At 46.0% G+C, this 57,671-nt stretch carries 51 protein-coding genes (1 of these 51 running past the window's edge); 14 read left to right on the top strand and 37 right to left on the bottom strand.

What is annotated here, in order from left to right; all coding sequences use genetic code 11:
* The 3 genes in view from AM1_RS33720 to AM1_RS33710 are tightly spaced (at most 55 nt apart) and all read right to left on the bottom strand, a layout consistent with a single transcriptional unit that may run on beyond the window.
* On the bottom strand, positions 1–267 hold the 5' portion of the coding sequence (locus tag AM1_RS33720; RefSeq protein WP_012167805.1) for a hypothetical protein. It extends 282 nt beyond the left edge of the window; only the first 267 of its 549 coding nucleotides appear in the window; it begins with the start codon at positions 265–267; the stop codon falls past the left edge of the window.
* A gap of 3 nt (positions 268–270) precedes the next feature.
* Positions 271–567: a hypothetical protein gene (locus AM1_RS33715; protein ID WP_238549382.1), complete on the bottom strand. Its 297-nt coding sequence runs from the start codon at positions 565–567 to the stop codon at positions 271–273.
* Positions 568–622: 55 nt separating this feature from the next.
* Positions 623–1,756, bottom strand: coding sequence for a hypothetical protein (locus AM1_RS33710; protein WP_041661385.1), 1,134 nt, complete (start codon positions 1,754–1,756; stop codon positions 623–625).
* Positions 1,757–2,499: 743 nt separating this feature from the next.
* Between AM1_RS33710 and mobF the strand changes: the two genes are divergently transcribed.
* Positions 2,500–6,534: a MobF family relaxase gene (gene mobF / locus AM1_RS33700; protein ID WP_012167813.1), complete on the top strand. Its 4,035-nt coding sequence runs from the start codon at positions 2,500–2,502 to the stop codon at positions 6,532–6,534.
* Here mobF and AM1_RS33695 read toward each other — a convergent pair.
* From AM1_RS33695 to AM1_RS33555, 29 genes are all read right to left on the bottom strand, one after another.
* Positions 6,524–8,032, bottom strand: coding sequence for a hypothetical protein (locus AM1_RS33695; RefSeq protein ID WP_012167812.1), 1,509 nt, complete (start codon positions 8,030–8,032; stop codon positions 6,524–6,526). The two genes, mobF and AM1_RS33695, sit on opposite strands and share 11 nt — an antisense overlap.
* A gap of 218 nt (positions 8,033–8,250) precedes the next feature.
* On the bottom strand, positions 8,251–9,000 hold the full coding sequence (istB, locus tag AM1_RS33690) for an IS21-like element ISAcma50 family helper ATPase IstB (RefSeq protein ID WP_012167814.1): 750 nt from the start codon (positions 8,998–9,000) through the stop codon (positions 8,251–8,253).
* A gap of 590 nt (positions 9,001–9,590) precedes the next feature.
* Positions 9,591–10,526, bottom strand: a complete 936-nt coding sequence (istA, locus tag AM1_RS44605; protein ID WP_071820029.1) for an IS21 family transposase — start codon at positions 10,524–10,526, stop codon at positions 9,591–9,593.
* A gap of 168 nt (positions 10,527–10,694) precedes the next feature.
* Complete coding sequence (locus tag AM1_RS33680; RefSeq protein WP_012167815.1) at positions 10,695–10,961, bottom strand: hypothetical protein; 267 nt, start codon at positions 10,959–10,961, stop codon at positions 10,695–10,697.
* Positions 10,962–11,003: 42 nt separating this feature from the next.
* Positions 11,004–11,426: a hypothetical protein gene (locus AM1_RS33675; RefSeq protein WP_012167816.1), complete on the bottom strand. Its 423-nt coding sequence runs from the start codon at positions 11,424–11,426 to the stop codon at positions 11,004–11,006.
* A gap of 42 nt (positions 11,427–11,468) precedes the next feature.
* Positions 11,469–13,250 (bottom strand): type IV secretory system conjugative DNA transfer family protein, encoded by a 1,782-nt coding sequence (locus AM1_RS33670; RefSeq protein WP_012167817.1) that lies wholly within the window; start codon positions 13,248–13,250, stop codon positions 11,469–11,471.
* A gap of 72 nt (positions 13,251–13,322) precedes the next feature.
* Positions 13,323–13,676, bottom strand: a complete 354-nt coding sequence (locus tag AM1_RS33665) for a hypothetical protein (protein ID WP_012167818.1) — start codon at positions 13,674–13,676, stop codon at positions 13,323–13,325.
* Positions 13,673–16,279, bottom strand: coding sequence for a hypothetical protein (locus tag AM1_RS33660; protein ID WP_012167819.1), 2,607 nt, complete (start codon positions 16,277–16,279; stop codon positions 13,673–13,675). The genes AM1_RS33665 and AM1_RS33660 overlap by 4 nt, the downstream gene beginning before the upstream one ends.
* An 867-nt stretch (positions 16,280–17,146) precedes the next feature.
* Entirely contained in the window at positions 17,147–18,103 is a 957-nt protein-coding gene (locus tag AM1_RS44335) for a hypothetical protein (protein WP_012167821.1), read from the bottom strand.
* A 463-nt stretch (positions 18,104–18,566) separates the two neighbouring features.
* The gene (locus tag AM1_RS33650; protein WP_071820028.1) at positions 18,567–20,798 is read right to left on the bottom strand and encodes a tetratricopeptide repeat protein; all 2,232 of its coding nucleotides are present in this window, start codon (positions 20,796–20,798) and stop codon (positions 18,567–18,569) included.
* 48 nt (positions 20,799–20,846) lie between these two features.
* On the bottom strand, positions 20,847–21,275 hold the full coding sequence (locus AM1_RS33645; protein ID WP_012167824.1) for a hypothetical protein: 429 nt from the start codon (positions 21,273–21,275) through the stop codon (positions 20,847–20,849).
* 573 nt (positions 21,276–21,848) lie between these two features.
* Positions 21,849–22,304 (bottom strand): hypothetical protein, encoded by a 456-nt coding sequence (locus AM1_RS38080; protein WP_012167826.1) that lies wholly within the window; start codon positions 22,302–22,304, stop codon positions 21,849–21,851.
* 464 nt (positions 22,305–22,768) lie between these two features.
* The gene (locus AM1_RS33635; protein WP_012167827.1) at positions 22,769–23,191 is read right to left on the bottom strand and encodes a hypothetical protein; all 423 of its coding nucleotides are present in this window, start codon (positions 23,189–23,191) and stop codon (positions 22,769–22,771) included.
* A complete protein-coding gene (locus AM1_RS33630; RefSeq protein WP_012167828.1) occupies positions 23,188–24,627 on the bottom strand; it encodes a hypothetical protein in 1,440 nt (479 codons plus the stop codon). The genes AM1_RS33635 and AM1_RS33630 overlap by 4 nt, the downstream gene beginning before the upstream one ends.
* Before the next feature lie 3 nt (positions 24,628–24,630).
* Complete coding sequence (locus AM1_RS33625; protein ID WP_012167829.1) at positions 24,631–25,350, bottom strand: hypothetical protein; 720 nt, start codon at positions 25,348–25,350, stop codon at positions 24,631–24,633.
* Positions 25,347–26,420, bottom strand: a complete 1,074-nt coding sequence (locus tag AM1_RS33620) for a hypothetical protein (protein WP_148216076.1) — start codon at positions 26,418–26,420, stop codon at positions 25,347–25,349. Before AM1_RS33620 ends, AM1_RS33625 begins: the two co-directional genes overlap by 4 nt.
* Positions 26,417–27,439 carry a hypothetical protein gene (locus AM1_RS33615; protein ID WP_012167831.1) on the bottom strand — a complete coding sequence of 341 codons (1,023 nt, stop codon included), beginning with the start codon at positions 27,437–27,439 and terminating at the stop codon, positions 26,417–26,419. The genes AM1_RS33620 and AM1_RS33615 overlap by 4 nt, the downstream gene beginning before the upstream one ends.
* Complete coding sequence (locus AM1_RS33610) at positions 27,436–30,528, bottom strand: hypothetical protein (protein ID WP_012167832.1); 3,093 nt, start codon at positions 30,526–30,528, stop codon at positions 27,436–27,438. Before AM1_RS33610 ends, AM1_RS33615 begins: the two co-directional genes overlap by 4 nt.
* Before the next feature lie 12 nt (positions 30,529–30,540).
* Entirely contained in the window at positions 30,541–31,020 is a 480-nt protein-coding gene (locus AM1_RS33605; protein ID WP_012167833.1) for a hypothetical protein, read from the bottom strand.
* Positions 31,021–31,064: 44 nt separating this feature from the next.
* Positions 31,065–31,274 carry a hypothetical protein gene (locus AM1_RS33600; protein WP_041661383.1) on the bottom strand — a complete coding sequence of 70 codons (210 nt, stop codon included), beginning with the start codon at positions 31,272–31,274 and terminating at the stop codon, positions 31,065–31,067.
* A gap of 68 nt (positions 31,275–31,342) precedes the next feature.
* Positions 31,343–31,639, bottom strand: a complete 297-nt coding sequence (locus AM1_RS41720; protein ID WP_041661382.1) for a hypothetical protein — start codon at positions 31,637–31,639, stop codon at positions 31,343–31,345.
* A gap of 34 nt (positions 31,640–31,673) precedes the next feature.
* Positions 31,674–32,585, bottom strand: a complete 912-nt coding sequence (locus tag AM1_RS38075; RefSeq protein WP_012167837.1) for a M23 family metallopeptidase — start codon at positions 32,583–32,585, stop codon at positions 31,674–31,676.
* Positions 32,582–33,559, bottom strand: coding sequence for a hypothetical protein (locus AM1_RS33585; RefSeq protein WP_012167838.1), 978 nt, complete (start codon positions 33,557–33,559; stop codon positions 32,582–32,584). Before AM1_RS33585 ends, AM1_RS38075 begins: the two co-directional genes overlap by 4 nt.
* A 237-nt stretch (positions 33,560–33,796) precedes the next feature.
* Entirely contained in the window at positions 33,797–35,119 is a 1,323-nt protein-coding gene (locus AM1_RS33580; RefSeq protein ID WP_012167839.1) for a sigma-70 family RNA polymerase sigma factor, read from the bottom strand.
* Positions 35,120–35,189: 70 nt separating this feature from the next.
* The gene (locus tag AM1_RS42660) at positions 35,190–35,378 is read right to left on the bottom strand and encodes a hypothetical protein (RefSeq protein WP_187152993.1); all 189 of its coding nucleotides are present in this window, start codon (positions 35,376–35,378) and stop codon (positions 35,190–35,192) included.
* Positions 35,362–35,784, bottom strand: a complete 423-nt coding sequence (locus AM1_RS33570; RefSeq protein WP_012167841.1) for a hypothetical protein — start codon at positions 35,782–35,784, stop codon at positions 35,362–35,364. The genes AM1_RS42660 and AM1_RS33570 overlap by 17 nt, the downstream gene beginning before the upstream one ends.
* Positions 35,785–36,359: 575 nt before the next feature.
* Positions 36,360–39,767 carry a hypothetical protein gene (locus AM1_RS33565; protein ID WP_012167843.1) on the bottom strand — a complete coding sequence of 1,136 codons (3,408 nt, stop codon included), beginning with the start codon at positions 39,765–39,767 and terminating at the stop codon, positions 36,360–36,362.
* Positions 39,768–40,553: 786 nt separating this feature from the next.
* Positions 40,554–41,615, bottom strand: a complete 1,062-nt coding sequence (locus AM1_RS33560) for a ParB N-terminal domain-containing protein (protein WP_012167845.1) — start codon at positions 41,613–41,615, stop codon at positions 40,554–40,556.
* Between the two features lie 439 nt (positions 41,616–42,054).
* Positions 42,055–42,378, bottom strand: a complete 324-nt coding sequence (locus tag AM1_RS33555) for a hypothetical protein (RefSeq protein WP_012167846.1) — start codon at positions 42,376–42,378, stop codon at positions 42,055–42,057.
* A 288-nt stretch (positions 42,379–42,666) separates the two neighbouring features.
* On the opposite strand from AM1_RS33555, the gene AM1_RS33550 reads away from it, so the two are divergent.
* The 4 genes from AM1_RS33550 to AM1_RS33535 are packed head-to-tail and all read left to right on the top strand — an operon-like array spanning position 42,667 to position 46,658.
* Positions 42,667–44,064, top strand: coding sequence for a hypothetical protein (locus AM1_RS33550; protein WP_012167847.1), 1,398 nt, complete (start codon positions 42,667–42,669; stop codon positions 44,062–44,064).
* Positions 44,065–44,111: 47 nt separating this feature from the next.
* Positions 44,112–45,422, top strand: coding sequence for an IS701-like element ISAcma8 family transposase (locus tag AM1_RS33545; RefSeq protein WP_012160919.1), 1,311 nt, complete (start codon positions 44,112–44,114; stop codon positions 45,420–45,422).
* Between the two features lie 17 nt (positions 45,423–45,439).
* Complete coding sequence (locus AM1_RS43715; protein WP_012167848.1) at positions 45,440–46,138, top strand: GNAT family N-acetyltransferase; 699 nt, start codon at positions 45,440–45,442, stop codon at positions 46,136–46,138.
* Entirely contained in the window at positions 46,113–46,658 is a 546-nt protein-coding gene (locus AM1_RS33535; RefSeq protein WP_012167849.1) for a GNAT family N-acetyltransferase, read from the top strand. Before AM1_RS43715 ends, AM1_RS33535 begins: the two co-directional genes overlap by 26 nt.
* 181 nt (positions 46,659–46,839) lie before the next feature.
* Here AM1_RS33535 and AM1_RS33530 read toward each other — a convergent pair whose 3' ends face one another.
* Positions 46,840–47,031: a single stranded DNA-binding domain-containing protein gene (locus AM1_RS33530; protein ID WP_012167850.1), complete on the bottom strand. Its 192-nt coding sequence runs from the start codon at positions 47,029–47,031 to the stop codon at positions 46,840–46,842.
* A gap of 121 nt (positions 47,032–47,152) precedes the next feature.
* Between AM1_RS33530 and AM1_RS33525 the strand changes: the two genes are divergently transcribed.
* From AM1_RS33525 to rpaB, 5 genes are all read left to right on the top strand, one after another.
* A complete protein-coding gene (locus tag AM1_RS33525; protein ID WP_012167851.1) occupies positions 47,153–48,229 on the top strand; it encodes a hypothetical protein in 1,077 nt (358 codons plus the stop codon).
* Entirely contained in the window at positions 48,226–48,603 is a 378-nt protein-coding gene (locus AM1_RS33520) for a dsRNA-binding motif domain-containing protein (protein WP_012167852.1), read from the top strand. Before AM1_RS33525 ends, AM1_RS33520 begins: the two co-directional genes overlap by 4 nt.
* Before the next feature lie 208 nt (positions 48,604–48,811).
* Positions 48,812–49,090, top strand: coding sequence for a cell division protein SepF (locus AM1_RS44600; protein WP_012167854.1), 279 nt, complete (start codon positions 48,812–48,814; stop codon positions 49,088–49,090).
* Positions 49,091–49,117: 27 nt separating this feature from the next.
* Positions 49,118–49,732 (top strand): hypothetical protein, encoded by a 615-nt coding sequence (locus tag AM1_RS33515; protein ID WP_012167855.1) that lies wholly within the window; start codon positions 49,118–49,120, stop codon positions 49,730–49,732.
* A 159-nt stretch (positions 49,733–49,891) separates the two neighbouring features.
* On the top strand, positions 49,892–50,635 hold the full coding sequence (gene rpaB, locus AM1_RS33510) for a response regulator transcription factor RpaB (protein ID WP_012167856.1): 744 nt from the start codon (positions 49,892–49,894) through the stop codon (positions 50,633–50,635).
* A 417-nt stretch (positions 50,636–51,052) separates the two neighbouring features.
* Here the strand turns inward: rpaB and AM1_RS33505 are convergent, their stop codons facing one another.
* A complete protein-coding gene (locus tag AM1_RS33505; protein ID WP_012167858.1) occupies positions 51,053–51,295 on the bottom strand; it encodes a hypothetical protein in 243 nt (80 codons plus the stop codon).
* A gap of 278 nt (positions 51,296–51,573) precedes the next feature.
* On the opposite strand from AM1_RS33505, the gene AM1_RS33500 reads away from it, so the two are divergent.
* Entirely contained in the window at positions 51,574–52,398 is an 825-nt protein-coding gene (locus tag AM1_RS33500) for a class I SAM-dependent methyltransferase (protein WP_041661379.1), read from the top strand.
* A gap of 44 nt (positions 52,399–52,442) precedes the next feature.
* Positions 52,443–52,925 carry a cell division protein SepF gene (locus tag AM1_RS33495; RefSeq protein ID WP_012167860.1) on the top strand — a complete coding sequence of 161 codons (483 nt, stop codon included), beginning with the start codon at positions 52,443–52,445 and terminating at the stop codon, positions 52,923–52,925.
* 32 nt (positions 52,926–52,957) lie between these two features.
* On the opposite strand, the gene AM1_RS33490 is transcribed toward AM1_RS33495, so the two are convergent.
* A complete protein-coding gene (locus AM1_RS33490) occupies positions 52,958–53,749 on the bottom strand; it encodes a hypothetical protein (protein WP_012167861.1) in 792 nt (263 codons plus the stop codon).
* A gap of 354 nt (positions 53,750–54,103) precedes the next feature.
* The gene (locus tag AM1_RS42800; RefSeq protein WP_012167863.1) at positions 54,104–54,298 is read right to left on the bottom strand and encodes a hypothetical protein; all 195 of its coding nucleotides are present in this window, start codon (positions 54,296–54,298) and stop codon (positions 54,104–54,106) included.
* 129 nt (positions 54,299–54,427) lie between these two features.
* Here AM1_RS42800 and AM1_RS33480 point away from each other — a divergent pair, with 129 nt between their 5' ends.
* A complete protein-coding gene (locus AM1_RS33480) occupies positions 54,428–56,341 on the top strand; it encodes a ribonuclease catalytic domain-containing protein (RefSeq protein WP_012167864.1) in 1,914 nt (637 codons plus the stop codon).
* A gap of 115 nt (positions 56,342–56,456) precedes the next feature.
* On the top strand, positions 56,457–56,744 hold the full coding sequence (locus AM1_RS43710) for a double-stranded RNA binding motif domain-containing protein (RefSeq protein ID WP_041661378.1): 288 nt from the start codon (positions 56,457–56,459) through the stop codon (positions 56,742–56,744).
* A 74-nt stretch (positions 56,745–56,818) separates the two neighbouring features.
* Here the strand turns inward: AM1_RS43710 and AM1_RS33470 are convergent, their stop codons facing one another.
* Entirely contained in the window at positions 56,819–57,106 is a 288-nt protein-coding gene (locus tag AM1_RS33470) for an RNA recognition motif domain-containing protein (protein ID WP_012166606.1), read from the bottom strand.
* Positions 57,107–57,671: the final 565 nt, after the last annotated feature.

Here is a 57,671-nt window from a genome sequence, read left to right as displayed (position 1 = left end):
GCGTTCCAAGATATGGTCTGTGCCATCTAATTTTTCAGCAACTGGCTCAGCTTCAACGGGCACCACCTCTGCCTGCATTTGCTGCCATGCTTCGGTATAGGTGATTGCTCCGCTTTGCTTGTGCTGCACCACCTCCTTCAACATCTCAATATCTGATTCAGAGAATTCCTCTATCTCTCCTAGCCCACAGATACCGCGAAGTTCAATGAGGTCTTCTTTGCTGATCTGTAGGGTCTTGAGGGTCTTGCTAAAACTTTGATTACTCATTTTCTAGTCAAACTCCAATTCAGGTTCATCTTCGTCTGGGTCACAATTTTGAGGGGACATATCAGCAGAGGTTGTTGCTTGCACCACCTGGCTAGCAGAAACATACCCATTTTTTTGGCATTGGTTCAGGGCTTCTCGGTGCCAACCTCGTATTTCATCCAATGAGTGGGCAATCGCATCTTTTACTTCCTGCTCAGAACCAGTGGTCATAGCAATGTGCAACGGCTCAAATACATCCACTAACACCAGCCCAGCTTTTTCACTGAACTTCCCCCCGTAAAAAGCTCTAGCAGATTTCATCACAAGGGCTTCTCTGGAACCTACTATTGGTTGCCGCCGAATCCTAATATTTGTTCTACTTTGCTCCGACATATTCTTTTACTCCTTTGGGTGTCCAGGTGCGCCCGGTTACGTGTAGATGCAACATCCAAACATCGATGGCTCTATAGGCCCACTGGGTATTAATCTCTTCAAACTCATCCGATAGCTGCTTGATAGCCCCATTGAGGGGTTTAAACGCACTACCAAACAGGGCCTTGAATCGGCTTTTGTAGATGGGGGCATTCCCACCCACCAAGTAAAACGCTTGGGCCTGCTTTATCCCCCGGTCGCTATCAATACGTTGCTTAATCTCACCCCAGTTTTTGTTGAACCCTTCCCTTGTCTGAGTCAATTTCTGCTCTAAGCGGTGGGGCTTGATGAGTGCGGCTAATTCTTTTCTGGCCTGGTCCTGCTTGTTGGGTTTATCCATCAATGCCAGAAACCGGAAGACGGCTTTTGCCCCCTGCACATCATCCGTAAAGTGCATCACTGAATTCACTATCGAAGACATCCCCAACCCTTCAAAGGTTTTGGACTTCGGGTAAGCCAGTGGTCGGCCATCCTCCACGGCAATAAAGTTGGCATCCTTATGACCGCAGACTCCGACATAAGCTGTGATATCCGGTGGGGGTATCGTTGCCATCCCTGCCCCCTCCATATACCCCTTGGCATCTACAGCTGCAAAATCAATATGGCGACCGTTGTACCCAAACCCACCCAGCAGACATGAGAGGAGGTCACTCTCCAAGTCTGCATACTCAGTCCACTCACTGATCGGTAGCATAAAGTTGATGACGAGCTTGACCCGATCTGGGGATAGCTCTGGGACTCGATCCAGGGCCAAACCTACGAAAGCAAGCACCTTGGGGACCAGCAGATCGGCCTTACTCATGTTTGGGTCAGTCTTCGTCCCGGCATGGCCTGGTATCTCGCCCACAATGCGGAAGACCCAATCACTACCCTGCCTGAAGGTCACCCGTGACGTTTTGGTTGTACTTCTCCTCTTATCGTTTTCATAGTTGCTCTGCATCAAGAAGCCAACGTTAGGAGGTTGATGGATAAATCCCTCATAGGTTCCTCCATCAAAGTCAGCCAAGAAAAATCCACGGGTTGATGATGACCCAGTATCAATGTTGAGATGCAATATTGCACCCTGAGAAAAATTCATTGTGACGCTCCAAAAGTTTCAAAAATCTTTCACGTCACAACATTACCCAGAATAAAAAAAGTTGAGCCGACTGCAATAGCCTTTTTTTGGCAACAAATAGCCAACCATAGCCAACCATAGCCAGCCATAGTCAAGACATGACTTTTAATAGCCAAAGAATGATAAATAATAGCCAATTAATGTGGAAATATGTTCCTAAAAAACACCCTCTGGCTCACTCCAAAAAATCCTGGAAAAACACCCCTCAAATGCATTCTAGGAGTGGATTACAGCGGATGAAAACTGCGGATCGTCGGAAAAAATTTTAATATATGCACTACGCCCACCTTTTTGGGCATCTCAGAAAAGGCCGAAAACCAAAAATTCGGGGTAATGTTGGAGTGTTGATCTTTTTTGAAAAAGTGGATCAACAACGACACGAACCTTTCAACGAGGTCGAAGAAAATGGGAAAACAATACGTAACAAAATACAAGTTGGAATGCAAGCCAACATTTCCTGGTCAAGAGCCAGTTTGTAGACCAGGTGAACCATATCAAGTCGAGGTGCCACCTATCGAGACGGGTATTCCTGGTGTAACCATCCCCGCTGGCATCAACTCACCTATCGGCTTGCTTAAGTGGGATTTCGTCTTTCTAATGACCGTTTGTATGCTAATTGGACCAATACGCAGGTTACTTGTCAAATCACTTTTACTACCGCTTAGGCTTGGTGCAGCGATAGATACTCAAAGACGATATTAAAAATGTTCAGGCCAACGCTCATCAACAAAGGCAATGCTGCGATTGAGGAGTACTACACAGAAGACGAAGCACTAAAGAACAGTGAGGACGAGTACTACGCACCGGGCAAAGATCCAGTAGTATCGCCTTGCAAGTGGTATGGAAACGGCGCAGACAGTCTGAACCTCAAAGGTGTCATCAATCAGAAGGTCTTCAAGAAGCTGTTCTATGGACACCACCCTCAAACAGGCAAACGCCTACGCAAGAAACCCACGAACGGCCAAGAGCGGTTAGGGATAGATCTCACCTTTGGACCTGGCAAAGAAGCCTCGATCCTCGCCTTGGTCGGTGGGGACCGCAGGATTATCGAGCTGCATGAGCAAGCCTTGCAGAAAGTCTTCGATATCTTCCAGTCCCGGTATACTCAAACCCGTGTCAGACATGGGAATGGGCAGCGCTCCTTGGTCAATACAAATTCCCTGATCGGGGCTTTCATCAATCACGCTACTGCCCGGCCTGTCACCATTGACGGCAAAACCTATTCAGACCCAGCGCTGCATACCCATATCGTGGTGATGAATGCTACCCAGATCAACGGGAAATGGCAATCGCTATCGAATGAGGCGATATTTAAATCTCTGTCTCTTGGCTCCATCTACCGCCACTTTATTGATAAGGGTCTAGCGGAACTGGGGTATACCGTGCGGCCTGATGGCACCATTGAGGGACTTAGCCCTGAAACGGTTTGGCATTTCAAGAAAAGAACTCAGGAAGTAGAGCGGTATCTGAAGAAGTACGGTCTAGAAGATACCCAGGAAAACCGCCAGAATGCAGTCCTGAGAACCCGCAATAAAAAAGAAGACAACACCAATATCCCTGAAAAGATGAAGGGATGGGTTGAGGAACTGATCATCAATGGGTTCACGCTTCCCAAGCCTGCTAAGAAATCCACCTGGGTCCATCGGCCTGAATTAACCCGTGAATACGTAGATAGTGCCATTGCCCACCTACAGGAGCGCAATGCTGAGTTTTGCCATGAGCTAATTGAGCAATGGGTCTTTGATCAGCGCCCGCCCTTCACCTATGAAGAGTTGCAGACTGAGATTGCCAATCACCCGCAACTGATCCGCACGAAGAATGACACCTATACCACTCAGTACGCTTTAGATAGGGAAGAAAAGACACGGCAGCTCTGGGCCGCTGGTCAGCATAAATTCACCCCCATCACCACGGGTAAGATTGAGTTCAATAAGATGCTGAACGCAGATCAGCGTAATGCAGTCCGCAACACCCTCGCTAGCAGCAATCGGTTGATCATTTGGCATGGCCTGTCTGGAGTGGGCAAGACCACGACCCTCAGCGAACTCCAAAAACACATCGAAGCCATCAACCCGGATATCCAGATTAAAGGCTACAGTCCCACCACTAAAGCAGCAGGGGTTTTAGCCGAAGAGTTAGGGATTGAAACCACCACCGTCTCTGGCTTAATCACCCGCAAGTTAGACACCAGCCCAAATCAATGGTGGATCATTGATGAAGCGGGGATGAAATCAGCGGAGCAGGGGCTTGAAGTCCTGAAGCGGGCTGAGGCGGTTAATGCTCGTGTGTTGTTAGTCGGGGACATCAACCAGAACAGCTCTGTCAATGCGGGGTCACCTCAGCGTTCACTGATGAAGGCAGGAGCTGAAACCTACCACATCAAAACAATCCTCAGACAAAAGCGCATTGTCCAGCGGCGGGCAGTCGAGCTGGTCAGCATTGGCAAGCCCTTGGAAGCCTTGAAGCTACTCAATGAGTATGGTCACGTCACTGAGGTCGCAGATCACAGAACTCGGGCCGCTCAAGTCGCTGAGAAATATCTAAGCCTGAAACCCAAGGAGCGCAAGCAGACTCTAATCGTCACGGGCACCCACCGAGAGAGAAAGGCAATCACGATTCTGATTAGAGAAGGGCTACGTGCCGAAGGTGTAATTAAGGGGGAAGACCAGGCGCTTCGGCAATTGGTGGACAAACGGTTAACTACAGAGCAGACCCGTCATCTGAGGTATTACAAAACTGACGATTATGTCATTCCCAATGAGAATTTCTCTAGTCGGCTCCAGAAAGGAAAGCTCTACAAAGTAGTCGGCGTTGATGAAGCCTCTGGGGTCGTCCGTGTCGTCTCTCAAGGGGGGCAATACTCCAGTTTCGACCCAGCCAAGCTGGAGAATAAAACCGTCTTTACCGCTCAGAAAATCAATGTCGCAGTGGGGGACCAGTTGCGGTGGACGAGGAACAATCTACATGGCAACAATGGCGATCAGTTCAAGGTGACAGCCGTCGAAGGTCACAGGATCCAAATCAATCACAAGAAATGGATAGACACATCCAAACCCTTGGAGCTGGATTACTCAATCACCTCCACCACTCACGCAGCCCAAGGTCAGACCTACTATCGAGTCATCTTCAGTGGCACGATTGACCCCACCTCATCAAGAGAACCTTTCTACGTTGCCATCAGCCGACAAAAGCATGAGCTGTATATCTTCACTGAGAACTACGAAGGAATGTGTCGTCAGGTCCAGTGTTCAGCCGCTCAACTCAATCCCAGAGAGTTGCTGGGGCTAGATAGGGAACTAGAGCTACCAGAATTCACTCCCACAGCATTCTGGACACCACAAACGGCAATGGCCGAGCCACCCAAGTCAGGTATTGCGGCTCATCACTGGGAGGAGCTAATTGAAGGCTCGGGGATTCACCCGGATCTGATTGAGCTAAATTGCCACAGCTTAAAGGGTGATTCAGTTTATGAGTATCTGCTAGAGGACAAAATTGCAGAACTTGGAGCAGGTCAGGTCTGGGTCGAACAACAGCAGAAATTGAGAGCCAAGATAGAGCATTGCTGGGACGGCGGGTTTTGGATCGGGGCAGGGGTTGATGCCCAAAGCCTGGATGATCCAATACTTTCCACCTGGGGCAGCTTCAAACCAGATCATCCCCGCTATGACAGCAGTAGAGAGCGCTTTCAGAAATACGAGCATCCCCAGGGCAGAAGCAGAGGGATTTTCCTAACTGAGGTTCCAGACTGGTTCAAAGAATATATCTGTAAGAAATACGACACCACTTCAGCACCTGGCGATCACTTTTGGAAAATAATTCGAGACAATCCCCAAATCCCCATCAAGATTACTGAGGGGGGCAAGAAAACCCTATCCATTACCTCTCAAGGCCATGTCGTCATTGGTCTGCCTGGTGTGAATGCCGGGTATCGGTCCAAGGATGACGAGGGCATCAAATTGCCAGAGCGAAGGTTAAACCCTGACCTCGCTATCTTTGCCGTGCCAGGTCGAGAGATTACATTTATGTACGACCAGGACACCAAACCATCGACCGTGGCAAATGTTAGGCGTGACATGGTTCGCACGGGAATGCTGTTAGAGGACAAGGGCTGCACGGTTAAATTCAGTAAGTGGAGTAGCCTCTACAAGGGAGCTGATGATCTGATCGTTGGAGCTAGCCCCGAAATGCTGGAGCTTGCCATCGATGCCGCTCAACCTTTAGCAGTAGCAACTGCCAAGCACTACGAATATGAGTATCAAAAGCTATATGAGTTTGTGGTTAGACGCGATGGCGAACTCCCCCGCAAGGTGATGAACCTGGAAATCTTTATTGAGGCGTATACCAGAGGAACGACGGAGGATGCCTATAAAACCATCGAGGCCATAAACCCAGATTTGAACCGGGAAGAACTGATGAAAGCTGCTCTCCAGCACCAAGACAAGAAACGCAATGCAGCAACTACCGTTGTCCCCATCCTTGAAGAATTAGCCAAGACAAAAGGCACCAAGTACCGCCATACCTACCAGTACCGGGTAGATAAATGGCTGATTGCTACGGGTAAGCGTGGGCTGACAGTGAGGGACACTGATACGGGTCGCATACTCCTTCAGACAAAAATGGGCCGACTCACGAGAGTATCGGCCCGACCAGGGGTAATTAAGTTGTTTAAATCCACCGTCAAACAGGCTAAGGTCAAGCCCATTCAACGAGCGCAGAAGAACAGGAAGCTTAGCGCCTAGCGGCTGCTGCCACTTTTGGCTTTGGCTTCTGAGTCTGTGCTTGTTCCTTAGCTTGTTTGTGAGCTTGCTTTTGCTCTATCCCTTTTTGAGTCGTTTGAGCTGCTTTGACAAGCTTGTCCTTCACATCCTTGGGGGCATTCTGGTTGAACTCACCATTTTTATAAACAGGCTGTTGAGTTGCCTTATCGACAATCAGCAAAGAGTTACCCTGGTTCCTGTGAAAGTCAAAATGCTGCCCTTCATAGATGGTGGTGCCCTGTGGGGTTTGCTTGCCTTGCTGAGCGAGTACATAGGTTGCAGTGGCAGCTAGAGCTTGAGCCTGCCAGTCCATCGCCTTCTCACCCACGAACTGTTTAGCGTGATCGACCTTCTCGCCAACAGTGGCCTTGACTTGATTGATTTGCTCACCTGTTTTCTGCTTCAGATCTTGAGCCTGTTCATAAACTGGTCTTAGACGGTCAGCAATGGGCTGAAAACGCTCAACCATTTTGTGTTTGAAGGACTCTACCAAATCTGACACTTTAGCCTTGACCTGATTGATCTTCTCGCCAATGTACTGTTTGACTGCCTGGAATCGGTCTTTCATGGTGGATACAAAGTTAGACTGCCATTGACTGAGACGAGGATTATTGAGCTGCGGTTTGGGGGATTGCAGTGCTGCAATCATCTCCTGGGATTTCACTTGTTGCTGCTGCATGGCCGAGATTTGGCCTTCTAGTCCACCAACCTGAGAGCGCAATGCTTCGATTTCAACCTTAAACTCCCCAATCTCTCGTGTGAGTGCAAACTCAGTCCCATGCTTATCTAGCTCAATATCAAAAACTTTTTGGAATAGATCCTCAATTCCTAGCCCCATGCTGTCAAGCCGTAGACCTACGCTGTGCTCAAGCTCCCCAATACGTTGACCTAATGAGGGTTCCTTCAATCTTCCTTGCACGGTATCAGACACCGATTCTAAGGCACTCTTCACACGCTCTTGGGTGTTTTTGACTGCCTCGGAAACCCGCTCATATTGCTGTGGTGCAAGACTTTGCATTTTTTCTTTAGCTGCTTGAGCATATTCCCCACCCGCTAACTGCATCTGAGTGAGTAGTGAAGGGGTATCCACAGCCAAAGCTACAGTGCCATCCTGTTGAGGGATAGGCTGGTACTCCACCTGAATGTTCTCTGCAAGGAACGCATTGGCTTGGGCAACAAAGTCATTTGCACCCTGCTTGATATTCTCCCCTGCTTTCTCAATGAACTCATTCACGAGAGGGCGCTCATTCGATTGGGCTTGGGAGGGTAGTTGCTCAGGTTCGACTACGACTGCATCTACTTCAATAGCTTCTGATTCTAGTGGCTCTAATTTATCAAGGGCTTGATCAACCACTTGGTCAGGTTCAATATCCCAAGGATCAGCGACGGTTGCACGAACCACTTCACCCTGATCCTTGGATTCGATAGCATTCTGTTTAATGTCAATTAGATAGGCCAAACTTTTTGGTTCTAACTTCATACTTTTAATAGCGGCTCGTGAGTCGATTTAGATCTTTGCAATATCATCTTGAGATGCCCGAAGAGCGGTCGGAGACCATCGAAAATCATGGTTTTTACCTCAGGTGATCGCGCCATGGACAAAATGACAATTATCAATAAAGCCACTATTAATAGAGTTGCTTATAAGTAAGCAACTCTATTAATAGTGGGGTACAGAGGTTTTATTCTGACTAGAGATCAGCTGTCAGTCTTTTGAGACTTGGCTGTGTGTTTGGCCGCTTCTTGTTTGCGGAAGCTTTCTGCTTGCATCTCGAAAATGGTGGCGTGGTGAATTAAGCGATCAATGGCAGCCACGGTCATCATTGAGTTAGGAAAGATGCTGTCCCATTGACTGAAAGGTTGATTAGCCGTGATGAGTAGGCTCTTTCGCTCATACCGGTGAGCAATCAACTCAAACAGTACCGAGGTTTCAACATCGGACTTTTGGACATAACCGAGATCATCAATGATAAGCAGATCATAGCGGTCAAGTTTGGACAAGAGACTCTGCAATTCCAATTGAAGTTTGGCCAGCTGTAGTTGTTGCACCAGGGTTGTGGCTGTGACAAATTTTACTCGCTTACCCAACTCAATAATAGAAGCTCCTAATGCAGAGCTGACGTGTGTTTTCCCTGTTCCGCTCGGCCCAAAAATTAGAATGTTGCTACCGGACTCTAGCCAGTGAGTCGTTTGGGCAAACTCCATGAGAGCAGCTGGATTAAGGGTGGGAACATGGGCAAACTCAAAATTGGTCCAGGACTTTCCGTAAGGCAGCTGCGCTTCGGTTAGAGCGCGTGAAATCCGATTCTGCTCCCGACGGCTGGCTTCGCCTTGAGCTAAAGCCAACAGAAACTGGGCGTAGGACCAATTCTCCTGAGTCGCTTGATGCTCGATGCTCTGCCACTCGTCGAGGAAATGCCTCAACCGCAACTGTTTTAGGGTTGTCATCAGCAACTGGTATGGGTTGTCCGGGTCTGCTGTGGAGGAGTTGATCATAGTCAGATAAATCGTGCTGTTGTGAGGTGACGTCAGGATATTGCTCAGTCGAGAGCTTGAATTCAAAGGCTTGTTTTAATCTGCTCAAGGTCAGGGTGGACTGTTCCAGTTGAGTTTGTAGGTAGTCAGCCACCTGAGATTCTTGATCTTGAGTTGCAGCGATATAGAGGGCTTCGGTGATTAATCGTGCGGCCTGGTCCTGCTCAAAATTAGCTTTGAGTGATTCCCACAGCTGATGCCACTGAAGATTGGGCAGTAGCTCTGATTGCCATTGGCAGTAGAGAAACGCGTTTGGCTTTCTCCTGAGACTTTCTGCCACATGCTTGTAATCGATGCTGCGAGCGCGTCTTTTCTTCTCAGAGCCATGGACATGGACCCGCGCCAATTCCACTACGGGAGTGGTGCCTAAGAAACCGACAAGGCGGTCATGGTATAGGTGTAATTTCAAGCGGTGGCCAATTAAGCGAGAGGGGACTGTGTAAAGGACACAGCGGACGGCAATCGTGCTATTGCAGCTGACTTTGGCACTGCGCACTTCATAATCAGGAGTTCGGTATCTGGGCAAGGGCTGTAAGGTGGGCAGCTCCAGTGCAAACCTTTTTTTGGCACTTGGCATTCAGCTTGGCGATGACTTGCTCGATGAACTGCTGATACTCAGCTACCGAGTCAAAGTCAAAGCTGCCTCGACGATACAGGGCTTGGCACAGGCGTCGTTTGAAATAGCCATGAGACCCCTCTATTCCGCCATTCTCATGAGAGACACCCAGATTGTTGCGTGTTGGCTGCATCCGGTAATGGTCACACAGAGTCGAATACAACTGGGTCAGCTGGGGATTGCGGCCGCCAGTATTGCGATAAGCCGCACTCAGACTATCGGTACGATGAATCTTGGGCACGCCACCACAGGCGGTTAGAGCATTTTGTAGCCCTTGGGATAAGCCGATAAAACTTTCTCCGCCTTGAATCACCTGCACGTACTGCCAGCCGCTATAGCTCAGTCGATAGTGATACAAGATATGGTGAAAGGCTTCACCCTGAACCGTCACACTGAAACCTTTGAGCTGAGCGAAGTCTGACTGTCCCATCTCCCCAGGATGATGTTGAATTTTGAACATCACTTCTTTGGGCTTGCCATGAGCTGCCTTCCATTTAGCGGTTCGGCGTTGCACGGTTCTGATCTTGTCATCATATTGCCCAGGATGGTTCTCTTGTAAGGTCTCAAATAGAGTAGTCGCTTCTAATCGAGGCTCACGCTCTAACATCGGCTCAAGTTCTAATTCCCATAATCCATCCAGCGGATCTTCACGGGTTTTCCAGTCATGAGGGCGGCCGCGTTGGGGACGATGAGTACCACTATCAATGCGGTGGGCTGTGCGGGTAGAAATGCCAGCTTTAGCAGCTGCTGTTTCTTGAGAAGAGCCGGATTGTTTTGTCTGCATATAAAGATGAACCTGTTGAGGTTTAATAGGAGCTGGCACTAGAGGTTCCTAATTGCGTAGGAGTACAAACCCTAGTGTCTTTCCTGTATGGGGATATAAAAAATCGAAAGTGACTGATGCTCTCTCTGCAGATGTGATCTCTGGATTGAACTAGATCCTGATTCCTAGAGAAGACTATGCAATTGACAACCTCTGTCTACGTAATTGTCACTCAACTGCATTCACCTCCACTGCTGTATTTTTGGGATCTTGTACCGCTTTCTCGGCTGCATCCAGATCGTTCAGGGTCGTAGTTTCCGGGAGTAGCTGCTTATTACCCAACTCCAAACCACGCGCCCACTGATCACCTTTTTGTAGGATTGCCCAGGCAAGCTGAATGAGCTGCTGCAACCGCTCGGCAGTACCGTTGATCAAGGTTTCGTTGATCTGTTGGCCTTCTTGGGCGTTACCACCATTATCTAAAACGTCCGCCATGATTATTTATCTCCACAATGTTTTGAATAAAGAAATGAGGATTTAGGCTGCAACCAATGCCAAAAGGTCTTGCTCCGTGGGCATCGGTGGAAGCTCAATCTCTCCAATCAGGTCTAGGAGGGTTTGCCCTGCAACCTGGATGTAAGCCCACACACCATTGATTCGATAGCTCACACATTCGTTGTCAGCAGGTTGAGCGTAGGCGACGGGATCAAAGCCGACCAGCTTCCCACCCCGATAGGTCACTGCCGCAACATAGGCGACATCACCGTAGTAGATCTGCATTTCATTGATGACAGTATCTTTCGGCAATACTTCAGTACCCCGTTGCTCAATGGTTTCAATGGCATTGTGATGAGAGTTGGGATATTGAGCGTATAAGTCTGGAGTACTCAGCCCAAGGGATTGAAGGGCTTGTAATTGTAATTCCGTGAACTGTAATTGTGATTCTGTTGGTTCAGTCATAGATTTAGATTTTGAATTCTATGTTTGAACATTACCCAGAATTCACAGTGATGAAATTCCCTTTGCTAAGGTATCGCCTCCATCATCGTCGTCATCATCTTTAGGATCTGGCAATATCGCAACGGACATTTCTCGATACCGGATCATCTCCTCGTTTGACATCGACTTGGCCTTGCTACGCTTGCGGGCAACCTTTCGATATTTGAACCATTCTTTAACCCCTCGCTTGGCATCATCCGTTTCCCACTTAGGAATAACGAAGTTCCGTCTCATGGGAATACGAGCCAGCCTCTTATTACCAATCGCTCGACTCAGCACGTAGAAGGAGCCTTGGGGCAATCCCATTAATTCACCCATTGAAACTAAATCTTTGGCATGAGGACTATCATTCCTAGAAGTTGACGAGGATTTCCCAGTTGATTTTGATTTACTGCGAGTGACAACCTCTGATTTGCCCAACTGCTTACCGTAGTATTCAGCGACTTTGTTCCCGTTGAGCTGGCCTAGGACTTGGGTTTTACACCCTTCCACAATGCCAATGGCTCTCTTTTCACCATAAGTCTCTTCAATAAAGCTCATTCCCTGTGTGGCAAAGAGGAGGCTCACACCATTGGATCGAGCAACGGTCAGAATCTTTTGAATTTCACAGATCTTGATCATCTGGAACTCATCTAAGAAAAAGGCCAAGGGTTGTTTACGAGCTGTATAGCAGTTCGAGAGAAGGAAACACTGAATAGTGGTTGCCAACATTGGACCCGTAGCAGCTTTCATCTTGGGATTCAATCTGAAGATAACCAGTGTCTTGCCAGTGACATTCAAATCCACCGTGGACTTGCCACAGAATGTTGCTGTGGTCGCTGGGGTAATCATTCGCCCAAACAAGATCAAAGCTGTACCCGCAATACTGGCTGCTGTCTCAGGACTTCCCGCACTGACGAGAAATTGGTCAAACGCAATTTGAACATAAGGGGGAAGATCTAAGGCAGCAATCCCAGCCGCACCAACTTGAGCCACCCGCTTGAGGAGATAGTAGGCGAGGATTAATTCATCCCCATCTGGATCAAGCATCTTGGCCCACATAAACATGGCCTGCATCAGTTGTTTCGAGGCCAAGGGGAAGAACTGATCACCTGAATCTGCATTGTTCATCTGCATGTTCTCATTGAGAACATCAGAAATCACATAGGCGTTATCTTTGTCTTCGTAGGCAGGTCTATCATCCTTAGCCTCCATCATGTCGAAGATGTTAAAGACATCAGAATCTTTATCGCCAGGAGCGATGATCTTCACCTTGTAGCCATGAAGTCTGGCATAGCCCGCAATCTCTGAAGATGGGCAAGCCTGATCCTCGGTCTCTTCATGGCCTTTGGCATCGAAAACACACAGGGGTAACCCTAACTTAATCATGGCTCGTTGCAGGGGGGCCATAAGGGAGAAGGTCTTACCGCAACCACTAGAACCAAAGGTTAGAAAATGCTCCTCAAGGTAGGAGAAGATCCAGGAATTCAGATCGCGGGGTATGAATATCTCACGATTCTCGTTATCAATCGTCAGCCCTTTAGGTTCCCCTGCCCACAGCGTAATCTTGTTCCGCTCACGTTTCTCAAGAGCATCATAGGCGAGATGTTGAGCCTTCCTCATCTCATTATCTTTTGCCGTGCGGGCATCTCCAAGCTTTTGCTTCTTGTGTCCTATTTCTCCTTTGGTGATGGCGACGAGGACGAGGATGACAAGGAAAAGACCACCCAGCACATACACCTGAAAGTCAATCTGGGGACTAGGTTGCTGAGGGGGTTGTATAGGTTGTTCAGTATGGTGACTCATGGCAGTTTTGGGAAACTACCAGAACATTACCCAGAATTAGAGAGTGTTGAAGGTAAATTAGTAAGTTTATCGTTACCACTGACGCCAACTAGGATCATAGGCGTCAAGTAATTCCTCTGCCTCTTCAATAGTCATTCCACGTTCTTTAGCAAAGATTTCGATAGACGGCCAGCCACGAGTAGTTTGCGACATCACCTGCCACCCGTTATCGGTGTTGATCAAAGTTGCCATACCTCCAGTAGGGCCACCTACCCACTTAACTAAGGCATAAGAACCTGAAACAACAACCTTTTCTACTTCAGCAGGTTTAGGGAGTGACTGAATAAGAGCATTAGCTATCTGCTGTTCCTCATTAGCTAGAGCAGTTTGAATACCGCTAAAGATAGTTAGGACAGTTAACGCAGTTACAAATAATAACTTTCTCATCGTTGGATTCTCCAAATTTCTTCCGTAGGTGCCTCATGTAAAAAACGTGAGCGATCATACCATCCATCGAAAGTTCCATCAGATCGCCAAGAGAATGAAGCTTTACTGGATGAGTTTGATAGTACTTCAGTGCAACCAGCCGTCATGCATATTCCAATATGGTCATACCCCTTCGAGAGAATAATGTCCCCTGGTTGAGCTTGTCCAGAATTAATTCTAGTACCTCTTCCTGATTTCATCTTATCCAAGACGTTTAAGACATTATCTGTACGCATCGGTTCGATACCTGCCTTAGCCAGGACATGATCAACAGCCCAAGCACATGCTTGACTTCCTCCTTCAGGCCCGCTTGAAGTATCAAACCCATACATTTGTCTTGCAGCTTGATAAATACTTGCATTTACCTGCCCTGCTTCCGGTGCTGGACCTTGGGCAAAAGTAGCTGAGCCATTGGTTGGTTGACAGAATGGAACCCCGGAAGATGCACTTGCACCTGTAGGTGTAACTGGAGCATTGCCATTAGGACCATAGACTTCAAGGGCAACTGGATCATTCCACTTCACATCTTCAGCTCCTCCAGGGAGACTGGTGAACTGATTACGCCCCAACAAATAATCAGCAGCCTCAAAATTTCCTGAACGAATATAGCTGATGATGTCATGGCCGACTTCCTGACCATAAATATCAATCCAAGCTAATGCAGCACGATCACGTTCTTCTTTACTTTCAGACCAAGCATCAATACCCGTCCTGGTATAAAGCGTATCTCGACTCTTCTGTATAAACTGGTACTCACCATATGCACCAGTATCGGGATGAGGCCCAATATCAGTACCTCCAGTAGATTCACCATAAGCAATGCGGGCCAAATACTGATTTATATGATGTTGTTCACTATGGGGGGGTGAGCTGCCATCAGCACCACCAGTCGTCTGATTTGAATCGGTGGCATTGTTCGTTTGTGCTGAGGCAACCAATGTAGGTTCCCTGCAAAACTGCTGTTGACTGGGCTGGAGATTACGGATTGCATCAGGAATGCCCCCAGATCGAGCTAGAAGCAACATGATTCCACCTTCTTTAATGCGCCAGGGGGTTGGAATCCTGATGAAATGAGGGGTGTAATGACTTCCAGTAATTGGATCTGAATAGCCAAACTGCCATGCCGTGGACAACCGGGCAGATCCCACCTCATCCCCTGACCCTTCCCTCATGTCTTCCAGGTACAGCTTGACATTGCCTGCCACCCAAGGCTTAATCCCCGTGACTTCCTTGCCATTGGCTATAATTCTCAACCAGCCTTGCCCACCGGGCACCATCTGATCAGGCCCTTGAATCCAGGCTTGCCCTGATAACTTCGTGGGTTCGCCACCCCCATCAACGTTATCTAACTCAAAGTGACGACAGTTCTTGGTATCTTTCCCATCGATTTTACAGGGTGCAGGTTTTGGAATTTGGTCTTTGGTCCCACCACTGATCACATAGTCGATGTTATCGACCACTGCGGCAGCATCAGTCGTGTCAATTCGCCCCAGCAAATCCAGTCGAGTGAAGCTCAACGCCAACGCTAAATCAATCTGGTCAAGAGGCACATCTTTAAGACCAGGGACTTGATTAAGGGTCTTATCTTCAGAACCTGGGATATCCTTTATCGCTGTCTCTCCCACCCCTGGCGCATCAGCCAATCCCAGCTTATCTAGGGGTAAGGTTCCCAAGGGTAAATCCTTGATAGCTTTGGCGATTTTGGGATTCTTCATCAGCTCTTTGATCAGAACTTTAGAACCTTCCTTGATTGCTAGATCTTTGGCCTGCTTTTTGACTGTATCCCAATCGCCACTGACAATCCCTTGAGCTAAAGGAATAAGCTGTTTTAAGGGTAGTTTTCGCAGACGTTCATTAACCTTGCTGAGGGTCTTCGATAGCTGACTCTGTTCCTCTTGGGTGAAGGCTTCACCCCAGTCTCCCTGTAGTAAATCTTCAGCGGGGATATCAGATATCTCTGGGTTGGATGCTTTCTGTTCTATAAAAACAATGTCTGTTTGATCAATGGGTTCGTGCAGTAGGGGTTCATCCTCGTAGTACCCAAATGCAGATTGCACCACTGCGGGAGCGTCTTCTAAGGACTGCTCAGCAGCACCAGGATTAATTTGCAGATACTCTCCCACTGTCATTGTTGATGCGATTGGCACCTCAGACAGGGTTACGGTTGAAGGGTCTTTGCCACTGGCTTTTAAGACCTCATTGATATTCAATTCCGTAAACTGCTTAAACTGCGGATGATCTTTCAGGTGACCGATCTTGAGAACTTGATCTGAGCTGGCATTCGCGGGCCATGCACCGTTAAGGAATGAAGGAGCTTGGGAACCTGCGGGTAAGCGAATACTCCCCGCTGTCTCTGAGGCTTGACTATTGGCAAAGGTTGGAGCCACAACACCAGATGGGTCATAGTAGAGTCCGGGTATCGTTCCCTCTTCCTGGGTTTGGGTGTTATGGTTGGCTGCTTCTAGGGTTTGTTGGTTGATGATCTGAGCCACTGCGGGAAACGATTGCAGTGCCAGTGCAGCAGCGGGGAGTAGGCTGAGTATTCTTCTGGGATATCGAGGCATGATCAACAGAGTTGCGTGATGGTCTGTTGAAACTTACCCAGAATTTAGGAATCAGAATTGGTTGATCTAAAAAAAATTGAAATGTCCATTATTTCTTTAAACGCACAGCTTTAAGGAATTAGCTGCAAAATTTACGAATTTGCGTTTTTTCAATAGTTAGCAGATAAAGAAAATAAAAACCTCCAGTTTTAAAGTTTTACATGCACAAAAATCTTTTAGAAAACTGGATTACAAAAGAATTTGGGAAGCCGACGTTCTTTCAACCCCAACTAACTCTCAAATGTCATTGCAACGTTTTGAAAAAGACGATGGCCTAGAGCCGATCTGACTTTCAACCCCTACCAACCCTCAAATGTCATTGCAACCCACCTTCTAATTAGCCTAGTCCTGGCATGACTTTGAGCAATTAAATCGCGGATCACAATCATATTGAATCACCTTGGCAAAGAAGCATCCAAAAAGATAAGAGGCTAATCACCAAAGTTTTTAATCATAGAGGGTTTTGAGGAATGCACCAAGTCAATCTAAAGAAATCAGAATTTGAGTTGGCCTTGAGATTCTAGGGTTCCCCCTTGCTCGGGGGCAATTTAGTAGCTGCCACGACAGGTTTATCCTGTATTCTCAAACTAGACGCGGTGGCCTAGTTTAAGAACATTGCTCCCGGCATAAGGTGCGACCTTACCACCACACTCAGACAAGTCCGAGTAGAAGCGGACAACTACTTGCATGTGAACACGAACATTTGTGAAACACATGGGCACTGGAAAGTAGTGAAACTGGACCTTCATTTTTCACAGATACTTTGATGCACCTGCGCGCTATAGTTTTTATTCTATTCTTGTCGCTAAAGCATTCTCATGATCGAGCCTATCTCGAAAGTTTGAGAAATCGTACATTGTTAAACTCACCAACTGATATTGTCTTCAGTCCATCAACACTTGATAATTCCAATAAAGAACGTAGCGTGTATTTCCCTTCATCCTTGGTATTAATAGCAATTTGGATAGTTTCTTGCTCACCGCTCTGAAGAAATATATATCCACTAAATGTACTTTCTAACAAGTTCGATCGATATATTCCTGGTCGTCCATCAACTCGGCAAGAATACAGTCGAGCTTCACCCAACCCACATAAGGGTATGTAGTCAATGATCGATTCAATCGGTTCTACAGACAAGACTTCGACAAGTATGGCTTTTATTTTCAGATCCGCTCTACTTTTATTAAAAATCTCAAATTCAATTGTGTAATCACATTCACCATTAATTCCTTCGTGTTTTTCCTTAGTTATTGTAACGGGTACATTTCCAATGTCTTCCAAAACCAAAGACTGCATGCCGTTATGAAAGCCTCTTATAGAATTGATGGTTGGAGGCTCGTATTTAAGTATTGGATCTCCAGTAAACTGCTGATGAATTTCTCCAATATACGCCACTCCCCCTTCCACTTTGGTCTGCCAACCCTTGGCATTATCTGAAAGATTCTGTGTCATATTGCTCTGGTCAAGAATTTTGCCAGCATTGATAGTTTGAGCTATGGCCTGAACTTGAGATGCAAACTCAGCGTCCTCATCCATCACTACATCTAAATTCTTGGCAATAGTTGATAGAGCTGAAGAATCTCCTTGCTCAGTATTCTTTAAAGCATCATCAACTTTTTGAGACTTACCCCTTAGTCTGGCCCAAATCTTTTGACGAAGCTCGCTCATCTTAGCTATTGCATCAGCAGTGAACTTTTTTGTAACCTCACCTGCACTAGATTTTAGGATTTCTTGAAAGGCAAGATTAGCGATTACTGCGGCTGACAAGGTAATAGGTTCAGTCATGGCTTTTTTTGGCAGACATCGTTAAATTATCTGGGCAAAGCTATAAATTTACGCGACCCTTCAACGAAATTTGAGATTCAGACCAATAGAGAATCGACTGATTGGAAGAAATAATGCAACTAATTCCTTAAAGAATTTATTTTTTTCTCAGAAAAAGTGCAGCTAAAACTTTAATTCCACTTCTTGAGTATCATTGCCTATAAATCAGCAGATCAGCCTCTGAATTTAGTTTGTAGCGATTCAAAGTTGTGCAGCTAATTCTATAAATCGCTCATTCTTGTGCGTTTAAAGAAATAATGGACATGAAAGCTTTTTGTACAGTACATCGCTATTTGCACAGATGTACAAAATTAGTGCTCAGATTGACGATTTTACTGGGTTTCAATTTTTGGCAATTGAATAAATTTAAAAATGCCGATTATACATAATTACTGCACACCTAAAGCTATTAATCAACAAATAGCTAAGTATTCGACTCCTTTATTCTTCGGCGGCAATCGTCAAAATTACTCTGAACTTTAACTGTGTTTGGGTGTTCATCGCCCAAGAGCTTCTGGTAAATCTCCAAGGCTTGCAAATAGAGGGGTTCTGCCTCGCTGTACCGCCCTTGGTTGTCGTAGAGTGCTGCCAGGTTATTGAGGCTTTGAGCGACATCGGGGTGTTCGCTGCCCAAGAGCTTCTTTCTCATCTCCAAGGCTTGCACATAGAGCGGTTCGGCTTCTGTGTACCGCCCTTGGTTTGTGTAGAGTGCTGCCAGGTTATTGAGGCTAAGAGCGACACCGGGGTGTTCGCTGCCCAAGAGCTTCTTTCTCATCTCCAAGGCTTGCACATAGAGCGGTTCGGCTTCTGTGTACCGCCCTTGGTTGTCGTAGAGTGCTGCCAGGTTATTGAGGCTTTGAGCGACATCGGGGTGTTCGCTGCCCAAGAGCTTCTTTTGCATCTCCAAGGCTTGCAAATAGAGGGGTTCGGCTTCTGTGTACCACCCTTGGTTTGTGTAGAGTGCTGCCAGGTTATTGAGGCTAGTTGCGACATCGGGGTGTTCGCTGCCCAAAAGCTTCTTTCTCATCTCCAAGGCTTGCAAATAGAGCGGTTCGGCTTCTGTGTACCGCCCTTGGTTTGTGTAGAGTGCTGCCAGGTTATTGAGGCTAAGAGCGACACCGGGGTGTTCGCTGCCCAAGAGCTTCTTTCTCATCTCCAAGGCTTGCAAATAGAGCGGTTCGGCTTCTGTGTACCGCCCTTGGTCGTAGTAGAGTACTGCCAGGTTATTGAGGCTCGTTGCGGCATCGGGGTGTTCGGTACCCAAGAGATTCTGTCTCATCTCCAAGGCTTGGACATAGAGGGGTTCTGCTTCTGTGTACCGTCCTTGGTTGTCGTAGAGTAATGCCAGGTTATTGAGGCTTTGAGCGACAGAGGGGTGTTCGCTGTCGAATCTTTTTTTTGTCTGTTCCAGGCATTCTTGATACAAAGGCAGAGCTAATCCATAGTTCCCTTGCCCTTCATAAAATCGACCGATGCCGACATAGGGCCAGGTTAAGTCATCATCACTCAGAATGTCTATCCATTGTCTGACAAGTTCCTCTAGATGGGGAATGCTGGCACTCATCCCTGCAATTACATCAATCGTTGGATTGTTTCCAATACCCTGAGCAATTCCCACCATTGCTTTACAAAATGACTGCTTCAGCGACTCCCCATTACCAGAAGATTCTTGCAACTTAATCCGAAAGAACTCCTTCACAATTTGATGGAGTTGGTAGGTTCTCTCTTCAACTCGTTTGAGTAAATTTTTATCTCTTAAACCTTCATCCCTAATGTCCTCCAGATCGTCTTTATCCCGATCAGATAGACATTCTTCAACCAGATGCCAAGGAATCGGAGCAACTGCAAACACGCCTAATAAACAGGCAAGTTCTTGTTCTGCCTCACTTAGATCTACCCAGCTTAACTCCAATGCAGCAGCTACCCCTAACTGAGCCGTCATTCCTGATTCTTTGGTTATAAGAGCTTTCGCTGCTAATTTCTTGGACTCAAGACGCCCAATCAATTTTTCAAAGGACCAGTCTAATTTTCTCGCTAGAAACCGTCCCAACAGCTCTAGTCCTAACGGTAAGTTACCGACCCAACCACATAAGGTTTTAGCATCCTCCAATTGTGATTGAATCCGGTCTGGTCCCACTAGCGTTTCAAGTAGAGCCAATGCACTCTCCTCATCTAGTTCTTCAATGGACAGTGACTGCACAGAGCTGCCTAAGTTCAAACGAGTTGTCAGCAATACTTTGAACTTAGGATCTGAGGGAGGCAGATAGGGTTCAACTGCATCAAACTCAGTTACATCATCGAGAACAACCAGTACATCTCCCTCTCGCCAATGTCCCCAACAATAATCGACCTGCCCTTTTTCATCTAATCCATCAGGGAAAGTAAGACCCAGTTTAGTCTGAGCAAAGGTCACTATCTGGGTTGCTATCTCTTGGCCCCTGGCTCTTAGCCAACAAATTCCTCCGGGGTATTGCTCCTGTTCTAATTGAGCTATGGCGTATTGCAATGCCAGCTCTGTTTTGCCAATGCCCCCCATCCCAGCTATAGCTGTAATTGCAATACGTTGGCTGTTTTGTAATTGCTCATGGAGGTCTTGAAGTTTTTGGTTACGACCAACAAACTCCTTAACCCCACTTCGGGGAAGGTTAGAGGGAATGCCAATAGGAGGATTTAACTTTGCCCGGTCCTGGTCAGGCGACTCTAGTCAAATGGTCTTATTGATGGTGATGTTATCGCCTTGATAGACTTCTCCACCTGAAATACTGTTTTGGAAGTTGGTTCCACCGTAGTTATTTTGAACTTGGGTGTCGTTGTCCTTGCTGATATGAATATTGATTTCTTGGGCTATCTGTCGTAGTTCTCCAGCAAAAGTTTCATCTAGCATTTCCACATCTAGCAGAGTAGCAACAGTTTCAATTGCTTTCTGATCACCTGTCTCTGCCTGGGTTAATGCCTGTTCTGCTGCGCCATGTTTACCGCGTAGCCTATCCCAAATCTTCTGACGGAGTTTCCCCATCAAGGAAAGGGCATCAGCAGTGAACTGTTTTGCTGCTTCACCAGCACTGGTTTTTAGGAATTCTTGAAAGGCAAGATTAGCAATTACTGTGGCTGTTAGGGTTACAGATTCAGTCATGGCTGTTTTTATGGCAGATATCGTTAAATTATCTGGGGTAAGCCATGAAATTACACGAGTCTTCAGCTTGATTTGAGATTCAGTTATTCCGTTCTGGAGTCATGGATCTAACAATTGGCGTTGATAGGTGTGCAAATAATGCTGTACATTGCTCAACCCAAATTAATGGCATCGATGCATCTAATTATTTACATCTGTTGAATAGAAAATCAGAGAAAGAATTACCGAAAACTACTTAACAGCAATAGATTCAGCGTTTTATAGGCTGAGCACTAATTTTGTACATCTGTGCAAATAGCGATGTATTGGACACTTTTGGTTGATTATACTCAGAAGCTATATACCTCCCTCAAATACGAAAAAACGACTGGAATTGATGCTAGTAAAGATTAGAAAAGTCCAATCAATATCTAAAACAGAGCATCACTTACATAGCAATTTTAGATAAAGATAGACATTGTTAAAGCTATACAACATGAGGATCTCATCTGCTTCCAAAAAAAGCTTGCAATAGTACTGCAAGATAGATTCTTTTGAACTCGATTAATCTAACGAAGTAGCATACTAACATGATTACCAGAAGAAGCTAGAAACAAATAAAATTGTTAAACCTAAAAAGACAGCAGCAAATAAGTTCCTGCTTTGCTCTAAGAATATTAAAAGTATTTCCGTATGAGGTCTACCAGGAATACCTAGTTCTGATCGAATATAATCAAGCCATTCATTAAGTTTCTTATTTTTTTGAGCACCTTTTCCAAAAATAATAAAGAATCCAATACTCAAAAGTGCTGGTAGCACTAAAGAATATCTAAGATAAGGATTATTGTTATCTGCATGGTCGAAATAATAGACGAGAATTGCACCAGTAATTGCGTAAAACCAAGTTACTACTTTCCAAGTGGTGTCCAAATAGAACTTAAAAATATCAATATAGATTTCATATTGCTTCCATAAAGTATTATCTTCAGGTAGTTCATGCTCCCTATCAATCCAATTTTCTGGCTTATCTTCTTTATATCTATATGTCATTTACGCAAGTACCCACTTATCTTGATCTTCTAAAATGTCCTCAACTCCAGCTTTATTTCGCTGCCACCATTCACCTAAACTAGTTGCTTACTTTCACACAGACCGTCACGAACCTCTGGCGCTGATCACATGTCGGATACTGCACCCGTGATTGTTCGAGAGTCGGTGGCCCAACATGCTTTAATTCAATGTAAAAATATCCTGTAATCGTAACCACAAACGGCAATCCAAAGATCAAGTAAAAGATTACTGTAAAACTGTTTTTTCATTGAATATCCTTCTAGGAACCCTAAAATTTCAGGCTAGATCGGGATACGGGTGCAATAAAACCATCGCACTATTAGTATTTGCGAACTATATCATATTTACCTCAATAATCTTGATTAATCGGCTTTAGAACAAGTTAATGTTCTCTATTCTTTATGGATAAGTTATTTACTTTTTATTTCTTCATTTGCAAAAAATTACTGAATATTGACGACTTGATACTTGGCCCGACTCGTAGGCACCACAAACAGAACATGCTTGGCTCCAGAGTTCGTCACAATCACCAACATCGAGGAGCCATCAGAATTTGATATCTTCCCCTTAATATTTTTGGGTTTAACCCTCGTCAATTGCAGCATGGAAGGAGCCTGACCTTGGCACTGTTTCACTCCAGAGCAGAGCTGACCATCCAATGGATACAGCTCAATTTGATTCGGTGGCTGGAGACTCAAACCCTGTATCTTGTCGCCATTGTTGAGGTGGACAATCACCCCGGATGGATCAACGGCAATGGGCCGCATATTGGTTGTTCCTTTGAGGTTCAACTCTCTCACTTGCTGTGCTGAGGCGACCGTTGACCAGCTCACCAGGAATAACAGCGCAACTATCAATTGGTTCACAGACGCACCTCTCGCACGAAATAGAGCTGTACTTTTTTACCGCCAAACCGAAACACACCAATTTTGGTTTGCGTTGGGCCATTAACAGACTGTCTAAGACGTTCCCCAATCCGCCCTGTAGCCCCTTCCACAAATGCAGCAGTGTTATTGCGATTGTTGTTGTTCGTGGAAAGGAACGTCTGATTACCATTACTGATCGCGGTTTGACTCGTGGGATTATTGAGGTTACTTGCCCAGGTCTGGACCCCACCAATACCAATATCCAGAGCCGTCTTGATAAAACCGTTATTCCCTCCCTTCGTCTCCAGTTTGGCAATCATCGTCGGATCTCCGTCTTGATGGATTTCAACGGCTCCTGACTGAACAAACTTAGATCCAATCTTGGTGAGATTCACTGAAATCAACCCTTGCTCTGTGGCCTGGGTGACAATACCAAGGGCAATGGTGCCTCGACTCGCAACGACATCCCCTGCGCCATCCTTCAGATCATCCTGAAGCTTTAAGCGCACGACCTTCCCCTTTGCTAAACCTGGATTTTCTGGTATCCATGAGACTCGGTTGACCACTTGAGCGCTAATGGCCGTATCCACAGGAATCACCGCTTGGCTAGCCGTTGCCACAATCTGATTCATATATGGATTTTGGAGGTTACCAGAAAGATTTCCAAACTGTTTACTGGGCTGGGGAATAGTCTGAGCAGTACTAGCAACCTGGACCGGAGGAGTAAACCGTTTTATTGGCGATTTATTCGACTTAAATTCATCAGATTTGGAAAGCTTCAGCAGCTTGCGCTTGCCCGTTCTAGCGGGGGAGCTAGAAGCAGCGACAGGGGCAGTAAAGAATCCAGCATTAGGATCATCAATCGGCTGCTCTATGGGTTGAACTGCAACCGGACGTTGCACCAAAAACTGTCTATTCCTATCCTGCTGATAAGAGGCATGAGAGCGCTGTTGTATGGGCCTTGCCCGATAGATGACCCGTGGAGCAGATACGGTGTTTTGCGGTGAAACGGAGGCAGGCCGTTGATTCCCTTTTGGTTTTCCCTGCTGCTTTTTCCCATTGAGAACCTGCTGACGCTTTTGCTGGCGATTAAAGGTTTCTCGCTCCAACAGATCCTCAACAATCTTTTGGTCACTTTTGGATAGCCCTGTCTGAGCGTTCGGTGGGACTGCGGCCTGTTGCTGTTGCTGTTGATTATTAGCGGTATTGCCACCATTAGCCGTCACACCTAAGAAGATGCCAAAAATGCCCAGCAAGACCACCAAAATGCCACCACCCCAGATGCACAACTTAATCATGGGGTTCGTTGCCAGGGTGTGCTTGGTGACAACGCTGTAATCCTCATCGCTGTCGTCATCCGCTTCTTCAACGATCTCATCCAACGGATCATCGACATCACCCGTCAGATCTTGCCATTTGTTTAATGCGGTGGACATCGCTTAAGCCTCCAACTTTGCAATTCGTGTGATGATCAGCCCTCGTTTAAGCACGGCAACGAATGCCTCCTCGATGGGGGTAAATGATGCATTGTGCTTGGGGGGTAATATTTCTTTAATGTGGATCGTGCTGTTGAATGGTTCAGACATGTAAGCCACGTCATCGACATCCAGGGTGATTAGATCGGCGTACACATCAACCTCCCACCCTTCCTCGGTTTGGCGAGGTTTCACCAATCGCTCAATCCTGAGTAACGTTGCCTCACCCTGCTCAAATTTGTCAGGCTTGTAATTGGCAATATTTTTCCTGAAAACGTTTCTGTATCTAATTTCCAGAGCGTTGGTGTAGTAGAAAATCAAGGTTGGCAGCTTGCCATACTTCGTATCTCGACCTGGATCAATACCAGTGGGATGGACTTCAGGGAGAACCTTCTTAGACCAGGCGAACATAGGGGGAAGAACTTCTTGCACAAATTCTTCAACATTCTCAGAAGGGGTAACGGGTTCAACTTTAACCAGTTCTGCATTCTTGCCAAACTGAACCACAATCGGGCGATTGGCTAGCTGATCGAGCCTGCCCTCCACTGACGATATTCGTAAATTAATCAGTCCATAGGATAGGGCTACAGTAGCCAGAATAATCAGGATAATTCCTAACCAAACAGCCTTGGGACGGATCTGCCGAGGACTAGCGACAGCTTTATCAAAAACATTAACCTTCATCTGAACCTCCGACTTAAACCAGGAAATGCACTCACCCCTGCCCCCGTCAGACCATCTGACAAACGCCGACCTAGAATAATGCTGAATGGAATTCCACCAAAAACAATCAGTAGACCCAATGTCAACGTGTCGATCTGCAAGGGGAGCGTCAGGGCCAATTGAGCGATCATGGATAAGAAAATTTTGAAAATGATTTCAATGAGCACGATGTCAATCAACATGCCAATGGCCCAGAGCACGGGCGGTTTCGAGCTGGGCACATAACTCAAGCCGATATAGAGGGGAAACACAATGGAGATTAACGGCTTTGCCACCCTAAGTAGGACCAAAAATGCAACCGTCAGGCCAAACATAACGAAAATCAACACCTTGTTCAGCGCATCCCCGGCAAATAAAGTGAAATCCCTTTTGATATTCTCTTTAGCGGCTTCACCGATAGCACGGTCATTCAAGAGACCCAGTGCAGAAGTCAGCTCACGATGAAGTTTCGATGCCCACTCCTCCTTATAGGGTTCTAAGGAGGTGGAGACTCGCTCAATGGCTTCATCTACACAATCAAACCGAGCCTGGGTTAATAGACCCAACTTCTCGCACTTCTTGGCATCTTGAGCCGCTCGGTCACGAACCGCCTGGGAAACCTGAGCACTGGCGACGGGATCCTTTTCAGGGTTGGGTCGGGCGGCAACTAGGACAATATTGGAGAGATTTGTTGTAAAACGGTCATAGGAAATCAAGACATCCGTCAAGAGCTTGCCCCGCTCGGTTGGTGCGCCCAACAAGACTGCTAACATCAAGCCAAAGGCCATTTGCGGAATTTTGTCTGGATAAAAGAACTCGTCCGATTTGGCAACCTCCTTAATCCATTTGATGGCCCAGAAGCCCACGCCTAACGCTGCAATAATCGCCGCAACATTGGATATTTCAATAAACAACTTCGACCCCAAAAAGCCCCACAGCACTGACAGAGCCTTATCAATCTCCGCTGAAATCTCTTTGGTGTTGTTGATAATATCTTGAGGGCTATCAAAGTTAATCCCAGCAATCAGGATTGCATCTAAAGAAAACATCATTTTCGAATAAAGCTAGGGTTCTGTTGAGCTGAAACTTTGGCTGCTTGGTTACTTGGACCTGACTCGGACCCACTCGGATGCAGCATCGAGAAAGTAAGCTGACGGACTTGAGCCAAGCCAATATCGGCTGAGGCTTCATCTTGCTCTTTGTCCCACTTCTCCTGCTGCTTTAGCTCCAACTGGGTCAAGACCGCATCATTGACCCGATCCACCGAGAAGCGGGTTTGCTGCTGCTCGGCAAACTGCACCTGATCGAGGAGCTGTCCGTTGGCCGCAATCTGGGCACGGATTTTATTGACATCTTGAGTAGATTTCGCTTCAAGAGCCTGATCCACCATCTGCCCTGACGTTTTGACCACATTGGCTGAGTACTCTCGTGCTTCCTTGGCAAACTGTTGACCCGCTTCACCAAACATCAGCTCAAGGTTTTTCCGGGCCGCACGGGTAACCGCCAGATCACCCACCAAGAGCTTGTACATGGTGCGACTCACCCCAAAGGGAGAATCGGCCTTGATGTCCGCATTGGCCTCAATCGTCGATAATGCCTGCTCTCGCGCCTTGGTCGGGTCAACTTTGCCATCAACCCCATAGACATCTCCCAGCGGTGCCCCGTTGGCCTCTGTGCCTTGCGCCTGTTGCTCCTGCGCCTGCTGCTCTCTGGGCACCTTGCCAAATAGCCACTCGCCATACTCCAGGTTGTTGTCAATGTGCTTGAGAAAACCCAAGCTACCCCCCAAGCCAAAAATTCCACCCACGAGATCGATCACGGGCTTAGCCTGCTGGTAGATTTCAACCCCTTTCTGAAAGTCCTTAGACAGTTGAGTCTGTTTACCCGTTTTCTTATCTACCTCAAACAGCCCCTTATTGTTGATGGGCTGATCCTTCTTAAAGACGCTGTAATCCACATCGGTTGTGCGCCAGTAATCACTCTCTCCCGATGCAGCATTCTGGGCGAGGGTGGGGAGGGAAGAGGCTGCTATCAGGGTGATAGCTGTCAGTCCAGTAATGATGTTTCTCATGACTTAAGTCCTTGTTTGTCGATAGAGGTTTCTTCCAGGTAGCTAGCAACGCCTGCCACCCGCTCATACTTGTTGTCGGAGTTGATCTGGCTGTAGATTTCCTCCCGCAAAATCACCTTCTCTAGGTCGTTCATGGTGATACCCAGAGAGGCAAAATCGTTGTAATTCAGGCCCACATGGTATTTACCGTCCGTTTCAATCAGCCAGTTCGTGGCATATTCACAGTTATTGCAATCTCGGGGAGGGTTGAAATCGGAGCCAATACACGGTTGAACCAATTCAGGGTCTAAGCCTGCCTCTTTCAGGGGCTTCAATGCAGCCTCTTTGACCCAGCCCACTAGGGTTGTACCCACGTTTTCGAGGACGCTGTTTGCCTCTTTATGCTGGAGGAGAATCTTGAGGGATTGACCCACCCAACAAACCCAAACTCCGCTCTTGGCCTTACCTGTGAACCATTCCGTCACAATTGTTCGGTAGCTGGGGAATTGCCACAGGTGGGTGGCTTCTTCTGCCACCACATAGGTCTTTTTGCGGCTAAAGGTTTGGGCCAGCATGGATGCGCTGGCTGCTAATAGGGCAGGGACCATATCGGCGTTTTTCTGCACCCCACCCAAGGCATAGACCACCAGGGGCTTATCCGTTCTAAAGGTGGAGGGACGGGATAGGGCTTGGCCTGACTGGCGTTGCATCAGAGCAATCAAGCTCATTCTCATGCGCTGGATGGCCTTCTCTGCATCCTCATTCTGCAATTCAGCGGGGAGTCGGGACAGGCTCATAAACTCTACAAAGGTTGTTAGACAGGGCATTTGCTGCCATGCTTCTGACCCAAATCCATCCTTGTAGGCTTGCTGATACTTCTCCTGAATGGACCCATCAGCCAAGAAAGCTGCAATCAAGTTCGTCAAGATATCCTCGTAGTAGCTGATTAACCGTGCAGCATCATCAGCGGAGGTGGTCAGGGTAACCAGGGCGGACAGGATGAATTTTTGATAGGTGATAAACGCTTTTTCAAACTTCTCAGCCGAGAGCTGGGCCTGATCCGGGATTTGAAAGATATTGTAGGAATCTTCCCCTGCTCTGAAGTGAGAGCAATCCATGAACGTCGTGAATTCATCGTAGGAGCCAGAGCCGTCCTCTCGGCCTGCATCAATGATGATCACCTGATGGTTCGGACGCACCAGTACATTGGACGCAAACTGCATCACCAGGACGGTCTTACCCGCTCTAGTCCTCGCCACAACAATCATGTGGTTGTGGGGGAATCGGCCCATTGGGTCCACGAGCAGGGGTGACCCACTGCGAGAGACAAACTCAACCCCGTGCAGATCAGGACGACTGTCTAGGATCAAGGGCATCAAGCCCACGGCAGCAGCGGTGGTTTCTCGGATCCGCCGATCAAACCGTTCCGTGAGCTTCTTTGGATCCCCCGATAGCAAGGATTCCATTGTGATCGGTAAGGCTTCTAGAAACAGGGAATCAAAGTAGCCCGTTTCCCGGACCACCTTGCCCCCGGAGAAAATAGGTAGAGCTGCAATATTCTCCAGTGCCCGGTCCAACTGCCGTTTCTTGTCCCGATAGGCAATGATCATTAAGCCAACACGAGTGGTATGACACCCGTCGCGTAGCTTCATCTCAGCGTCCAGGGATTCCCTGGTGTTGTAGAGTGCTCCCCCATCCAAGCGCTTGTTCTCTTCCACCATCCTTAAGGATTGATTAGACTGCCCAGTTTTCTTCTGGGACTCCTGCAAGACGCCTTTTTGATGCTCTGCGGTAAAGGTGACCACAATTTCTAAATCATGGAGGGAGTTGTTGCTCGTCTTCTGGTTCTTATCTCCCAGAATCGGAGAGCTGGCGTCTAGGAGCTGATCTAACCGCCCCTCGATAGGATCATAGGAACGGTTAGGCCGACCTTCTAGGATCACACCCCCAGCGAACTTCTTGCGGCCAGGGAGCCACACACATTTTTTGCCGTAATCTGGGCAGTGCTTGAGCAGCACGGAGGAGATGGATCTACGGTCATACTGCTGAGCCTTCAGCCCGTCCCGTGTAATCGTAATCACTTGAGGGATGGGAGGCACCGTATCATCATTAAACTGACGGTAAATCCATTCCCAGACTTGATCTGCGGATGCTGGGGTGACGGGGATGCCACAGGTTCTAAAAAAATTCTGATTCTGATAGAAGGAATCTTCAAAGGCTTCCACCAACATGCTGTGCAACCGATCCTTCAGAGGAGACTTTTGACCCGTCAGGGTTTGCACCTGATCCTCAATGGTCTGCATCAGACCGGAAAACCAGTCCTTGTGCTGTCCAAATGCCCCCAAATCATGGGCGATATAAAACCGCAAAAACTTGGGATTGTACCGTCCCAAGCGCTTAAGGGCTTTGACCCGCTTTCGCATCCACGACAACAAGAATGTGCTTTCCTCTAGGGGGGCTTCCTCCCCCATACGGTTCAGTTCTGCCACCCGTTTGGAGCAATCCGAGAAGGAACCCATATGCATGGTTAGGGGTTCCCCATTCCTCAAATCCCGAAACCCTTCCTGAATCCGTTCACCGATTACACGGGCCTGGGTGACGGTCGTAGAAGACGGAATCCCGTTTGAATAGAAGAACCACACCACTTGTAGACGGTTGTTGCGCTGCAAGAGAGCGGCCCCTACCGTTAGACCGTCAATCTCAAAGATCAGGATGGCCGCAATATCAACATCCTCTTCAGCGGGCTTGACTTTGCGCCGAGCTGACTTGGGGCCAACTCTGCGGGTCTTGAGCTTCGGCTTCAGGGTGTTGACGGGTTGACGTACAGCCGTAGAATGCTTATTCTCTCTTGGCATTCGCCTATGGAGCTGCCCCTGAACCTTCCAGGGGGTATCCCCTAACAGCGCCCAGTACACGGAGCAGATCGATACCCATAACGCAGTCGGAATCCACCAAGGCGGTGCCTGGTGGATCGTTGCCAGCATCATGTACAGCACGAGTAGGGAAACCCCGGATACCCCACCGACGATAAAGGTGGCTTGAGGGATCATCCAAATGGATGGTTTCTTATCCAGAACGGGGGTATAAGTAATACGATCACCATCTGACATGGATTAGCCCCCTTAATTGAACACCGTTGTAGCGCCCCGAACGGGTTGGCTTTGGGTGGTGTTCGCACCATTGTTGTTCCCACTCGCACTCGTCCCGGCATTATTGCCATCCCCCACGATATAGCCCGCAACAAAGTTCGTACCAAAAATAAGTAAAAGCGCTACTAGTAGAGCAACCAGAGGCTTCACATAGTTCTCATCGCGGTCCATCTTGAAGAAGAAGACAACGGCGAGTCCACCCAGACCCACAAGAATTAGAACTTGGATCGCCAGGAAAATGAATTCGATAAAAACCGTGGCACTGTTATTACCATTGATGACCCCATTGTTGGTGATGGCATTTTTAGGCCCACATAACCAACCTAAGCATTGAGCAGCAGCAGGTTCAGCAATGCAGGCAATTGCTAAGCCTGCAATCATGATCAGAAGGTATTTGTATTCGTGGAAAAATCGTTTGAGTTGGCTTTGGGAAGCCGATTGAATCGGTTGCATTGGGAAAATCCTCTGTGTGTTTCGCGGTGTTGAATGATTGGGAATTAGCGGCTAGACCGCTTGGCTTTGACTGCTGCACTCCGCAGATAAATCACGTAAACCGTTGCTAGGGTCAGTCCGCTTTTAAGCAGGATTGAAAGCAAATCTAAGCGGTCAAACATGAAGTAGATAGTGACCCCAGACACGAGCGACATATAGTAACAAGCGTTGGTGAGGCGTTTAATGCGGTGACTAAGGGCTGTTTCGTTTTTCACGGAAGCCTCCAAGTATTGGCTACTGGTGGAAACTTACCCAGACCAGGGTGAGACGGGATGGCAAATGGTTATTTTTCTGCCTTTACACCCGGTCGAGTCGTCCAGAGACTAAAAGCAATCACCCCCGTATTGCCAATAAAAAGGAGCATTACTAATGCAGAAGCCAGCAAGAATAAGCCGCTTTCCACTGTTAAATGAGTTGAGTTAAAAGACTTTGCTTTCAGATGCATTGGAACTGAAGCAACAGCTAGTGCTGTCGAGACCGGAAGATAACGAGTTAAATATTGCTTGCGATTTGCCTTTACATCGTTGTCTAGTTGCTCTGACAAGGCGGTTGGCAGAGATTTTAGGTTGTGAAATTGCATGAGTTGAACCTCTGAGTGGAATAAACGAAAAAACTTACCCAGCCCACGGGTGAAGGCGATTAATAAGAACGGCTTGACGGCTGGCCTGAGCCAGATAGGGCCAGGGATCTACAGGCTGACCGTTCATAATCATTTCGATATGAGCATGGGGGCCTGTGACTAATCCCGTTGCCCCGCTATCCCCGATATGCCACCCCTGATCCACCCATTGACCGGGCTGAACATGAATCTTGGAGAGGTGAGCGTATCGCGTCTTCAGCCCCGTACCGGGATGCTCAATCACCACGGATTTTCCATAGCCCCCTTCCCAGTCGGCATGTATAACCCGTCCACTGAGCATGGTCAAGGTGGGGGTGCCGTGGGGTGCACCTAGGTCAATGCCAGCGTGGAAACTGGTATTACCCTGGACCGGATGTTCTCTCCAGCCAAATGCACTGGTAACGGCAAATGTTGAGGTCAGGGGATAGCCTATGGTTTCTACAATGGTTGTGGGCACGGGTGCCGTGGGCTGGCGATAGGCAACACCGGAAGAGGGCTGAATCTGTTGCCTTGGCTTAGGGGGAACAGATGTCTGAGGTTGCGGTGCTGGTGTAGGTAAAGGGGACTGATAAGGAGGTTGCAGAGGCGTCGAAGGTATTTCTCCATAGGGTTGATGGTGATCCTCTAATGTGGATTCAGGCTGCTCTAAAGGTGGAGCTAGAACCGCTGATTCTTCTGCTAATGGCTCTGGAACGGGTATATCGATAGGCACGGGGGGAGCAGTGGCTGTCTCCAATGGAACATCTGTCTGTACGGCAGCAGGTTCAGGTTTTAGCTCGGTAACGACTGGCTCTGTTTCAACGGGCTTGGGTTGCTCTCCAATGGCAGGGGCAATGTTGCCCTCTCCGATGGAAGGAGCTACATTGAGCTGCCCAAGGAGTGACAGGAGTATTAGAGGCTTGATCATTTACCCACGCCTCCATGTCCCAAAAGATTATTGAAAGTCACGGGCGGTAAGCCCGATAGCTCTAGCGCTTCTTCAATGCTGCGCCCTCGTCTGAGCCAGATAGCGGTGTCTTGAGCTTGTCCAAATTGGGGTGTGTGGGTGTTGATTTGATTCAGCCGTTCAGCCTGGTACAACCCTCGCAGGAGATAGCGGGCAATTCCAAAGTTGTCCAGACTAGAGCGCGCGATCAGTTGCTTCTCAGTCGGCGTCTCAATCGTCGCTTTGGCCTGGAGCGTCTTGGGTGCGCGGATCAGGGGTAATGGTTCAGACTGGGGTGTTTCAGCCTTCTCTTCAGTCTTTGGCTCAACTGAATCGGGTACGTCAGTCTCTTCAGTTTCTTCAGGTTCAGGTTGTTGAGTCTCTTTACTAGCGGGAGGTTGCGCTACTGAATTGGATGACGCAAATCCTGATGAGAAGGGGCTACTGAATTCTTTGGATACCTTTAATTTTCTAGGCTTTTTAGCTTTCTTCTCTTTATGTATCTGCTTAACAGGCTTGGGAGGAGGAGTAAATACATTTGTAACCGTAATGGGTTGAACGGGCTGCGGTTGGGCAGCAAGAGGAGGTGCCCCATCAATAGCAGTACTAAACCGACTCGGAATACCTTTGGTCTTTTTCAGGAGGAATGTCTTTGTTTTTTCCTTAGTGCCAACCCGATAGACCACGGTTAACGTCGTGCTATCGATATTGCCTTTTGGCTTGAGATTGACAAAAATAAACCTCGCACTGGGAATCTTTGGCCGTTCTCCAAAATCAAACGCATCAAAGGCTCCAGGCCATGCTTCGACAACAACAGCCTCTTCATTCTTGAAGTAAAAAGTGTGCCCATGCCTTGGAGCAACTTCAATGGTTGGAAAGTCTTGAGCCTGGGCAATCCCTGGTACTGCAGCCAGACATAAAGCGATGGGGATCGCATGAGGAATATGTTTGTACATGTCACTTACTCAGAATAAACGGTGAACAACAGTCAACAAAAAGTCAAAAAATCAAAAGAATTGAATAAGCCTAGAAAAGCGCACGAATCTAAAGCACAATCCAATAAATATCCACCCTAAGCGCCTTTTATAAGTCACTTAGACAAGAGATATTGAATCCCTTAAAAAAGGCTTAATCGAGTTCAAATACTCTATTTTTAGCTGTGGATCTCTATTTACTAATGGGCAAAATTCATCCTAAAAAGTTGGATTCCCAACTATCCGTATTACTTTCTTTTTTGAGTAACGTCCTTCAGTTTGTCCCCGACATCTCCAGCGATCTCCGCTGCGGCATCGGTATTGATCACTTCCGCGAGGCGATCCGGGCCAATACCCCAGGAATTGAGCAATACAGTTAAGGCCATGCCAAAAAGTGTCCACAAGATATTTCGGACCATCCCTTAATCCTCCTGAATCAATCTGATGAGTATTTACTCGTGAATGAGTGGGTTTATCACGATTCACGAATTGCCATAGCCTCTCATACCAAGCAGAGTATTGAGTTGAGGGTTCTGCTGGTGCTTGAATGGCACATTCAGGACCTGATGCTGGCAATACCTCTGTAGTGCTTTGAGATACGGTCAGTTGCGATTGGACGGTTGCAATGTGGTTATTCCGATGGAGACGCTTCAGGCGTTTTAGTTTGGCAACAACGATATTGAATATTTGGGATAATCCAGTTGCAAGAAAGAATTTGGCAAAGATAAAATTGCGCCATTCTAGCAAGGGGAGAGGTGGGAATTCGTTAATCTCACCTTGAAGGAACTTCCGCAGAAGATCCAAAGCTTTCTTGTAGAGTTTCCGCACCTGTTTTGCGGGTAGACCCAGATAATCACTGATCTTTTGAAAAGACAGTTCCTCCCAGTGATACAGGTGCAATATTTCCCGCTGGCGTGGGTGTAGCTTGTCCACTAAATCCAATAGTTCTGATGAGAGAGCGGGATCTAGGCTTCCTAGGGAATCATCCGCTTGCTGATCCAGTAGCTCAAGGTTCTCTCGCTCCCCCGTGACACTATTCAGGGAAACGGGCTGAGATATCTCTTGTAATTTCCTGATTCGCTTCTCTTTAATCTCGGTTTCTTCTGCTAGCTGGGCAACAGTGGCATCCTCACCCAAGGATTCAGTTGCTTTCTTCAACTTAGAAAGCTGCTCATAGGTTGATTTGGGCAGTCGGATATGATTTTTTTGACGGATAGCTTCAGATTGAAACTTATAGATCTTTCTTTCGCTATAGGTGCGTAAATTGGCACCTTTGGTAGGATCCCATTGATCAATCGCCCGGTTTAATCCCCAATACCCTTCGTTGATCAACTCACCGTCATCTATCCCTTTTCGGGAAAATTGCCCTCCCCTAGAACAAATCCAGGCAAGATTAGAGTAAATCACGGTTTGCCTAGCTTCGTAATCCCCGTTCTGAGCTTTAATGATCAGTTCAGCTTCTCGCTCTGGAGATAGGTCAGGGTATCGCGCCATAGTGGCGATGATGTCGGGTGGTGGTCGAAGTCCAGTGCCTTTGTTCATGGTTCTTACTCCGAGTGAAGATGTGGAGTGAATGAGAAGGGGCTTTAAGAGGTTGAGGAGATACCCGGTTCTAGCGATTATCGGACAGCTCCAAAAGGTTGAATTTGCTTTTTGAGGCATCGAAACAGACACTCACTCCCAGTAGATGGAGAGTATTGAGAAAATCCGTGTAAGTACTGCCAGAACTGGGTTGAGGGTCTACATGGATGCCTTGTTGATCAGCCACGGGAGAAGTCACAAACTTATGCTGCGACATCATCTAGAGCTGCATTAGGTTCAGGCGTTTCACGGAACAGATCGCAGACGTACTCCATGACATCCCGCACTGGAACACCATGAAAGTTGATTTGAGACTGGACGTATGGACCCTGCGAAATTAGGCCGATACAGTCAGAATCCTGCATCGGCCAGTCAGTGAGTATTGGGTTGTGGGCAATTTCTTGATCTATGGAGTTACTGAGTTCTGGATCGGTGCAACCCAATTGAAAGAGTTCTCCAAAGGTTTTCAATACTGGCAACCCCAAATGCTCTTGCGCTTGGATCGCTAGGTCAACATAAGTCTCGCGATACTGCTGCTGATAGACTTCTGTTGCCTCGTCTGGAGACATAGCAGTGAGATCAGACACTGGAGTAGCAGTGACCTTTTGAGTATTAACAGTTAGCATGAAATCATCTCCTTTGTAGGGGAGTAGATCACGGTCTGACTCGGTGCAACTTGGCAGACCGTGGTTGTCGTTTAAACGTAGATCGGGGTCTGACTATATGAAACATTGCAGGAACCTTACTAGGAATTCCCGTTAGGATTGGCTTTTAAAATGAACTCTAGCAAAGGCTAGACCTTTGCTGTTTTCTTGAGCGCTAGTAGAAGTACTTAATTGAAAAACTTAGGTGAAGGAATAGTCGATTGATTGACCTGCGTGTACTTTAGCGCCAACAAAGGAAGCACGTCAAAGCAAAAGATACAATCGGTTACAATTGCGAGTATTTTCAACAAGAATCGCTGCGCTGCAAACTCTAAAAGCACTTCTATGAGTGACTTTCAAAAGATATGTACCTAAACGGAATGCAAGAACTAAAACCATTGCTGCTACATAAAAGGTAGCTCTAACGACTCAAAAAGGAGCGTAGATTCCATGTAGAAAGGCCATAAAAATAAACGGCTGAATATCCAATTTTTAAAATAATAATGAAGCTTCAGGATCTACTGCTGTTTGATATCAACTGATAGCAAACAGCACCCTCATGCCGCCAGCTCTGGCATTCCTCTCTCCAGCATCTTTGCAGGTAACGTCATTGCTAACCCTTCCAGAATCGCCATCTGGCTCGATGCGCTGACTTCACTCCATACCGAACTCCATTCCTTGGGTTTAAGCCAGTCAAAGAATACTTCATTCAGGCTTGGTAGTAGATCGTTGACGGGCAGATCCGCTAACTCATCCAAAACACCCGCAATCGCTTGATGGGTTTCTTGGTCTGGATTTGGCGCGTTGCTTGAATTGTTCATTCTGCTATTTAAACTTTCTAATAGCGAAATGAACAGACGCCAGTATCGCGCAATCGTCCCTCTGGGGATTTGGGTCATTGCTGAAACGATTTGCTGAGTGACCTTCTCGCCTTTGGCTTGGAGTTGGAGAATGGCTGACTCAATGGCGATTTCTACTCGCTCCGTTTTGTGGGCTGCTTCAATCGTCAGATCCTTAGCTTGGACTTCCTGAACGAAGCAGTCCATCTCAATATTGGAAATCAGTACCACTTGTAGGGATTCATTCGGACGCCGATGCGCCCTCAGTCGCCCAATGGCTTGGTGAATTTCTGCGAGGATAGAGCGGTCAATAAATGCCGTGAACGCTGGGTTATCGTCTTCTGGATAATATCCACAGACAATGGCGAATTCAGCAGCCAAGTCATTGAGATTGCGGCAGGGAGTGCCGACAAGGACTAGAGTCTGGACGGTGAGGAAATCATTGACCCCTCGGCTATCTCGCCACCAGGCCCCATCCTTTTCAAATTTCTTAAAATCAATCGTTCGGGTATTCGCTGCATCCAAATCTTGGTAATGCTGGGCCAATGCCCCAATGCGTTTCAGTTGATCCCCTCCTCGACTCATGCCCACTCGCCCCATGTCCTTCACCTGAATCACCTCCAGGTTTCCGGTGTCTGGGATGGCTTGACGGACTACTAGGATTTCATCAGGAGAGCAACCCAGCTTCAGCGCTAAATCTTCACGGGATAGAGTGGCATCGAGAAATACATTGGCTTGGGCAGCTTGGGCTAAATCTCGATGGCGAGGATTTGGGGTATTCAGGGTCAGAAGGCCATAGCGACTGACTTGGATACATCCTGCTCCCCCTTGCAGGATGCGGATCAGGGGAATAAGCCACTGCTTGACCACACCGTTCCTCGCTTGCTCTGCCATCTCAGAATCTCGCTCAGTGAACTTCTTTCTGAGTTGCTTGGGTAAATCTGCGAGGTCAATCCCATAGTCGGAAGTGGTATTGAGGAATCCCAGGTTTGGCATCAGAATTAGAGCGATTTCCCCCAGCTTCACTCCTGCCATATCGGGCAAACGGCTTTTGAGAGCTAGATGATTCAGGCCATATTTCCCTAGCTTCATAGAGCCATCCATTAAGGGCAGCAGTGCTGAGAGTAAGGGCTGCACCAGGGCAAAGATCTCGGGGTAGGTAATCAATGCTGAGATGGTTTGCTGTAGATCGGTGAGTGTGACAGTTGTGGACTGCTTGACCTGGAAGTTCTGACCCGGTTCATCCCAGATCAGCATGGTGTTTTCCAGGGGGTAATCCTCTGGGTCTGGCAGGGAGTCAGGATGTGCCCTCAATAGCGGCGCACCTAAGACATTGCGACGTTGGTTCAAAAAGCCATACCCTGGCCCATTGGCATTGATGCAAGCTTCCCGAGCAATGCAAGTACCACAGATGAGATTGGCGGTATCTGCACCAGGGATATTCTTGTCCCGTAAGGCATTCAAGACACCAATGCGACTACAGTTAGCAGGAACAGCGAAGGCATCCCCTTTGGCAGATCGTTGGAGTCGATTCTTGACTCGGTTTAGTCCTCCATGCCGTGCTTCTAGGTCACACCAGCCATTTCCTTGTTCTAAAGTTGATACGGTGGGGTTTCGGTGCTGGTCTGAAAGATAGATAACCTGCTCCATCCCAAAGCCAATCGGGGTGACATTCCCAGAGTCGTAGCTTTTCCCAGTACCGGGTTGGGACTGGTCAAGGATGTAGGGGAATCCTGATGAGATAAGGGTTTCCCAAGTTTGGAGCCGTTGGCCGGGTTCGTACTCTTGGACTAGAGGTGTTGTTGTTTCGAGAGTCCCGTTATCTTCAGGGCAGCTTTGTAGGCTGCTGCTTCTGGAGTTTGCTGATTGTGCCGCACGTCTTCTAATGCGACTTCGATAATTTTCCAGTCGAAGTTTGGAAATATATCCATGTCTACGATGAGCTGCAAGGAGTCGTGCAGTGCGACGACGGGATCGTCTAGCTCGACGGCTTGTTGCAGGCAGCGTTGCAAGACGCTCGTCATCTGGTGCAGTTCGCTTCGTTCTGCGAGATTCAGTGGGGTGGGTTTGTTGGTCATTGGGAGTGGCAAACCCTTGAGCGGGCGATGAAGGACGAGTGAGTTTTGAGAGTGCCTGCTGAAGCTGATGCAATAGACCATTACATTGAGCTGTAATCCGTTCAAAGTCAGCCACAGACAAATATTGAATCTGGCTTAGGTCATCCAGTTCATCAATGTCAGTGTGGATGCGTTTGTCTGTCTGCTTCCACCAGGCAACGGTGACAGTGTAACCCCACTCCTTTAGCAGTGCCCAGGTTACCCGGTATTGCCGCAGTACTGACTTGTTCTGAATCGCCCCAGCATCGGGGTAGAACTCGATAGTTGTTATCCCAAGCTGGGCTAGGGTTGCTTTCAAGGTTTCAGGGGATGCCGCGAATAATCCCCCCGCTGCGCCGATGGTCACTTGGCCCATGCGCTGAGCTAGGAGGTGAGGTTTTGCTCCAGTACCTTCAACGAGTGCGAATGCATCTCTCGTGATTTGCTCTGGACGGTGGATGGCTAGGGGTAATTCACCATTGCGAAGGTGGGGTGTGGGTCCGTTGGGCCGTTTCCTAGTTTTGCCTGTGAGCCAGAAATAGCGACCACCCTCGGAACTGCGGGATCTGATTTGGAATCCGACGATCTGACCGTCAGCATCCATGATGGGGCAAAGGTAACCTGGCCTTGGGGTGTTGAGAGACTTCCCATCCAGGTTTATTCCTGGCAAGTCATGGGGTAGTTCACCAGAGAGCGGTTGCCACTGTTCGACTGACTTCACTCCCCAGTCTTGGATCTGCTCATTGGTGAATCCTCGACGATGCAAGTCAGCCCGATCCGCAGGGTGCAAGGTGAGCTGGTCAAGGAGTTGGCGGTAGAGCCGATCCCGCTCAATTGCGGGGAGGGATTGTGCATGGCGGTGAGCCTCAGCTTGGGCGCGTTGCTCTCTGAGAATCCGTTGCTCTTGCCATCGGCGTTCCCGGTCTTCGTGGCTGAGGTCTTTCCCGTCATTGAGGACGTATTTACCCCAGAGGCCATCTTTGGATTGGCCTAGGTAGCGATATCCCTCGATCTGGCCTGAGAGGGTCATGCAGAGATTGAGGTTGCCTGCCTTTCTGCATTTGCCTGTGATATCCCCACAGAGGTCGCAGGGGTTGGAGCGGTTGGTTGCAAGTAATTTACTCGAAATATTTTGAAAGCTAGACATGGGCTAGCTCCCATGCCCGTAGCTGGATGCGAAAAAAATGGTTCATTTACGAACTCCCTGAAGTTTTCCGAATGTAGCGAAAGGGAGCCGTGGCATAGGTTTCAGCAAATGCTTGCAATTTGTTGCAAGCTAAGGCTAAAATCTAAGCACGGCAAAGCCCAGGTAACCAAATGCAAGGGTCCAATCAAGCTTTTCGGTTCCTGCCTAATACCACGTTAAATATGTGACTGATGCCCCTACTTGCAGAAGTTGGGGTTTTGTCACTTATTGGGCCATAAATTACCTCCTTATCGGTTAAGTATTAGACTTTAAATACACTGAAACCCGTGATCGATCAAGGGTTCAGCCTATTTAATTAAGGAGACACACAACCCATACCTAGTAGGGAAGTGTAAAGTTATATCTCTTGAGTTGGGTCTCAAGAGATATCTTGGAGGCAGCATTAGTAATAACTAATGCTGTTCGCGGATAAACCTAATCAAAATAAGGATAATTTTGGATAAGGTTAGTCTTATGACTATGAGCCGAATTAGAGTTCGACTAGAAGAGATATCCTTGTACTAGAAAAATGCTTAACGCGATCATACAACATATTCTCAATAGGTGATCGTCAGAATTTCTATGAGTATCAATATTAATCTCCGAGATTTTAAGAGCTTGTAATTTCAGTTAGGTGGATATTTTTTTCACTGTCTGGTTGATGGCTGTCCAGACTGTTAGTGCGTCTGTGCATCGTTGAGGATCAGGCTCAGCACAAAAGCACGAGCATTCTAGTTCATCTATCAAAATGAATAGTGAAGGATCAATAAGGTTGATCATTACAATAGGATCGTTTGCGTCAGTAGTGCCCGATAAGCAATTCTCAATGATTCCTCTTAATGTCTCTAAGTGTAGGTCTTCTCCATATGAGGTATGGAATAGTAAAGTATTGTGCACATTTGTTGGCTTCTCTGGTAACCAAGGTTTGTCTTTGCGTGGGAAAAATAACAGTAATGAAATTTCTATTGGTAACAATTTCTGAAATTTGGCTGACCCTGAGTCTCCACAAAACAAAAGATGGGATTTACCTAGCCTCCAAATATCGTCTATTTGAACCTTTTGAGATTGCTCAACAATAGTGTTGAGAGTAGCTGCTGGTTTTTTTCTCCTTTGTCGTTTGTTTGATTCATTAATCGTCTTAGTAGACTTGCCTATATTGCTGACATTAGTTATTCTCCCATCTGCGCCTTTGCGAAACTCTTTAGATTGATCATCAGTTGGATATATATCCTTCCGCAAACTTCCTACCGTTTTATGATCAACCCCACAACGCCTTGCAATTTCCCTATCACTCCATTCACGCCACTCAAAGTCACGCAGTAGTCTAATAACGGCACGGCGCTTATCAGCATTTGTCCGCCTTAAGCCATGTGCAGCGTTAGCGCCAACAGCATATAAAACAGCATCACGTTGAGTTCCAAGATGGACTTCAGCAGTAACTGATGTTTCCCCTATAGCTTCCTTAGCTCTGACCCGGTGGAAGCCATCGGCTAGCCAGTATTCTTCTCCGTCGAAGTAAACTATCACAGGAGGGAAAGTTGCCCCTTGTTTCATATCTTGAGCATAATCGTCAACAACTTCTTCAAATAATTTGGCACGAGGTTGCGTGCCTCCATCCATGCGAATTTCAGCTATCTCAACTGACTGGGTAGAAACTTCATGTAATTCTCTAGAGGCTTTCTTGGGCGGCATTCAGGGTTATTGGGTGACAACAACAATACCGCTATGAAAACATCTCAGCCTTTAAGCAACAAGCAATTCAGAGAATCGCTATAGTTTTTGTTAACTTGAGTTAAGTAAAGATCTTGGTTATCTGATCTTTGAGTTTCATTATCTTTGTTCCTTGTAGTTAGATGAGCACTATCAAAGAGATAGCTTAGTTAAGAGAATTGATACTGATATTACTCTTCACTACATGTACGGACATTCAATTTATGGAGTACCAATTTGTTGAGTGACTATCAAGTAAAGGAGTTTTGTCTCTGGGGAACTTCCCCAGAGAAATCTGGGCGCTGTTCTAGTTCGAACTAGTTCAAGACGGAGTGTAAAACGGTTTTGCGGCTACTTCCACAGTCCCTTACGACTAGCTGATTTATTTAAAAGGGCTTATTTGATTTTCTGTTGATCTATGCTAATTCGATTTTTGATTCGTGTTAGTTACAACAGCATAAAGTTTCGCTTCATGACGGGAGCCAAACTCCACCTCAGCTAGTATATAACTGTCTCCGTTTGCTTCTTTGGCTTTTATACGACTAAATCCGTCAGCCAGCCAATATTCAGAACCATCGTAGAAAACTGTGATAGGTGGAAAGTCAGCCCCTTTTCGCATAGCTTCTGCGAACTCTGATATTACAGCATCATTCGATTTAGATAGTACTTGAATCTCCTGATCTATTTTTATTTTGGAAATTGAAAGGTTTTCAGTGAGTTGCAAATCATATCTGTGAATAGACATCGTCGATACTAGAAATATAAAGTTACAGCTGCTTGAAGACTTGGATGACAGAATAGTTAGTTTCTGTACCTAAGCTTGGTTAGCCTGGTTGGAACTGCCATTTACCATCAGGAGCAATACTTTGTACTAAATCTTCTTAACAACTGTGCATTACTATCCCATTGAGGATATGCCCCATTGCAACCTTCAGGCTAGGATAACGAAAAATCAAGGACAGTAGGTTTTAAGGTACCTTGGGGTAAGTCAAATACCCTAGGGTTTCCCAAAACTTTATAGGATGTTTAGCTTATGCCCCGAATTTCCTATGGACCTGCGCAAAAAACAAGAGTATTACGAATTTTAGAATGCATACTTAGATTCGCTAATGATGAATTTGAACATACTCAAAAAATAAACATCCAATATAGTTGGCAAGAAGATGGGCTTCAGGAAAAAACACTGATTGTAAAAACTACAATCAATAATCTCAAATATCTGTGTGACCATTACGATTTACGAAACCCTTTGCAAAAAACAGATATTAGAGATGCACTACATTGCCTAAAAGATTTTTTGGGTATCCTTCAAGATCATCGTGTAAATAAGCAAGGTTCTCAAGATTGGCACTTTTCTCTAGAGCTTTGGTCAAAGAAAACAGACATAAATCTAAATGAAGTGAACTCTCTTTGGGAAAAGAATAAATCAAATAGAAGCAAAAAGGCTAGCATATCAAACAAACGAGATAATCAACTTAATAATATACCTGAAAATTATGCAAATTCATCTATCAAAAAAATAAGTCATCTGAAAAAATTTAATATTGATACTAGGTTTAATAAATTTCCCATTCCATTCAATATTGAAGAAAATTTGATTTGGCTTGAGAAAATTTATTTTGAAGAAATTATATTAATGCTAAATATCACAGATATTTTTAGCAGAGCGGCATATAGTAAACGAATCAAAGATGCAGAAAATGATTCATCTTTTCTTGCTTTCACTAAATCAAAGGAATCTTTGGTATGCGATCAAGAGAAAAAGCTTAATAGAACGACTCGTTTAGGTTGGAACCTTGAACAAGCAACCCGTGTGATCAACGAAAATCCAATACATTTAGTAGTCTCTCCTGCTCATGCAGGAACACTTGCCATATTAACTTATTTAAGAGAAAAAAATATTAATATAACCTTTGATTACCATCATCCTCACTCGGTTGAAATTGTTGAGAATGCAATATTCGATAATTTTTCAAGGCAAGTTGATGGTTTTACTCTAACCCTTGCTACCGCGAGTGTTCTTCTAAGGGAAAAAACAGGAAGATATACTTCATCATTTATGATGCCAAATATGACACATGGGATTTTATCTTCAAATATAGAATTAAATGAACGAAGTTTGGACGGTGAATACCTTTTAATGAAAGAAGTACCATCAACTGAATTTTTTATATATGAGAATCTAATTAATTCTAAGCTTCTAACAAAAAGCACTACAACAGAAATGGAGCCAGATGAAGTTACGCATGCTTTGAGTAATGGTGATAGCAATATAAGAACGATTATTGGATTCCCACATTATAATTTCAATCTTAAGTTCAACTCTTGTAATTTGCTTAATAATCCTATTGCTCAAATTAAACCTGTATTCTTGTTTTTACGTAGTTCCATAATTGTCAAATCTGACATTATCCCTCTTTTATCACTTTAGACAGATAAAAAATAGACTATTCTCAGTTTCTATTTTTCTAATGAGTGATGTCAGCTTCAAGAAGTCCAGAACCAACCATTGGCTTTGTTGATGAGTACTGCCAACTATTTGCAGAGTTATTTCCCCAAGTCCGCAGTTATGAAGCCTTCAAGCATCTCCATCTGGGGATGATTAGTGATATCAAACGTAAATCATTGCCCGCCATTGCAAGAGCAGTGGGCTTGGAGAACCATCAAAGCCTGCATCATTTTCTGAGTGAATCACCTTGGGTAGCGTCACATTTGTCTGACAAGAGATTGGACATCATCTTGAAAATACTGGATGGGCGCAGGTTAATTCTATTGATCGATGAGACGGGCGATTGCAAAAAAGGCAAGAGTACCGACTATGTGAAACGGCAGTATATCGGCAATGTGGGCAAGAAAGAGAATGGCATCGTCGCAGTCACTGCCTACGGGCTGTTTCAAGGGATGATTTTGCCTTTGTCCTTTGAAGTGTACAAACCCCGAGAACGTCTTAAAGAGGAGGATGAGTATCTCAGCAAACCCCAAATTGCTGCTGGAATGATCCGACAGTTGCAAGGGATGGGCTTTTGCTTTGAGCTCGTCCTGGCTGACAGCTTGTATGGGGAAGCTCAAACAAACTTTGTGAATGTCTTAGAGGAGTTAAAGCTGCCCTATATCCTAGCGATTCGTAGCAATCATGCGGTGTGGTTACCCGCAGAACAAGCAGTCTTTGCCGAACCGTGGCAGTCATTTGAACGAACCTTCAGCAATGGCACCACTGAAACTCGTTACAGGCAAGAGATCATTTATGGCCAGCGACACCACCAGAAGCGCTATTGGCTATTAACCACGGACCCCCAAACGCTACCAGAGAACTCAACCTCTTATGTCATGGCAGCGGCACCCGAGATCAAGCTGGATGAAATTGGGGATTGCTATGGCTTCAGAACTTGGATTGAGTATGGTCTCAAACAGTCTAAAGATACCTTGGGTTGGGCTGATTTTCGCATGACGCACTACGAACAAATTGAAAAGTGGTGGGAGATAGTGATGAGCGCTTTCTTGATGGTGAGTTTGTTCGCTGATGTCTTCAATGACTCTTGTCCAGTGGCACATCAACACTTTGCGCAGCATCCTTGGTGGGATAACCAAAACGGGTGGAAGAATCTGCTCAATAATGTGCGCTTGATCATTCAACCGTTAATCAGTTGGAATCTTCTAAAGCGCTGGTTAGAAGTCTTTCCCAGCCGTGCTTTGAAAAAGGGGTTTGAGCAACTCACATCAAAGATGGAGGCATTTTGCTGTCCACTGGTGAGGAAATTGCTCAAGCATCCTGATTTTCTCTCTGTCTAAAGTGATAAAAGAGGGTTATGCAGGCTTTATCAATATTGATTAGAGATGCTTGGTTATCAATACTAGAAAATCCCACTATCCTAAGATGTGTAATCCATCAGCTTATTCGACAAGAAGACTATATTGAAACTTTATCAAGAATAACAGGAATTAGTCGCCTTACATATAAAAAAGAACCATTTACATTCGAGCAGCTAGTTAAAGATGATAGGCTAATAATAAAACATCAAGCTAATGAAATTGACTTCAAAAAAACTGATGTAGGCTCAATTCTTAAATTAAGGCATCAAGTATTAAGAAATGGGTATCCAATCACTGAAGTTATGTTCAATGAAGATCACGATTATCAAAGTAGACATTATGGTGCTTTTGATAGACAAGAAAATAATATTTGCTGTGTTTCTTTAATTCAGTCATATTGGAATGGATTCCTAGCTTGGCAGCTAAGAGCAATGGCTACAGCACCTGAATGGAGATCTAAAGGAATAGGTCGAAAGATAATTGACTTTATGATTTCCGATTTAGAAAAAGATGAGCAACTTAGACATATTTGGTGTAATTGTAGAGTTCAATCTTCAGGTTTTTATAAGAAAATGGGATGGAGAGAGGCATCTAACCAATTTATTAATGGCAATGCCGGATTGTCAGTTAAGATGGTTAGAGAATTTTTTAAGACTAGCCATAGTAATAATGAAAATCTACACACCATCATTTGAAGAACTGAATTTTTGCTATGAATTAGAAAAGTCTTTTCCTTCTAATTCTGAAGATGCTAATGCAAAAGGTTTTTTTCTACCCGGAGCCTCATTTAAGGTTTATGAAGATTTACATGATACAGGCTATATAAAAGTTTTATCTCAAGATTCTAATCTAGTAGGATTTGTAATGGTTGTTCCTCCAAAGCATCAGATCTTAAGTAGATTACTAATTAATAACGAATCTCTCATTTGGTTTGATTCAGAGCAATTATACCCAAATGTAGATAATTGCTATTGGATTGCAAAAATAGCCGTTAAAGCTGAATTCATGCGAATGGGATATGCAAAAGCATTATACGATGACGTATTTCTAAATTTTGATGGGTTAACTGCACTTACAGCAACAGCTGTGAGTCCTCTAAGAAATCATGCATCTGAGAACTTTCATCGTGCCCTAGGTTTGAAAGCCTGTGGTTTATTTTTATCTGGAACAAAAGGAGAGCTTACTAATATCGTAAATATTTTGTGGAGAAAATAGTGCAATTATAATAGAGAACTATTATTGAATACTTAATAATAGTTCTCTGCTGAAGCCTATTTGATGTCATGATATTGTGTCTATCATGGCCTAAATATTAATAATATAAAGAGAAAAAAGTTTTAGAGAAACCTTAAAAATAGAACAAATACGTAATAAATAAAAAATGTGTACCGTTTGTTTATCCTAAGGTATGCAATGCATTGTGTGCTTTCTCCCCATTCTCTCCCCAATAGATGGCCTTGAGATTTTCCTTGGGGTCTTCTTCCCTCAGAGGGTTAATTTCAACAACAAACTCAGCGATCGCACGTCTTTCCTGGGTATATCGCAGGGATCTCTCTAGGAGTATTCCTTGTATAGCGAAGTGATTCATAATTTCTGATCTTAAGGCTAGATTAAAGGCCAGTAACGATTCGTGGAAAAAACTTTTACTTTCCCCAAAACCCAATTCTCTACACTAGAATGGCCGCAAGTCCGATCCCAGGGAGGTTCTCATGCCCTCTGCATCTATCGATAAGCTGAACCAGCTTAAAAGGCAGCTTCAGGATTGTATTAACCCCACTGCTGCCAAGCTACTCAAGAGTACGATTGCAAAGCTTGAAGCCCAGCTCAACTTAGGCCAGGACCAGATCGAGTTATCCAAGATAGACCAGTTAAAGACAACTAACACGAATTCTTTCAAGGTAGCTCAGCGGAAAGCTGCACACAAGAAATCAGAGAGGAAATCTAGGCAGAAGGCATCACAAAAACAAAGAACAACGTTGAAACCCCCTTCACTCAACAAAATAGAGCCAAAACCTGAAGTAATCTCTCAGAGCAAGAAGCTCCCAAATCCAGCCCAGGAAAAGCCGCATGTTAAGACTGTAGACACTCCTAACAGTAAGAATTCAAATTCAAAAAATCAAAAACAAGAAAAGACAACATCAAAGTCAAAATCAGGTGAACTTTCCGAGAAACCTCCACTGCTCCCTGGAAATGGCACTCATCGGGCTTGGTGCCGAATTCCCGGAATTATTCGAGTACGAGAGAAGGAGTTTGACGATGGGAGAACAAAGTCTCTGTATTTTGTGGAAGTTGATGGACAACCCATCAAACTCTTCCTATCGAAGAAGAGCTTTAAGAAAGTCAAGTCAGTTTTAGACAAACCAATCATGGTGTTTGGTTATCCCAATATCATGAATGGTCAGATTACATCTTTGCAGTTAACAGGTACCTCGCAACGGGCATCAGCAAAGACAGAGAACTGGGTATTGATCGGAGTATGGAGAGCAGATAAGCAAAGGGTTTTGATACAGCGGGATCAGGAGCGCGACCCAGAGATTCATATCCGCCAGCATTCCCCGCTCGTGAGTGAGGACTGCCTGGAGACGCTCAAGGATGGAAAGCTCTATGAGTTCATCTGCCATAGAGATGGCGTTACCGTCAAGGTTGTGGCTGTTGGAGAACGTTCAACGCCTAAGAGTAACGCTACTGAATCCACTGACCAGGAAATCACTGATCCAGAAATCAAAGATCAGAACATCATCGACCAAGTCCTTTCTAAATTGGAGTCTTCCACTCTCCAGGTATGATTGAATCTCGACCTTCCCTCAGCCTAAACGTTCTACTAACCGAAGAGCAGCTTGGATTTCTCGACTATTTGTACCCCAATGATGATCCAGAAGATGCTTTGATCAGGCTCCTTGAACGGGCTAGGAACCGAGCTATCCGCAAGGCCGAACAGCAGGTACATATCTTACATCCACGCCAGGAAGAAGCCGAGCAACCTGAGACCTCCCCTGATCAACCCAACAGCCAGGTTGATGAACAGGTGGAGAATCCGATTGGACAATTGCAAGAGCTTTGCCAGAAACAGCAAATATCGTTGCCCAGGTACGAGTTTTCAGAGATATCAGAAGGGTTTCGTTGTTTAGTGCAGTCGATGGGATTACAGGGAGTAGGCTAGGGAGCATCGAAGAAGAAAGCGAAGATGGGGGCTGCGGAGATGTTGTTGAAGAGAGCAGAGGAAGGTCTATGTCACATTTCACCCTCTAAAGGCTAAGGATGCGATTTTGAAGTGATGTGAACATTAAACTTATTTTTCGATTAAAGAAAAGCAAATTCCTTCATGGAAGAATTAAGACATACCTCTGAGCAAGTAATAGCATCATTCTGTGAACAATTTAGTCATATTCCCAGGACAATCTTCATCTGAAATATATTTGTCGAATCCGAGTTCTTTTAGGGAGGCTAAAGAAGCGGCACATTGCCTGAAGAACGGACAACTGCTACTCGTCAATTTAGAAAATCTATCTCCAAAATCGGCCCAGAGAATAAGTGATTATCTTGCAGGTTGTACTAACTCTTTATGTGGTGAATATACAGAAATAGGAAATGGTGTTTATCTGTTTGCTCCTCAAACTTTTCCAATTGTGAAACAATCCAAGTATTGAGACTTTAGTGCATTTGAGGATTCCCCAATGACTCCCCCAATCGTTGCCCTCAACCCCAAGCTTGTACCCAAGACCATCATCCCACAACTACCTAAGTCCGTCCCTTCCTTGCCCAAACTGGTTAGTAGGACAGCATTTCCTAAGAAAACACCGGAAGGAACCCGGCCAGCCAAGCTAGAACAAGGGCATGAGGAGCTGGGAGGACTACGCCGGAGTTCTAGGCGAACTCACCGATCAGCCAAACCTGAGTACTCTCCCAAGACCCAGACCTCAGAAGCTGCCCAGACTAGTCAACCGAGAACCCCTAGAGTGTCGGCAGAGCTGGAGCGGCGATTCAAGAATCTGGAGCTGAAACAGAAGAATTTGGTTGAGCAGACCAGGACGCGAGGGGAGCTGGAGTATCTGGCTGTTTCCAAGAATGAGTCTGAGGAGTACTTGATTACGGTGGCAGGGACGGGGAAGCCTTTCGTGAGGAATACGTTTGCTACGCCGGAGTTCTGTTGGGAGTGCGCTGTTGAAATTGAGGAGAACTTTGAGATTGGGGAAGTGATTGAGCTAAGGCCACCGGAGACGATGGAGCGGATTGGGGAGATGGTCGGAGTGTGGTTGGAGCGGGAGAGAGTGACGAGGGTTTGGGGGTGAGTTGAGTTTGGGAGTGAGTTGAGTTTTGGGCAAATGCCGAAGCAGTAGACTAGGCAATTTCTCTCGAAAATGACCTAATCATAAGAATCATTTCTATCAAGCGTCTTAAGCATTATTACTTAGGTATAAATGCTACGTTGAACTAAAGCGTAGCCAAAGATGCCTGAATTCATGAATAATCAGAGCAATAAGCAGCATTCTATCTTGGTAGTTGATGATGAAGGGCCGATTCGACGAATTTTAGACACTAGGCTATCCATGATGGGCTATCACGTCTTCACTGCTGCTGACGGCGTAGAAGCATTAGAAATCTTTGATCGTCAGCACCCTGATTTGATTGTTTTAGATGTTATGATGCCCAGACTGGATGGGTATGGTGTCTGTCGGGCCATCCGCAAGACCTCGAGAGTTCCGATCATTATGCTGACGGCACTTTCTGAGGTAGGAGATCGGGTTACTGGCTTAGAAATGGGTGCAGATGATTACATGGTCAAGCCCTTTTCACCTAAGGAATTAGAATCACGAGTGCGATGCATCATACGCCGAATGGGTTCTCTAAAGCCTTTTAATTATCGAGTTACCGGAGTGCTAAACATCGGTTCACTCCGGATTGACACCAACAAGCGGAAGGTCTTCAGAGGTCAAGAACGTATCATCCTAACCCACATGGAATTTAGTCTGTTAGAACTATTGGCAAGTACCCCTGGAGCAGTAGTGTCTCGTCAAGAGTTGTTAGAGAAAGTGTGGGGATATAGTAATGGGACCATCGTTGACTCGCGAGTAGTTGATGTCCATGTGTCTCGCCTACGGAATAAGCTCAAAGCCAATCAGGTTGGAACCGAACTTATCCATACGATTCGAGGGGTAGGTTATACACTGAAATGCGAACAATCTCCTAACTAGATGGATGTCGAAGCGAGTTAGAGACGCTGACCATCTCCAAGAATAACTTAGGGCAATAATAGTTTTGGTGAAGAGAACGGGGAAGCCTTTCGTGAGGGAATCGTTTGCTACACCGGGGGTTTGATTTGAGTGCGCCGTCGAAATTGAAGAGAACTTTGAGATTTTACAAGTGATTGAGCTTCGTCCACAGAAGGAGATGAAGCGGATCTGGGAGAGGGTTCAGGCGGAGTTTGAGTGGGAGCGGGTAGCGGAGTGTTGGGGTTAAAAGGTCTTTCCTATCTGGTTCTCAGTTGCTTAGTAGGGTTGAGTATCTTGCTCTTTCAAGGAAAAAAACCTCAATTCAGTGTAATTCTGAATGAAAGATGGAGGTGCATTTGAATGTTAAGAACAGGTATGAATCTGGGAGAGTTGAGCATTTTATCTGAATGGTAGCTGCATTTGCTTTCCAGTCCACTCTTGAATTTCAGGATCTTTGAGTCTTAGTTGAAGGATACATAATTGACGTTGGATATCCAGTAATTTCTGGGAGAGACTGGCTTGTCCAACACTACGGGAGTGTAGTTCAGCGCTTTGAGCAGCAGCGTGGGTCTGTTCAGCTAAATTCCTTGGACTCCATAGGTGCTGCCCTAAGTTAGTAGGTCTATGCTTGAAATCAGTCATTAGAAACCTTCTATTATCTGCGTTGGTGAAGTTGAGTCTATTGATAGCCAGATAGTTCCCCGTCAATGAGTTGATTTGGACAAGCGATCGCACAATTTAACCTACATATTTTCTTTGCCGTTATTGGTATCTGAGTGTCTCATTATGATTTGTTTGAGAGTTGACTTCACCCCCTTAACCTGGCTGACCGACAGATATCCAAGGTTAGGTATCTAATCCTATTTATTAGAATGTAGTTTCAGAATAGGCAGAGAGCATTTTGAGTTTGAGGCTGAGTGGTGAAAGATAACGATCAAACAACCAAGCAGTACTCTAGCAAAGACTTGAAACAGAGAAAGACTTGGTACTCTCCCGCAGCAGAGGCTTACAACAGAACACGACCTCATTATCCTGATACATTGATTAGTCGAGTTGTCGAGTTAACTCAACTTGAAAATGGGTCGAGAATTCTTGAAATAGGTTGTGGCCCTGGAACTGCAACAGTTTCGTTTGCTAACCTGGGTTTTTCAATGCTCTGTCTTGAGCCAAACCCAGACTTTTACGAGATTGCTCGGAGAAATTGTTCTCACTACCCAAATCTCGAGATCAAAAACACCTCATTTGAGGAATGGAAACCAGAAGCAAAGCCGTTTAACGCTGTTTTAGCAGCAACTTCGATTCATTGGATTCCGGCAGAAGTTGCGTACCCTAAAGTGGCCAATGCATTACAGGATAATGGAGTGCTCATACTGTTATGGAATGTGCCAGCCATTCCTTATCGAGAGTTCCATCAGGTGTTACAGGATGTGTATCAAATCCATGCTCCATCCCTGTCTCACTACAAAGGCAGAGAAACTCATGAGGCTGAATTGAGAGAACTAGGACAGATTGTTGCTACCTCAGATCAATTCGAAGGCATCGTTTTCGAACAGATTATTTGGGAGACCTCATATAGTGTGGATGAATATTTGACACTGTTGAGTACCTTTTCACAATACTTGGAGTTAGATGAAAAAAGCAGGAAAGACTTGTTCGTAGGATTGCAGAAGAAAATAGACAATCACTTTGCAGGTCACATCAAACTCTTGAACATTTCTGCCTTTCACATTGCCCGAAAAAGATAACTTCTTCAATTTTCAACTCTATTCCGGACGGACTACCTCAGTCAGTGTCCTCAAAAAACCTTCAGATCAGTCAACCGCGAACTCCAAGAGAATCTGTGGAGCTGGAACTTTCCGCTGGCTCTGATGTCATGGAGAGTAACCTATCAGGTGAGATCCTAGGCTTGAGCATGTATCAACAGACTGCCTGGAGTATTCACGAAACGCTGAGGATGTGCCTGGACTTGGTCGCAGAGGAGCACTGGTTTATGAACAATCTTCTTCCCTTTCAAGCAATATCGCCCCATAAAATCCGTGTGTTTCACCCCAAGTCATTTGAAGATGCTGAGGAAGCAATCAACGCGATGAAAACGGATGATATGCTCCTAGTGAATTTGGCGGCTTTAGAAACCAAGCTAGCTCAGAGGCTAACAGACTACTTGGCTGGCAGTACTTTTGCGCTGTCAGGAGAGCAAATGGAGATTGGTAGAGGCATTTTTCTATTTGCTCCACCATCATTCCTGATCTCAAGAATGATGGCTTCAGCTTGAATCTTGAACGTCTTTACTCTACTGATCGGACATCAGGTCTTTTTACGAGACTTTTGAGTCTTTGAGGTTGTTGCTTTAGATTCAGCTTTTAGACTTGGATCGTAGATATAGCACATTGGTACGTTTGCTTTTTTCCAAAGATTATTTTTAGCCCCCTGGTACATGGCGGCTTTAATCCTACCCCGCTCAGCTTTCTGATCATCTTTACTTAGTTCACCAAACAGTCTCACAATCAAATCATCGTAATGCATGACTTTCCCAGGATTTTCCTGCATGATCTGTGTGATCGCATCAATTTTCTTCATCTGGTCATAGGGCTTGTTCATTGTCAGAACGCTGGATGAAGAGCTGCTTGTTTTCTTCTGACTTTTCTTCTTTGCTGTTGCCTGAGATACAGCTTTCTTGGAAGTTGAGGATTTTCTCTTCCCGGATGAGGGCGAAGCTTTTTGAGCGGCTTTCTTTGGGGTAGCTTCAGCGTCAACTTCCGGTTTTACTTTCTCCTTTGTCTTTGCAGTTGAAGCTGGCTTCTTAGGGGGTGTAGACTTCTTCTTTGAAGCAGCTTTTGGAGTAGCTTTCTTAGACTTGGCTTTAAGTTCTACTGTGTCGGCAGTTTTAGAAACTGGTTCTGGTGAGGTGAGTGAATCTGCTTCACCTTGAAGGATTGAAAGGATGTCTGAACCTAACAAAGGATCTTCAATCAACGTATCCAGAGACGTGATTTTGGTCTTGAGTTGACTCGTTTGAGCTTCAAGTTCAGCGAGTGTCTCCTGGTAGTGAGTCTTTAACTCAAGGAGTACTGTGGAGTATTTGTTGTCAGGGGCCATAGTTCGTCGTAGATCAGTGTATTTATTTCAGCAAAACTAAGAATGCTAACGTATAGCATTCCCAGAATTAACTTCCTTTGTATCTAATCATTAATGGGCTACATTCGGCATTTCTGGAGGATTTCATCATCATTCCCTTTGTAAATAGCAACGGTTCCAAGATTGGCCGAGCTACTCGAAGCTTCACTTTCACTTGTTGAGATAGCATTACTGAGGATTGCGATAGATTGCTGCGTTAACTGGCACGTTGAATTCGGTTAATCTTCTCTACGATCAGACTTGCCTGTTGCTCAACATATTCTTTTTCACCCATCTAGTGTGTCACTTTTGTGATTTTGAGCTGCCCTTGTAGAATCAGTTGGTCGCCAGGTTGTAGGGAAAGGTGGGCGTTTCTCCATTTTCACCCCAGTAAATTGCTTTGAGGTTTTCGGGCGGATCTTCTTCTCGTAATGGAGGAATAGTGACTACAAATTCAGCGATGGCCTGACCATCTTGGGTATGCCGCAAATCTTTGGCTTGATGGGAGGTCTGAAAAGCACAGTGGTTCATAATGTCATTGATTATGGGGCTAGGCTTAGATAGTGGTTCGTCATAGCCAGACCCTTAGATTCTGCTGGAATCCTTCTTCTCTAGATTAGAATACCTGCAAGTCTGCTCCTAGCGAGATTTTCCTCTCCCATGCCTTCTTCAACTTTAGAAAAGCTTTCACAACTGCGTTCTCAACTCCAGCAATGCAGCAACCCCACTGCTGCCAAGGTACTCAAAAGTGCAATTAAAAAACTTGAAGCCCAGCTTGACCCAGGCCAGTCCAAGACCACAGCATCCAAGATAGCCCAGCGAAAAGCTGCATTAAGGCACTCCAAGAAGCAGGCCAAACAGAAATCATTGCAGCAAGAAAGAACAACGCTGAAACCCCCTTTATCGCAAAAGCTGGAGTCAAAGCCTGAAGGCGTACTTCAACATAAAAAGCCCATAACGTTAGATCAGGAAAAACCAATCGAACAGGCAAAGTCGACAGCGGCGGTGCAAGATGAGAAACCTAAGCCACTGACTCAGGATAGTCCACCAGCAAAGACTGAAACGACTCCCAAAAGCAAGAACCGTTTCTCCCCAGATGTCATTAAAATAGCCAAGCGCCTTGTCCTCGCTGATGAACTCTGGGAACGTCCCCAAGTTCAAGGCATCACCATCGATGGACCGACTTCTCGAGACCTGGATGACGCTATCTGGATTGAAGCGACTGAGTCAGGGGTAGTCCTCTCCGTACATATTGCCGATGTCTCCGAACTCGTGGAGATGGGCTCGATATTGGATAAGGTAGCCCTCTCTCGCACAGTCACACGCTATTTCAGCAATGGGAACGCACCCATGCTGCCAAGACCCCTGTCCGAAAATAAGCTGAGCCTGCTGGAAGGTGAAGCCCGACCTACCGTTACCGTTCAGGTTACCCTCAACCCGAACGCCCAGATGGTTGACGTCAAAATCTTTGAATCCTGGCTGGTAAGTCACAAACGCTTTACCTATGCTGAAGCCTCCCAGCCTAAATCATCTACTCCTTTTCATAACACTCTGGAAATGGCTCACCAATGGGCCTCCCATCTGTACCGAAATCGGCTGACATCAGGTTCAATTGGAGCGACCCAGACGGCTCAAGGCCAGTGGCTCACAGAAGAAGGCAGCCTTATCCAAGGTAAACTTCATCCAAGCCATATCCTCATTCAAGAATTTATGATCCTGGCGAACCTCGCCGTCGCTCAATGGTTAGCCGATCAGGATATCCCAGCGCTGTATCGGAATCACACCGCCAGAGCCATTGCCCCAGATCGGGAAACAATGTACCAAATGTTGTTGATGTTAGGGTCAAATGCAGCCATTCGTCAACGGTTGCACAGTTGGATGAATCGGGCCGTGTATAGTCCCGTCTTGATAGGGCATTTTGCCCTGAACCTGCCTGCCTATTGCCACTTCACCAGTCCGATTCGCAGAGTCGCTGACCTGATCAACCATCGGATTGTCAAAGCCCGCCTCAAGCAGCAAGACCTACCCTATACCCAGTCTGAGCTGGAGGAATTGGGACAGCATATTGCCCAGGTCAAGGATGAGCATAAAGAGCAGGCCTCGGAGTTCTTCAAAGCAGCCCATCAAAAGGTCTACCAGGAGCAACTTCAGACCCCCGAAGACTTAGCAAATCTCACTGGGAAAGAATTCACACGACTCCTGAAATATGCGGTTGAGTCTCAGGGGGTTGATCACCTTCGCAGTGAACTTGTGAACCGGTTAGACGCTGAGCAATTAGCCGTACAGGATCTCTACCTATTGCTCTTTCAGTCCAAAGAACTTGAGCTACATCAGCAAGTGATTCAGTATCTGTCTAGCCATATCCATGATGCGGCGAGTGTGATCACCATTGCCTCCAATCGAGAAGGGAACTGGGAAGCATTTAAATATCTAGAAGCGGAGAATAAACCACCATTCCATGTTTGGCTAGAGGTGAAAATTTCTGGAGACACTTTAACGACGATTCATCCCGCTACCCATTCCCGCAAACAACCCGCTCGTCATCACGCTTGTTTGATATGGATAGAAGCTTAGAATCCACCACAGCTTAGTCTCACCAGAGCAACGAGCACAGCCAGTACTACCTGAGCCGCAGTTCAAGTCTGGTAATGAAGACATAAAACGAGTAACAGCACCCTTATCCAAATCAATGCATACGGCATTGGTGAAGCCCCTTAAGGAGGGGCAGAACTTTGTCGGGATGCTGGTTGATGTTTGTCAAACCTTAAGATGGGAGACCCCTGTGTACACAATGGTCAGTTCCGATGAATGGTTTATCTGCGAGTGTGAGTTATCGGTTTTAGGTCAGCAGCTTGAAGGGAGTGGGGTAGCAAAGAAGAAGAAATTGGCGAAGAGTATCGCCGCTAGAGAGATACTAGAGCAATTGAGAGAACGAGGTCAACAGCAATTGCAAGAGTGGCTGGAGAGAGCAACTTAACCGCATAGAAAAAACTCTCTCCCAGTCCATTCTTCCTGAGACTGGGAGAGCCCATCATCGAATTTCAGATTGCGTTAAAAACGGTTTCGACCACTAAAGTTGTTATTACCTCTATTGTTCTCACGAGGTCTAGCCTTGTTTACTTTGAGTGTTCGCCCCATCCATTCAGCCCCTTCGAGTTCTTCAATAGCCTTGGATTCTTCGGCATCGTTGCCCAATTCAACAAAGGCAAATCCTCGCATTCTGCCAGTCTCGCGGTCTTTGGGAACATGAACGTTAGAGACGGCCCCATATTCAGCAAACACGGCCTGAATTTCATCTTGGGTAACGTCGTAAGAAAGGTTACCAACGTAAATCGACATAAACAAATATCCAAAATCAATAAGGTGAGGAGATATAGATTTCGGTGCGCGGTCTTGGGAATTAAACTGGCGGATACCAAACAATTCTGAAAACAAACGTAAAACCGATACTTGCATCTCAATTGCAATACTAACTGATCCCCAATTTTCCGTTTAGGTGAACTAATAAACTTTACAGATATTTAGGTTAGTAAAGATTAAAATTTTATCCCCAGATTTTCCCCACATTTCCCACAATATTTCCCATGTTATCCACATCTGATGGGATGATTTCCACAGGTCTATACTGTAGGGCTTGATGTTCAGCTATTTCTGTGGAATATTCTAGAAACTGAAGTCAGCTTATTCTATGATAGATATGGCTTTGAGGCCATTAAATGTATTTCAAAAATAGATTGACATTCTCGTAGGTTGGTAGCAAGATATAACTCCCAGCGATAAGGCTTGCACTCAACTTAACAAGCTGAAGGGCGGAGGAGTTTTACCACCAGCTTGGTTAGCTCATGAGGGCAACATTTGTTGTGCTTAGTTTTTGAAATAAAAACCATCGTTGATAACCCTACTA

This window comes from Acaryochloris marina MBIC11017 (assembly GCF_000018105.1).
Classification (GTDB): domain Bacteria; phylum Cyanobacteriota; class Cyanobacteriia; order Thermosynechococcales; family Thermosynechococcaceae; genus Acaryochloris; species Acaryochloris marina.
The sequence above is the reverse complement of the archived record's forward strand: the minus strand, read 5'-3'. Positions and strand labels throughout refer to the sequence as shown.

Bases quoted from the DNA above. Each gene is read 5' to 3' on its own strand.
- AM1_RS33615 (WP_012167831.1), bottom strand. From the start codon at position 27,439: ATGAGAAACATCATTACTGGACTGACAGCTATCACCCTGATAGCAGCC.
- AM1_RS33630 (WP_012167828.1), bottom strand. From the start codon at position 24,627: ATGTCCACCGCATTAAACAAATGGCAAGATCTGACGGGTGATGTCGAT.
- mobF (WP_012167813.1), top strand. From the start codon at position 2,500: ATGTTCAGGCCAACGCTCATCAACAAAGGCAATGCTGCGATTGAGGAG.
- AM1_RS33585 (WP_012167838.1), bottom strand. From the start codon at position 33,559: ATGTACAAACATATTCCTCATGCGATCCCCATCGCTTTATGTCTGGCT.
- AM1_RS33680 (WP_012167815.1), bottom strand. From the start codon at position 10,961: ATGGCGGACGTTTTAGATAATGGTGGTAACGCCCAAGAAGGCCAACAG.
- AM1_RS33695 (WP_012167812.1), bottom strand. From the start codon at position 8,032: ATGAAGTTAGAACCAAAAAGTTTGGCCTATCTAATTGACATTAAACAG.
- AM1_RS33545 (WP_012160919.1), top strand. From the start codon at position 44,112: ATGTCAGCTTCAAGAAGTCCAGAACCAACCATTGGCTTTGTTGATGAG.
- AM1_RS44335 (WP_012167821.1), bottom strand. From the start codon at position 18,103: ATGACTGAACCTATTACCTTGTCAGCCGCAGTAATCGCTAATCTTGCC.
- AM1_RS33525 (WP_012167851.1), top strand. From the start codon at position 47,153: ATGCCCTCTGCATCTATCGATAAGCTGAACCAGCTTAAAAGGCAGCTT.
- AM1_RS38080 (WP_012167826.1), bottom strand. From the start codon at position 22,304: ATGACATATAGATATAAAGAAGATAAGCCAGAAAATTGGATTGATAGG.
- AM1_RS42800 (WP_012167863.1), bottom strand. From the start codon at position 54,298: ATGAACCACTGTGCTTTTCAGACCTCCCATCAAGCCAAAGATTTGCGG.
- AM1_RS33620 (WP_148216076.1), bottom strand. From the start codon at position 26,420: ATGATGTTTTCTTTAGATGCAATCCTGATTGCTGGGATTAACTTTGAT.
- AM1_RS42660 (WP_187152993.1), bottom strand. From the start codon at position 35,378: ATGATGTCGCAGCATAAGTTTGTGACTTCTCCCGTGGCTGATCAACAA.
- AM1_RS33565 (WP_012167843.1), bottom strand. From the start codon at position 39,767: ATGACCCTCTCAGGCCAGATCGAGGGATATCGCTACCTAGGCCAATCC.
- AM1_RS43710 (WP_041661378.1), top strand. From the start codon at position 56,457: ATGCATACGGCATTGGTGAAGCCCCTTAAGGAGGGGCAGAACTTTGTC.
- istB (WP_012167814.1), bottom strand. From the start codon at position 9,000: ATGACAACCCTAAAACAGTTGCGGTTGAGGCATTTCCTCGACGAGTGG.
- AM1_RS33555 (WP_012167846.1), bottom strand. From the start codon at position 42,378: ATGTCTATTCACAGATATGATTTGCAACTCACTGAAAACCTTTCAATT.
- AM1_RS33535 (WP_012167849.1), top strand. From the start codon at position 46,113: ATGAAAATCTACACACCATCATTTGAAGAACTGAATTTTTGCTATGAA.
- AM1_RS33515 (WP_012167855.1), top strand. From the start codon at position 49,118: ATGACTCCCCCAATCGTTGCCCTCAACCCCAAGCTTGTACCCAAGACC.
- rpaB (WP_012167856.1), top strand. From the start codon at position 49,892: ATGCCTGAATTCATGAATAATCAGAGCAATAAGCAGCATTCTATCTTG.
- AM1_RS33715 (WP_238549382.1), bottom strand. From the start codon at position 567: ATGAAATCTGCTAGAGCTTTTTACGGGGGGAAGTTCAGTGAAAAAGCT.
- AM1_RS33610 (WP_012167832.1), bottom strand. From the start codon at position 30,528: ATGTCAGATGGTGATCGTATTACTTATACCCCCGTTCTGGATAAGAAA.
- AM1_RS33560 (WP_012167845.1), bottom strand. From the start codon at position 41,615: ATGCCGCCCAAGAAAGCCTCTAGAGAATTACATGAAGTTTCTACCCAG.
- AM1_RS41720 (WP_041661382.1), bottom strand. From the start codon at position 31,639: ATGCAATTTCACAACCTAAAATCTCTGCCAACCGCCTTGTCAGAGCAA.
- AM1_RS33710 (WP_041661385.1), bottom strand. From the start codon at position 1,756: ATGAATTTTTCTCAGGGTGCAATATTGCATCTCAACATTGATACTGGG.
- AM1_RS33660 (WP_012167819.1), bottom strand. From the start codon at position 16,279: ATGCCTCGATATCCCAGAAGAATACTCAGCCTACTCCCCGCTGCTGCA.
- AM1_RS33670 (WP_012167817.1), bottom strand. From the start codon at position 13,250: ATGAGTCACCATACTGAACAACCTATACAACCCCCTCAGCAACCTAGT.
- AM1_RS33490 (WP_012167861.1), bottom strand. From the start codon at position 53,749: ATGGCCCCTGACAACAAATACTCCACAGTACTCCTTGAGTTAAAGACT.
- AM1_RS33580 (WP_012167839.1), bottom strand. From the start codon at position 35,119: ATGAACAAAGGCACTGGACTTCGACCACCACCCGACATCATCGCCACT.
- AM1_RS33520 (WP_012167852.1), top strand. From the start codon at position 48,226: ATGATTGAATCTCGACCTTCCCTCAGCCTAAACGTTCTACTAACCGAA.
- AM1_RS43715 (WP_012167848.1), top strand. From the start codon at position 45,440: ATGCAGGCTTTATCAATATTGATTAGAGATGCTTGGTTATCAATACTA.
- AM1_RS33470 (WP_012166606.1), bottom strand. From the start codon at position 57,106: ATGTCGATTTACGTTGGTAACCTTTCTTACGACGTTACCCAAGATGAA.
- AM1_RS33625 (WP_012167829.1), bottom strand. From the start codon at position 25,350: ATGAAGGTTAATGTTTTTGATAAAGCTGTCGCTAGTCCTCGGCAGATC.
- AM1_RS33570 (WP_012167841.1), bottom strand. From the start codon at position 35,784: ATGCTAACTGTTAATACTCAAAAGGTCACTGCTACTCCAGTGTCTGAT.
- AM1_RS33605 (WP_012167833.1), bottom strand. From the start codon at position 31,020: ATGCAACCGATTCAATCGGCTTCCCAAAGCCAACTCAAACGATTTTTC.
- AM1_RS33645 (WP_012167824.1), bottom strand. From the start codon at position 21,275: ATGACTGAATCTGTAACCCTAACAGCCACAGTAATTGCTAATCTTGCC.
- AM1_RS33675 (WP_012167816.1), bottom strand. From the start codon at position 11,426: ATGACTGAACCAACAGAATCACAATTACAGTTCACGGAATTACAATTA.
- AM1_RS33505 (WP_012167858.1), bottom strand. From the start codon at position 51,295: ATGACTGATTTCAAGCATAGACCTACTAACTTAGGGCAGCACCTATGG.
- AM1_RS38075 (WP_012167837.1), bottom strand. From the start codon at position 32,585: ATGATCAAGCCTCTAATACTCCTGTCACTCCTTGGGCAGCTCAATGTA.
- AM1_RS33480 (WP_012167864.1), top strand. From the start codon at position 54,428: ATGCCTTCTTCAACTTTAGAAAAGCTTTCACAACTGCGTTCTCAACTC.
- AM1_RS33530 (WP_012167850.1), bottom strand. From the start codon at position 47,031: ATGAATCACTTCGCTATACAAGGAATACTCCTAGAGAGATCCCTGCGA.
- AM1_RS33550 (WP_012167847.1), top strand. From the start codon at position 42,667: ATGCCCCGAATTTCCTATGGACCTGCGCAAAAAACAAGAGTATTACGA.
- AM1_RS33665 (WP_012167818.1), bottom strand. From the start codon at position 13,676: ATGAGAAAGTTATTATTTGTAACTGCGTTAACTGTCCTAACTATCTTT.